The sequence below is a fragment of the Scytonema sp. UIC 10036 genome, from assembly GCF_009725235.1.
In genome coordinates this window covers 54183-109221 of the sequence record NZ_WJFC01000016.1, presented here as the reverse complement: position 1 = coordinate 109221, position 55039 = coordinate 54183, and the positions used below count along the sequence as shown (strand labels likewise).

The following is a 55039-nucleotide window of genomic DNA, read 5'->3' as shown; positions in this document are numbered from 1 at the left end:
GGGTAGGCTTGGGCTGGGGAGGGATTCTGGCTTGGCTGGCGTTTGTGTATCCTTTGCAGGACAGGACAGACTAGGCAACGCCAGCTAAGCCAGTGAGGGACCCGCCGGAGCGGAGCCACAGGCGAAGCTCGGGCGACGGAAGTCAGGATACGCTAGCCAAGTCAAAGGGACAGAATTCAAACCTTTTGAGCGTAAAAACTGGGCGAGATATTAAGATAGTATCTGTCGTTTGGGGATTCGCGGTTTTGGGGAGCGCAAGCGAGAATCCGCGTCCTGATTGTGGAGACCGATGAAATCGGCGCGGTATGATTGAACCGTGTTTACTTTAGAGACTTTAGGCTTTTAACTGTGCAACCTGCACAGTAGCTTGTGTTATTTAATTAGAATAAAATCAGATAAATACCTAAATAAATGGAACTTTTTAAAAATAAAGACAAAATGATTTCAAAACAGTTAGCGATCGCAACTCACTTTGAGTCAATAATCGAGGATGAGTTGAGCCTGTGCATGGAGAATTACAGAAAAGCCACTGATGCTGTCAATCTGGATTATTATGGATTAACTGACGAAGAGATAACGAATTTAGATGCGACAAATCACGAGATAGACATCATCGCTAAATATTGGTTCTTAAGAGCCACCAGTTTAATCGAAATCATTGAAAAGAAGAATTATTTATTAGCAAAAGAACTTAGAGACAAATATTTAAAATAATGCAATTACAAGAACAGCTTAAAGACTATCTCAATAATATTTCTTTAATGCGAAGCCAGAGAAGGCAACCAGACTGGAAATTCTCTTGTTACGAGGAGATTTATTTAAAATATGGAATTTTTATGGAACCTAGAGTTGCTCCTGAAGAACTAAAGGGTGCTCCTTCTCACTGCTATTACAACTGCCAGCAAATCATTCGTAAGAAGAAGTACAAGAATTTGACTTACGTTGAGGGGTATGCGATCGCACCTGAGGTCAGCTTTCCCATCAATCATGCATGGTTAGTTGATTCTGATGGATACGCTGTAGACCCGACATGGAGGGAAACGGGTCTTCTTTACTTTGGGATTCCGTTAGACAATAGCTGGGTTAAGTCTTTTTTAAAAGCCCGTCGTAGGAATTACGATTTAAGTATTTTTACTGGAAACTACCTTGAAGGCTTCAGCTTACTAAAAGAAGGTTTACCCAGTCATGCAATTGTAAAAATTGGAAATTAATTTATGAACAAGCGCCTTTATTTTACAAAAGAAAAGATTTGCATTGGCTCTTATGACGAAGTTGCCAAATACGAGCAAAAAACGAAACAGAGCTATTGGGTATCTGAATTTTTCAATCTTACTCCAGATTACAACCCTGTAGGAATGACGTTGCAGGAAATAGAGCAAGTTCAATTATTATTAAGTTCTGAGAATGGATGAATTTGTAACTGACAAGATTGCTGATATTAGAGTAGGTGACTCAGTTTTGTTAAAATGGGATGGTTATCGTGGAGTTCCTAAATATTTATCTGGATGTTGGGCAGAAGTTACTGAGCTAAAAAAAAATCCCATTATTGTTCAACCAGCAACTATTGTAGGAACTATAACAATCAAATTTCAACAAATTTCCAAGGTGAGAAAAAGTGGATAGAGAGCAATACTTAGAGCAACAGAATAAAAAACTTTTGGCTATAGCAACTGAAGCTAAACGTTTACTACTGAGTGAAGAAATCTCAGATGCCACGCCAGAGGTTATGAACCTCGTAGAGGCTATTGAGCAATATGAAGCGAACTATTGTGAAATTGAACCAATGTCTGGTAAACCCTGGTATGCCAGTTACAAACAGGCTGGATAAAACCTTTGCTTGCACTCAGTAATGAAAGAGGTGTTAAAATATTACAAATTAAGAAGGTAACATTACAACAATTTATGAAAGTTAGAGAACTTATTGAAGCATTACAGAAAGCGTTACACTCCGATGGGAAAAGAGGTTGGAGATGAAAGGTTAAGTCCTCCCAGACTTTGCTCAGTTGAAGAAGCACAAAGAATTATACAGAAGGCTGAAGACAAGCAACGACAGAGGGAAGCAGAACGGCAGGCTTATTGTGCATCACCACAAGGTAAAAGAGATGCAGCTGTAAATGCAGCGGTGCAGAGTGCGAAGAGCGAAGCGCATAACGCCTTCGGCGTATCGCTATACTCAATCAACATGGTTGGTATGCTGACATTGATGGAGAAATGGATGTGCTGGAATCAGAAATCAAGCAGAAAATTCGGTCGTATCTTGAAAGGCATGACCCCATTTAATTGCATAAATTATTATAAAATTCATAGAGCAATTAACAATTTAAGAACCTTTTATAAAAAAGCATGGCTAGGAAACCATCAGGTTGGTATAAACAAATTGTTCGTCGTCCTGTTAGGTATGTGGAGGGTTATGAAAGCTATGAAAAAATGTGCGGTTATGTTGCTGAGATTTTCTTTTCTGTGACCGAACAAAAGTTGCGCCAACAATTAACAGCTAACAGCACAGAATCCATCAATATTACTGCTTACACTCTCTATAAAGTAGGAGAAGCCAAGTGTCCTGCCTATTGGGCGAGCAACGAATTGCTGACAGCACTTATGCAATCGGAAATATCTGTTGAGATTGATAACTTGAATTGGGCAGTCAAAACAGGATTTTTTATGTTGCCTAAAGGTGTAATTCTTTCCCCTGAAAAGCGAAGTATTGATACCATTTTTTGGCATTACGATCCATCTGAAAAATTTCTTTATTGGACGGCAAGTGATGGCTCTAGTTTTTTCTGCCGTCGATTCCTAGTAGCTGACAATTCAGGAAAGTTTACCTATGCTGATGTTCAAGATATAGATGCACAACTAGTCAAAGATTTTAATGAATATTTACAATCTATTTTCCTACGATTGATTCTGGTGATGGAATGCCGTCCCGAACTTGTTGATTCAGAAGAACAACAGCAAAAAATTACAGTTAATAAAGGTTTTGGTAAGGATTCAGCCAAAGACTTCTACGAACCTCTTTGGGTTGGACGAACTTATCGAATCAAACGGGAGAGAACTTATGAAGGTGAAAGTCAAGGTGGCACCAAAAACCCGCATTTGCGTAAAGGTTTTGTACGCAGTCAACCTTATGGGGAGGGTAGGAAGGAGAGGAAGGTTATTTGGATAGAACCAGTTATGGTGATGGGAGGGGAGTAAGATGAAAAAACTATCAGAAGAAATTTTAGATTTTTTAGAAAAGTATGCAGTTCGGAATTCTGAAGAGCCTGATGACTATACATCCCCTTATTCATCACCAGATGCGGATCAACTGTTTGCTGCTGCTAAACTTTTAAAACTAGAAAAAACGCCTATTTCTGTTTACTCAAGCTGGGAAAGCGGGGGATACAAGCCTTATTCTTCAAAGGAAGGCAGGGAATGGCACAATTCTTTGGTTAAGAAAATTAATTCTTTAGCGGATAAAAAATAGAGGATTTATGTACTGAGCCGATTGTAGGGAAGAAAAGCGATCGCCAGTTACCTGTGACTTGATGCGTATTACAACACGTAGCATAAAATTTGCGATCGCATAACAGCGAACGTACTGATATGAAGCGCACAGTATGAGTTTTTTGAAGCCGATCGCACTCTTCGTTCTCATACGTAAGTGCGATCGCGCTTTTACTTGTAAGCCTGGTAACACACATTTCAACCACTGGTACTGTTAGCTATGCGGGAAGGTAAAAAGCCAGGATAGCATTCCTCTCGATGTTTATTGCGTTGTGAGATCTGTTTTTCCACAACATCTAAGCGATTTTGCAAACCTTTAAGAACAGCAATCGCTCGCGGATCTTGAAAACTATTGACACCAAAATCTGTAAATGCTTTAACATCAAGTTTGACGCCAATTCCCGATATGACGTTCACTTGCGCGAAGGTTGGTTCCACACCGGGCAAGAAACTGGTTAAGTTATTCTCGTTGACTATTCCTTTAGTTGTAGGAACAGGCTGATAAATAGCTCCAGGCATATTAGGAATAAAAGACATATATTGATATTGAGTCCAGGCAATGGCTGAGTGTTGTGGACCTGCTGTAAAAATAATTTGTGTTAGCAAGTTAATTAACTGGTCGCGGTGAGTCAAGTTTTGAGGTAAGGAAGTGACACCGAAGCCTCCATCACTAACAGGTGTTCGTAAAGCTTTTAACCAATTTTGCAACTCGAAATCCTCTCGAATATCTTTATTGCTTCTGTAGTAAATCCCCATGTACCGATTGACATACTCAAATAGAGCATCCCAAATTAGCAATCCGTCATCTCTATAGGGAAAATCTTTCAATATAGAGCGATCGCTAACACCACGCTTTTGTAAATTGTTCGGGAGAGCGAAGTTGCTGAAGTTGTTGAACACTTCAGAGACACCAAGATTTACAAGGTTGAGGGAACTTTCTAAAGTACCTCCTAGAATGACATCTACGTATCCCCCTGGATTAATCAACACTCGATCTCCAAAAGCGTTGATTGCCATGGTAAACTCAAAATGCGGTTTTAATAGCACGTTTACGGGATGAAGAGCAGGGAGTTCGCGTACAGTTGCTAGTGCAATGGGTTCTAGAGCCAGATGGGTTTGACCTAGGTGACGGACTAACTCATGAACGGAAAAATCAGCCATTTGGGCAATTAGCTTGGCTAAAGTCCAGTCTGCACCATCCAAGGGAGTACAAAGCAAACTTTCTTGTGGTATCTGTCCTAGTTGAATGGCAATGGGGATTAAACGCCAATCACCCCGGTCGCGATCGGCATAATAAAGAGCAATGGGAGCGATGAGATATCGGTTTGTTTTTGAGGTAATGCCATCACTTGCGAGGATTGCATAATCGGTGACAAACAAACCGCCATTTTTGGTAGCACTTTCAAGAGTTTCGCTAACATATGCCGTTCCTCTAGCAGCAGCCAGAACGGTTTGAAAAATCTCATTTGTTATCCCCAGTTTTTCTTGAAGATTGTAATTGAGTGCTAAAACGTTAGTCAGTTCCATGGGATTGGGACCCCACAGCCGTTGCAGAGCAAATATCGCATCCTTGCGAAAGGTTTTGGCAATCTCCGGTACGGGTAAAACTTTAAAAACGTTCGTGTAGTCTTCTAATGCGAGAAAGGGTTTGGGGTCTTGTAAAAATGCTTGTTGATTTTCTATAGATTTCTGGGTTATACTTGCCCGATTCTTACTATAGCCCTCATCAAAAGCCTCTTGGACTGGTAAAGTTTCCACACGCACGGAGTTTGGCAGTCGAGATGTTAACTGGTATTGAGAGCGTGCAATTTCAAGCTGCTGTTGGCGTTCTTTTTGATCTGCCAATGAATTTTTTTGAGGTAAAGTTGGGATTTGAGGATTAGCAGGAGGTGTAGGTTCTGGTGGTTGAGTGTCTCCCACTACAAGGAAATGTTCCAACCCTGGAGCACAGATGAAACCAAGGAGCGCTAGCATGGTACGGCGCGAGAAAACATACTGCTCGATTAATTGTTGCTGTCGTTGTTGTCGCTTTGGCGATGCTGCAAAGCAGCCGCTACGCGAACGCATAACGTGTTCTCCCCAAAAATGTGACTCCGAGTTTACAGCAATAATACGGGGTTTAAGAGAAAAGACACGGATAAATTTTACAAAAGTATATGGAAATTTTTCAGCATATATTACTACTGAATATTAAATTTATCACAATTTTCCGGATAATTATTATGTGCAATTAGATACAACAAAGCGCGGTAGAAGTAGCCTATTGGAGGTTAAGTCGAGATATGGACGAAAACGGAAATAAGAGCTAAAAATGCTTAATTTTCCGTCACTTGCAATAACATTGGGTACAAGAAAGTAACAAATTATCAAACTCAGACAGGATAAGGGTTTTCAGCACTAATTTCCTTTTATACAGCTATCTCGGATCAACCTCTAAATCATAAGTCGTCTTTACAAGATAATCTCTATTTCATCTGTTAAGCCTCTGAGAAAAGTTTCAAAGTCTTGAGCAATAGTTGTTATCTTATAATTTCTTTCTTGGTCTATATGTGCTACTTCTGGTTCTCCTTCTCTGCCGCACTTGCGATAATCCAGCATAATCAGGTCGTGTCCAGCAGAAGGAGTATCACAAATATAAACTCCAAAATTGGGATAGCCCCACTCATCAATCCAAAACTGGTTGCTGTTATCTCCGCATAAAGAATAAGAAGAGCCATCTACACCAATCCCAAAAATTCCTTCTATCTGAATTTTGTCACCCCATGTGGTTTCTTCTTTCGTCGGAAAATACCTTTTGTTTGGTATGCCTCCATTACTTGTTTTCATTAACTCAATGTAAGAGTCAGGAAGTTTAAATCCCAGCTTATTTTCGACAGCTTTAATTAGCTCATTTGTAACTGGAGGTGATTGATAATGCTTTGCATATTCGTCATCTGACCAAAAATTGCCTAGGTCAAAGTTTTTAAAGTATTTTTTCATATTGAAATTATCTTCTACTAATACTACCAAATACAAATTCTGATTTTTCTGATTCATTAAATGTATCCGTTCAGGGTATGCGATCGCCAGTAATCAGAACATCGCCACACGTAGAACTACACCCTGCTACCGACTATCTTTGTACGCTTTCAAAAGATTGTGGACAAAGTTCTGCAAAGTTTCAACTATGTTCACTATCATATGTGGACATAAATGAGTGGACAGCATCCGACTACCCCACTCACGTCATTGATTTCCGACGGAATATCAATTAGGCGGAAATTATAAATTACTTTTATGGGTGCTTCACCCGCCAGCTTCATCATAAAGCTTTTTCAGCCACCACACCCCCGGCGACCCTCCACAGCCCCCGGCGACTTCTCCAGCGAGTGCGACTCCGCCATACCTCCACACCCCCATGCAAAAGTGCTTTGCAGTCCTCTCCCTGTATTCGCGTTTCTTACAAAACTTTACACATGGGGTGTGCAAGTGGCACAGCATAATCGCTCTGGAGGCGATAAGCCAGCTGCCTCTTGGGAGTACAGCCGTATCGCCCAAGTTTCCCAAGAGAACGAAAAGTGCGAGCTTGCGAAGCATAACGGTTTAAGCCATATCGCCACTATCGATCGGTTTTTATCCTTATTTGATTGCGACTCACGAATTAGGTTAGTGGGGGTCTATTTCAACCATGTCCATAAGATAAGTGCCAGTTAACTGTAGCCACATTAGCCAAAAATCGCGGTAGTGGCTGGGACAGGCAATGTAAGTAGTTCCGTTATTATCAAGCTTAAATACAATGCCAGCAATTAAAGTGTAACAATCTGACGGCAAAACAGACAAATAAGGGCTGTGTCTCAAATCTTTTGGGGAAGATGCGTAAGGACAAGCCAGCAAGAGTTTGTGTGTCAGTTCGCGGAGTATTGACTGTATGGAAACGACTGCGTTCAAGCGTTCATTTAATTTAACATCAGGTAAATCCCAGTTTTCCATTCGACTAATGATTGTCGGAATTTCTTCAAAGGGAATAAGACCATCCCAAAAGTCTAATGGTGAGATTTCCAAAAGGCATAAAGGAGAATTTTTGAATTTAATGAGTCCTTCACGGGAAATATCGTAGGTTTTAGATGTCATCGTTTGTACTGTATGCTCGATTGTTGATATTCTTAACACATTGTTTCTAAAAACGTTGAAGTTATCATAATGCTTGGTATAGGGAGTATAAGCATCAAAAATGTGCATATACTGTTGGTAGCTTTCTTTACTAAAATCAGCAAAGACATTCATACCATACTATATAGAAGGAGAGTGCGATACGGCACCAGATCGTAGCGTGCCTTATCCCACTCGCTGACGGTTATACTGCAGTATCGCACCAAATCGCCTTCCTCATCTCCTGCGATCGCATGGCAGCGCCGCCGTACCCGGCTTATCGCGAAGCGTCCGGGAGGCAAACGCACACTTTCTTTATCAACTGGAGAGCGATACGGCTGTACTCCTGTAGGCAGCTGGCTTATCGCCCTCATTTGTTGACTTAGCGTACAAAAAATTAAGTAATATTACAACTTCTACTTAAACAAGGAAACCCTGCATAAACATGTTGTTAAAAAAGCTTGTCAAGAAAATTTCCTTTAGCATGAAAGAAGATCGACAACGGTGGCAAAAATTTTACGGCTCGGCTCCGCCCGTGGCTCATCTTTTGAGAAATGAAATTCCAGATAGATGGTTGCGAATTCACTCCTTGGCCGAAACAAAACGGTATCCACAAACACTTGATGAGTACTCTATTCTGCTTTCACGGCACAATACGGTTGCCACAGAAGTCCTTGGCGTTCAAACTCGTTGCAAGTTATTTGTATCGCAATACGGCGAACATCCTCAATCGGGCATCGATACGCAAGACGTTCCCCAACTTGAAGACCTCACATTCACTTTTTTCAATTCATTGGTAGATCCAACGGAGCCAGAAAAAAGAATAATGAACATTTGGTGTGCTCCGGTCTTATGGTCATCGGGTCAGTTTGATAACTTAATCAAAGCAGTTGCGGATGATAATGCGCCGTTCATTTTATTTGCTTCGCTCTTAACAGGTGAAGTTTATCATCCTTATGATGGCGGCGCTGACATATTTGTGACCTCTAGTAAAAGACAATCCGAGTTGAAGCAGCAGTTCTGGGAATGGTTGTCCAAGTCTCCAAGTGGGTTATGAAGTGGGATACAGATGGTTCGCAGGCAGTTCGTTTGTCGCGATGAGGGTATGCGATCGCATACTACTTTGCCCTTTGTGCGATACGGATGGTGTTGTAATCCCTAGCCGATCGCACCCCAACTACACCATCTTCAAGTATCATCAGTAAGTTGGATTAGTAAATACAGCCTTTGGAACCCCATCAACTTGACCTGTTTTCACCCCCACCCCCCACACCAGCACTCAAGCAAGAGCAGTTTGTGATGGATAAAGATGCTTTACTAAGGTGGAAGCAGCGAATTTTTGACCACCAGCAACAGGTGAGGGAAACCAAACCAGTACAGCAAGTAGCATTGTTTGACCTTACACCCAGCTATTGTGACCCTGACAAAATCGACCCGCTAACGTTGCGGCTGCAACCAATGTCATTTTATAGAATGGCGACAGACGGTACTCCTGGTTCTGCTGCTATCTACTTTATTGTGGATAACACCATGCCTCTCATCCTCTACATAGGTGAAACTTGTCGCTCTAACAAGCGGTGGAAGGGAGTACACGACTGTAAGGACTATATTGCCAACTACCTGGAGTTGCACTACCGCTATGGTTTGCAGACTGCGGTTGGCATTAAATTCTGGTGGGACGCCCCACTTCAGAGAAAACCAAGGCAACAGTTGGAGCAGGTACTGATTCAAAAGTGGCGCAGTCCTTTTAATAAGGAGATGTGGAAAGAATACGGTCAACCCTTTGGGTAGGTTCAAAAATATTTGAGCCAAATCTGGAATGGTGGAATTTGATGTTGTAGTTCTTAATAGATAAACAAAACCAGGGTGAACTGGCGAGCGGTAAAATCTGAAAGACAGCAAAACTTCAAATTTATTTATATTTAATTAGACTTTCTATACTAGTCCAGACCGCACTGCTTAAAAAGTGGTGCAGTCTTATAATATGGTTACTTTTCCCCAAAATAGTTCTAAATTAGCACTCTTTTATCACTATAGAGAGAATAATTGAGGCGACCAGAAGTCGCAGCTACACAAATAAAATCCGCCTACGCGGACTAATGTGAAAATAGGGTTTCAAATTTTCTTTAGCGAAAGTGATAGAAGAGCGTTAGTGTTCAATAAAATTTCTGGCACATACGGGATTTTACGAGATAAGAGTTTGTATAGTGATATAAAAGAACAATATCCTGTTGATTTCAACATATATGCTGTACACTACACTTTCATTGCTTGCCAGGATGGGTTTAATCAATCTTTATTTCTTCAATTTTGAGACCAACATCAATAAACAAAAAAAGCATATTCATTCGAGAAAACTTAGGGTTCTATCTTTTCTCGTTGCCACTGGAGGCATATTTCTAGCAAATCCTATTGTCATCGCACAGACACTTCCTGTTAGACCAGAAAATTTTTCCAGGGTTCTTACTAAAGCGAAAGAACAAAAAAAACTAGATTGGGGATACAGAGTCGAAGACGTTCCTATCAGTTATAAAGAACCAATGCTGGGGAGACCAGGAGGTTTCTGTGTAAATCTAATAGAAAAGTTACAAGACTATCTTAAAAAAAAACAAAACCTTGATAGTGAATTCAAGATAGTACCACATGAGGTCTTGTATCAAAATCGTTTTCAAGGCACGCAAGCACTAAGTTCTTCAATAAAAAATCCTCCTCGCTTTGATATAGAATGTGGTGCCGATACAATTAGAAATGATAATGATATTCCAGGCATTCATTTTTCCCAATCTTTCGTTCAAACACCTACAAAAATATTAATTCTTAAATCTGCACAAGAATTATTTTATGAGCTTTTAGAAAAAGGAAAAAGTAAGAAAGAAGTAAAGCTTGGTATTATTGTCAATTCTATATCAGAACAGAGAATTTCCAGCTTTTTTACACGATACAAACTAAAAAAATTTAATTTCCCACAAGAAGCTCTTGATGCTTTGGATCGAGGAGAAATTGACGGTTTTGTTAATGATGGTATTCTCTTAAAATGGCTATTTAGATCTGAGGAAAAGCTTCCAAATATAAAAAACTATATGATTTATCCTAAAGACATAGGGATGGAAAGCTATGGTTTAGTGCTTCCTGCTGATGATGTTACATGGATAAAGACCGTAAATGATTTTATTAATGATAATCAAGCAGAAATAGATAAACTTTATAGAACATATTCTGAAGGAGACGAGTCACCGCTTAACTGGAAATTGCTCGCATTAATCTTTTCAGGAACATTCTTTCTTGGGCTAGGAATTTATTTAATCAAATTCCGAAAACCAATACAACGAAAGAGCTTTAACCAAGGCTATGCTCTCCTTATTGGAGTTGGAGAATGTGCTGATAATCGCTTATCGCTGCCAGTAACTGTCAACGATGTAAAAAAACTCCGTGAAACCTTAGTTGACTCAAGGTTCTGTGCTTATCCTGATGACGAAAACCATATTCGACTGTTACACGATCGTGAAGCAACACGTGAGAACATTTTAAACGGGTTGGACTGGCTAAAGAATCAGACAGAAAACGACCCTGAGGCAACAATAATTGTGTATTATTCAGGTCATGGCGCACTAAGGAAAAGCGATAACCGCTATTATTTACTACAACACGATACTAACACTCGTTGCCTTGAAGACACTGCATTAAGTGCAGAAGATTTTACTAATAAGCTACGGCAAATTGAAGCAAAGCGCCTTCTTATCATCATTGATAGCTGTCATGCAGCAGGAATGGCGACCTCAAAAGAAGAACTAGAAAAACAAGAGCGAGAGCCATTACTTACAAGAATTCTCTTAGGTTTTGAAGAAACGGCTTATCCAAAAGCCTTTATTAATTCTCTTAACCAGGGTGAAGGAAGAGTAGTTTTCACCTCATCAAAAGGATATGAAAGCTCTTGGATTCGACCAGATAAAACAATGAGTATATACACATATCACCTTATTGAAGCGCTCAAAGGTAAAGCCAACAAAAGAGGTGATAGATGTATAAAAGTTTCTCATTTAATGAATTACTTAAGCACTAAAGTTCCTGCAAGTGCTGAAGAACTATGTAAAGCAAAGCAGAATCCCTACTTTGATTTTACCACTGAAGACTTCCCTATTGCTTTATTGAGGAGAGAAAGAAGTTCTTAATAAACCTTCACTGTCTAGTACTACAACGAGAAATTCAATTTGGTACGGTCGCGAACCATTGTTCTGTAAGTTTTTGAGCGTTCGCCCCAAACTGGAATCAGCACCTGCAATCTTAATTGCTTCGTCAAAGTCTCGTTGTAGTACTAGAAAAAAGAGATTTAACCTCAGAATGTACTCCTTAAGAACGCGATAAGCCAGCGATTACGGCTATATAGCTGTATCGCCCTCCACAATTGCTTTAAGCGGGGTTCTCCTACCAACACACTGCTCTTTTGCTTTTAAGTAGGTCAGATTAAGATATAGTCAAAACTTTATCAAATACAAGCGCATTTATCGGGGAAAGGCATGATTTTGTTGCGGGCTGCATAAGTGAACTCTATTTTCATCGATAAATATATTAAACCTCCTCTTGAGCTATACAAATGATTGAGCAAAACGACCCATGGATGTGAAAGCATTCACGGGTTTTTATTTGGTATGGAGCAGTTGCACTCGTTCGATATGAAGTCGCATCTCATGTCCCAAAACTACCGCTTCATCAATTGCGATCGCTTTTGGAATTCACACAATTGCACCCCATCCAAAACCCGGATTTCTCACCACATCTGTCAAAACTTGTGCAGGGGCGCTCTTGAGAGTTCTTGTACAAGTTCTTTCTCCTCTGCTCCTCTGCTCCCCTCGTTCAAGCTTGTGAGAAATGCAGGAAAAGTGCTTTGCAGTCCTCTCCCTGTATTCGCATTTCTTACAAAACTTTACAACGAGGTGTGCAAGTTGCACGGCATCAACCTCAATTTTTCAGAAAATCGGGGAGTAAAAACGCACGCTCCTGTAAATAAGTGCTGTATGAGTGAAGTATAATTATGTACTTCTATATTAGAGTTATCTATGGGTGGGAGAAGCGAGAAGTTCGCTAACTGGGCAAAGTTCTTACTCACAAACAAGCAAGTCTTGTCTGCTGCACAAACATTACTTATAAGCTCTACGGTTGTAGTTGGGGTTATTGCGATTTACAAAACACTGTACCCACTTGAGTGGGCTGGCTTTAAACCAGACTCGAATAAATCAGTAACTACAAAGGAAACCATAAATTCCAAAGATGGAAAAATCATTAAGCTTACAGAGACAACAGAACAATTTCAATCGGGCAAGACATTTTGGGATTGGTTGGGCTTAGCTGGGACACTTGCAATTCCGATTGTCCTATTCCAGTTTCAATGCCGCGAGCAACGACGATCTGAGGAACGTGCTGCGCTTGAAAGAGAAATAGCAGCCACTCATTTACGAGAGGAAGCTCTAGAAAATTATATTACCCGAATGTCAGAATTGTTGCTGGATAAACAATTGAAGATTTTAACCGCCGAAGAGCGAGATACAGTACTAGATGTGGCACGTGCTAGAACGTTATCAGTCTTGCGGAGGTTAGAGCGAGACGGAGAACGTAAAGGAAGTGTTATTCGATTTTTAATTGATGTAGAACTGGCAAATGAATTAAATCTCGGTGGTGCCAATCTCGGTGGTGTCAACCTCGTTCGTGCCAATCTCAAAACGGTCAAGCTGGCTGGTGCAAACCTTAAAAATGCCAACTTGAGCGATGCGAACCTTGAAAGCGCCAATCTCAGAGCGGTCAAGCTAGCTGGTGCAAACCTTAAAGATGCCAACCTTAAAGCTGCTAAGTTAGAAGGGTCATTTTTTGATGAGGAAACAATTTTACCTGATGGTTCAAAATATCAATCGTTAGACCAGCTAGCCAAATTTACTAACCCAGATATAACTTCATGAAGAGGTTTGCTCTTTAACTACTTCCAACCTCAGCATTCACAAGATTGCACCCACTGCTTGAGAATCTGTTGCTTGCTTAATGAAACTCGTTCAATTGCCACCTGTAGTGCGTTGCGATCGCGAAGCGCAAGCTGTACCCAGCTTATCGCAAACACTTTTGATGACTTGAAACATTTCAATATTTTCACAAGACTCCAGGTCTTCAACCATTGCCTGTAAATTCTCCTCGCTCATCCACTCCGACTGTTCGGCGTTACCGCTTAAAACGCTTTCAATAGAAGGGTTTGGAGTATTATCAACACTAGGAGTAACGTCGGTAACGCCTGTTTGAATTAAGTTCCTTGAATTGTCTGTTGGTGGGTTTTCATCATTTTCTGGAAAGTTTTCATTATTTGACGTTACTGGCGGTATCGCAGGCTGGATTGCTTGTTGTGACTCAATTTGAGCGGTAACATCAGCAGTAACAGATGGGGTAACATCTGGTTGTGTGGCGTTACCTTCTTCAAGTGTTGGCATATACACCCAGGCCCGGAGTTTTTTGCCGTTACGAGAGATAGTTTTAGATTCGCATCCCAGGCGTTGTAGGATACCAATCACCCGGCGTTGCTTTTGTTGATCGTTTTGAGCAATATCTAACTTGAGCACTTCTGATAGGATTTCTTGGGTTGTGACTTTGCGGTGGTTAAGCAGGTAGTTGAGAATTGCATCTTCCCAAGGATCGACGAAACGGTAATCCTCATTAGCTGTATGAGCCATTGCTTTTTCCTCCTCGCTCAAATCCCACCGTTCGCCTTGACGGTAAAGTTTGACAGCCGCCGCCCACAGCTTGTCCCGTTCGGTTTCAAGTAACTCGTAGGGGATGCGGGTCGTGAGTACATCCAGCACCCAGTACCGCCTATCCCCTGTCGGGTCGTTGAGCAATTCTTTCTTATTGGTGGTCCCGACAAAAAAGCAGGTGCGCGGTATGGTGATGTTTTCCCTGGCATAGGGTGGGCGGTAGGTATCGTCTTGGGCAGAGAGAAAACGCTTGAAGGATTCTACTGCTCTATGACCGAAGAGGTAATCAATTTCCGCTAGTTCCAGACCCCAAAAGCGCCGCAGTTTGGCAAGTTCGTCTTTATGTGCGAGGTCAAATAGGGAATCGTTGAAGAACTCGTTGCCTACAAGCTTGCGCCAAAAAGTACTCTTGAAGGTTCCTTGCTTCCCATACAAGATAGTCATCGTATCCATCTTGGCTCCCGGTTCCATGACACGGGCAACAGCACCCACAAGAGTTTTCTTCATATATATGTTGGCGATCGCGCTGTCATTACCAAAATAGCGAGCGGCCAGGTCGTTGAGGATAGCCGTATCAATATCTGAGTGTTGGGATGCCACTGAATTGAGATAATCGCGGACTGGATGATATTTACGAGTTGAAGCTAAATAGAAGAGGATATCAATGGCATCTTCCTTACTGATATCCATGTTGAACTCAACAGCCATCGTGGTTTTGATGGTGTCTAGCTCTAAATGCTCCCCATCCAACTCCAGCCGTTGCAACATCTCGTTGAAACGCAGCCTGTGTCCCCATCTTTTCTCGATTAATTGCTTCTTCTTCAAATGGTTGGATGGCTTACCAAAAGGTGGCTCTGGTGCTGATTCCAACTCAAAGGAGCGCTGGATGTGCTGTTGGGAGCGTTTCCTTTGTTCGGTGCGAAACTCTTCTTCTAAGTTACCCATCAGTTTGTTCCAATCGTAAGAAACTTCACCGCAACGCTTTCTCAAGGTTGCCAGTTCTACTGATTTTCGGGGTTCCGGGAGGTGTGCGATCGCACTTCTTGCAATCTCTACCGCTACCCTTGTTGTCAGCTGCTCTGTTTCTGTGGTTGCCTCCCATTCAGAAAAAGAAACAGAGTAATCGAGAATCAAAAGCGTGATTTCTGAAAGAGAAACTCCTGAATTTTCTTGAAGTAGGTAATTTAAGTGGCCCGCACTTTCTTCCAGTAGGTAATTTATGCTGGTTTTGACCCTGTAAACCTTGCAGTTTATCCCAGCTGCTGCAAGCTGCCACCCGCAAGCTTTCACAAGTTCTTCCGGGGTATGCTTTTCAACAACAAGGTAGTGGTCGCCAGGGACAACTTTCTCGCTATCTCCAAACTGAACCAGGTCAAACAGGGATGAGAGGGGACGAGCCGTTAAGGGGTCGGTCACCCAAAGTATTGGTTTTTGGAAAGCTTGAATTGCTGCCGTGCTTGATTCTTCGTACACCCAAGAGTCTTCTACGAAAATTTTCCGTGTAGCACTGTTTTCAACAGAGGAAGAATCTGCTAACGTGTAGTTATATTTCATTTTTGTGTGTGTCTTTGAGTAAACGGCTTGGACATACTGCCCCTGGAGTTGGCGCTCGCGAGGGGCTTTCAAATTTGTTGTGTTAAATCCTACCACGAAATTTGGAAAAATCTACAGTTGATTTAGAAAAAACTAGTACATTTTTCCTATAATTTTTTTACGTGCAAAGAATACTTGCAGTTCTAGCAAATCCTAATCTTCGTACTCTTCCACTGATAGTTGCTCCTCGCGATCGATAACGAATTGGTAGATTTGCAAAACATCGCTTGCAGTATAATTCCCTTTACCAAAGATACTTTCCGCTACAGTTTTACAGGATTCTAAGGTGTCGTGAACGTAGATAAAGCTATCTTTCAGGTGACCTGGAAGCACATCGCCACGGTTCTCGAGCATACGTTCAAACGGATTAGTTTCTGCCATGGAAATTGTTCTCCTTTATAGTTGGCTATCACCGAGGAAACGATATCACACGTGCTAAGCGATCGCTACGGATGGCGTCGCAATCGCTCGCTTATCTCGGCAGTTGTATTGCACCATCCCAAAACCCAAAAGTACGATGACCGAGGTACAGGAATACCCTTGCATTTTGGCGATCGCTCATAGATCCGTTCTCAATTAGTCCTGGATGTGTGAAGCTTCATCCATCACTCCACACTCTTGCTCTATAAAATTCAACAATTTTTCCTCAAAAGGAGTTAGATAAGGGCGTTTGACCTCTCCCAACTGTCGCAAAACGTTGATGGCGGCTTTTTCTAAGTTGCCTTTTTGGCGAAGCTTAGAAATGCGATCGCTAATCTCCTTCATCTGTTGGCAATTAGAGTCTGAATATTCCAAAGATTTCAAATGGTCCATGCTCACGGTGTATTCTCCATCCCAACTCGTTACTGTACAACTAAAATCACCCACGCGGTTAACAATGCTCCAACACCCACCCTTTCCTCTTAAATCTGGATTGTCCTTGACAACAAACTGACAAACTTCTCCTATGCGATAGGGATTTGGTACTTTGGTACGTTCCATGATACGCTGAAACACATCTTTGACGATGCGACCTGAAGGCACTTTATTGCCCGCTTTCTCCACTGCTTGTTGCCATACTTCCCGTTGCTGGTCGGGTTCTAGTTTGGTTAGGGGTCGGACTTGACGTTCGTTGGTAGGTAAAATTTGGGAACCATTGGTTCCTGTTCCATCTTGAATTTGGATTTGGGAACCATTGGTTCCCGCCAACAGATTATCTACAACCTCCGAACCAGCAATTAAATAATTGACATTACGATGAGTAAAACTAAACCGACTTTGGCAGTACTGTTCAAACGTTTTGTGAGTAGAACGATACAAACGTTTATTCCGTAATTCCATCAATGCTTTTCCGCATTCGTAAAAAGAGCGTTCCACCTTGCGCTCTAACTGAAGGCGCAACTGCTGTTCTTCAAGAGTCAGTTCTTCAAATTCAACAACTTCTACCGATACCGTTTCGGTATGTTCTTTTGGTAACTCAGATTTTGGCATAATGAGGGTGCAATTCGTAGAAAAACTTTGAATGACGAACGCACCCCAACAATTGCAAATGCATCCATTGCTTGGGTGCGCCGTCCGCTTTCAACTCAAGAGCACTGCCTAACTCGCTCTTGCAATAGCCCCATCATTCCGACCCAAGCCACCTACAAATCCCTGATGGTCTAGCAGTAAAAAGCTTTCTTCGGGAGTAAAGCACACTGTTTGTGTATTGGGTAATGTTTCAACATCCAGACACAGCACTTCAAAAGTGATGCCAGCAGTAGTGTATTCGGGTTCTGCAATCACCATCCAGGTATTGCTGCAAGCGTGTTGGATGATATCGCCCTCAGTCAGTTGGTCTGCACGAATCGTGCTAGCTTGTGAAGTTTGTGCAATCATAGAGAAAAATCCTGCAATTAGGGTTCTAAAGAGAAAGGCGATTTTAGCTTGGCAGGCGCGATCGCCTTTCTCTCTTACCATATCATAGCGTTATTTGCTATACCTATATCAGTCAATGCTAAATTTAAGAGCAATTGATGCAACTGGTGCATTAAGAAACTGTCTGGTAGCGTTATGCTAGTAGCGTGTAGTGCTATTTCAGAAAATTAATAAGCTGTAATATCTATGAGTGCAGTGTTAAATCCACCAATAGTAGATAAAGTTTGCTGGAAGCTCAGAGAAGTCATGGCTAGGCGAAAGATTACTAACAAGGCTTTGGCGGACGAGATGAAGGTTCATCCTACGACTATTTCTAGACTGAAAACCCAGGATGTATTACCAGAGATTGGTGGTGAAACACTATGTCAGTTAATTAATGCAATTAATAAGCTAAGTGTAGAAGGTTATGGTTCCTGCACCTTGAGCGAACTTGTAGAGCTAGTCATCGAGCGATGACAACCAACACCAGTTGAGAATGTGTTGTGTACGATCGCGCGTTTTGTTGTAAAAACTATGGACGAGTGCAAGAACGGAGCCTTGTACTAAGTGCGATCGCCAAAGCACTTCCTTTCCAATTATCTGCAATCTGAGTAACTTGTATTAAAAAGATGAACTTATCCGGACAGCAATGGAAACAATTACAAGAAGCTCTTCTTGATGCTTTTCCCGATAAGTCATTGTTAGAGCAGATGTTATTATTTGGATTAGATAAACATTTAGACGCTATTGTAGAAGGAGGGAGTTTAGAAAAAATTGTTTTTTCTTTAATCAAAACCGCACTGGCTCAGGGATGGCTTGTTGACCTGGTTCGTGCTGCATATAATTCAAATCCTGGAAACTTAAGCTTAAAAATAGTTGCTGACGAATTGTTAATAAACCCTTTTCAAGATATTGACACCTTAGTGCAAGAGATACGTGAAAAGATAAAACCTTATATAAAAGAGCGTTGCGGCACGATACGAGTGCTAGACATGGCTCAACCTGTTATCTTACGTAAGATTCATACTGAAGTTAATATTAAGGAGAAAATTACTAGAGGTAGCCAAGATAGATATAAGGAAGTACTAGGGTTGCAAGCAATAGAGCAACACGGTAAGCTAACAGTTTTAGGTAAACCAGGAGCAGGGAAAACTACATTTTTAAAATATCTAGCAATACAGTGTATTGAAGGGCAGTTTCAAAGCGATCGCATTCCAATTTTCATCACTCTCAAATATTTTGCAGAAGAATCAAAACAACTAGATATTGTAGAACATATCGCTCGCGAACTATCTGAATGTAAAGTAAAAGATACTCCTGTGAAAACCAAGCAACTGTTAGAGCAGGGTAAAGTATTGGTCTTACTAGATGGGTTAGACGAAGTTCGAGAAAAAGATAACAGCCGCATTATCAGAAAAATTGAAAATTTTAGCCAACAGTTTTGTGATAATAAAATTATTATTACTTGCCGAAAGGCAGCTACAAATTATATATTTGAAAAATTTGTTGACGTTGAAGTAGCAGATTTTAACAATGGGCAAATTGAAACCTTCGCCAATCAATGGTTTAACTATAGAAAATCAGGTAAGGCAGAAAAGTTCATTCAAGAGCTTGAGAAAAATCAGCCTATCAAAAAACTAGCCACTAATCCACTACTTCTTACATTACTATGCTTAATCTTTGAAAAACAAGGAGAATTTAAAAATAATCGCTCTGAATTGTATGAAGAAATGATTAATCTTTTATTAAATAAATGGGATGATAGCCGCAATATTAAACGCAAAGCAATTTATAAAAATTTATCTACTAAAGGGAAGAAAAAATTATTAAGTAAAATTGCGTTTTCAATGTTTCAAAAAGAAAAGTATCGCTTTAATAACAGAGACGTTGAGCACTTAATTTCTGATTACATCTATAATTTATCTGACGCGAAAACAAACTCTAAATACTTTTTTGTAGATACTGAAAAGATTTTGGAAGAAATTGAAGCCCAGCATGGGCTGCTAGTTGAAAAAGACAATAAATATTCCTTTTCTCACTTAATATTTCAAGAGTATCTCACTGCTTGGGAAATTGAAGAAGAGTCTGCTTATGAAGGTTTGGTAGCACGCTTTATTGAGAATGATAAGCGCTGGCAAGAGGTCTTTTTCCTAACTGCTGAAATGATGCAAAATGCTGATGTTTTGTTTTTATTAATGAAGGATAAGATTGATGGAATACTTTCAATTGATGAGAATTTACATAATTTTTTAGAATGGATAAATCAGAAATCTCATTCTGTTAAAGCTTGTTATAAACCAGCCGCAATTCGAGGCTTTTATTTTGCTTTAGAACAAAGATTAATTATAAAAGGGAACGAGCAAAATCAAAATGTATACCAATCTGATATGTTAGTTCAACAGTTTCAATTAGCTAGTAAAATAGATAAATTTCTCGAGTATTCTCTTACACTTGAATTAGATATTGATTATGCTCAAGAATTGGCTCTTGATATAGAAGATTTAGAAAATTCTTGGGATTATCAAGAGCATGAAAGTCTAGTTTATGAATGGGGCGATATCGATCTTTCTCAAATTGAGAATAACGATATTGTAGAAACAACGCAATTTAAATCGAGTGAAGTTCCTCAGGAAACCGATATAGAACAAATGCGGTTTGAACTGAGTGAAGTTACTAAGCGAATTGAGGACTCATCTAGAAAAATGGATCGGGAAATGCAATATGACCTCGATATTGCTGAATATATAATAGCTAGTTTTTATCAGCGACGTTTATACGCTAATGATGTTCTCAAAACTGTTATAGAAAATTTAAGTCTTCAATTAAAAGAACAATTTAGAATTTTAGTTCAATCAATGCATAATAGAGATAAAAATATTGACGATAGTTTTCAAGAATGGTGGAATAACAATTATAAAATTTGGTTTAAACAATTAAAAAAGATTCTGCTGATACAGCATCGAAATATTGGGCATGATTGGCAGTTCAACGATGCACAAAAACAACTCTTGCAACAGTATTATGATGCCAATATGTTACTAGTTGATTGCCTAAAGAGCGATTGTTACGTTAGCCGTGAAGTACGTCAGCAGATTGAGGATACATTGCTACTGCCTACCAACACCACAGGCGATCGCACTTCAAATGCGTAACATAAGTTTATATGCGGGCATCAAAACGATTGCGAGTGCTTTGAAGGTGCGCCGTTCGCTTTCAACTCGCTCTTGCTTTTGACCCCATCATTCCGACCCAAGCCACCTACAAATCCCTGATGGTCCAGCAGTAAAAAGCTTTGTTCGGGAGGAAAGCACAGCTATTTAACTGTTGCATTTTGGTTGAACCTCTCGCTCCCCGCGTTAATCTCACCTCCTCCAAGACCATCGCGTTTAGAAATCATCTATATACTTCTCAAACCATCCTGAGTTTTGAGGAAAAGTGACAGGCTGCGTTTTGAGCACGTCAGGTAGTGATTCATCTTCAAAAGTCAGCATAAAGACAACAGATTTGTTACTGAGCGGATGACGATAGATGCTAGTTATAGTCGCCAGCATTCCCAATCTTTTACCTCCGACCTCAATCCCAGTGTTGGTAGTTTCTGGCTTAACTAAATATGTCACTTTTTCTCCAACAGAGAAGCCACCATAAGCGGCCAGGAAATCACTGTTCTTTTTCTCGTCCATGTTTAATTTTTACAATTAAGCTAGAAATCGTTTTCTTTCGTTAGCAAAGTTATCGTAAGTCTGTTAAATTTGCGATAAGCGCTCTTTCGGCTTGCAAGGGCTGGGCGATCGCGCTCAGGTAAGGCTCCGCGCCATTGCAAGTCTATTAACTTCAGATGAGCTTTCTGTGGGCGGTTATCATGTAGCTCAAATTACCAGTTTGTCAAGTCATCTCAACGACTTCAATGACTATACCGCCAAAGCGGGCTTCATCTGCCCAACATTGAATTCCATCTATATAGCAATCGTGACTTTTGTATTCTTCTTTACTCTCACCATCGGCATAATAAGCGATATACCCACCGGAAAAGTCTTGGTTGTAGAAAACTAACTTCCTACCATTAATATCGGAGGCTTTCTTGGCACAATTGCTACAAACATATTTTGTGTATCTGGGATTGGGCTGGACGGCAGTGCCGCAAATAGGACAATTTTGTGCGGTCATTTGTTTTATGTATGGGGTGTGCTGTCTCCTCATGTTGCTTAACTCAATTTTATACGCCGGACTCACAGAGAGTTTTACAAAACTTTACAATAAGGTGTGCAAGTGGCACAGGGCGATAAGCCAACTGCCTGCGGGAGTACAGCCGTATCGCTCTTTCGAACACACCCTTTTTCAATTAGCTCTGGTTATGTGAAGCTTCATCCACAACTCCACATTCTTGTTCTATAAAACTCAACAATTTTTCTTCAAAAGGAGTTAGATAAGGACGCTTGACCTCTCCGAGGTGTTTCAACATTTTGATGGCAGCATCTTCTAATTTTTTGTTGCTAAGAAGTCGGGTAATGCGTTTGCTTATCTCTTGCATCTGTTCGCAATTAGAATCCGAGTAATCCAAAGATTTTAAATGGTCCATGCTCACGGTATATTCTCCATCCCATGCAATAACGTTACAACTGAAATTATTGACTTGACTAACGATACACCAGCACCCACCCTTCCCTCTAAAATCTGGGTTGTCTTTCACAACAAACTGACAAACTTCTCCTATACGATAGGGATTGGGCACTTTGGTACGTTCCATGATACGCTGGACAACATCTTTGACGATGCGACCGGAAGGCACTTTATTGCCCGCTTTCTCCACCGCTTGCTGCCAGACTTCCCGTTGCTGGTCGGGTTCTAGCTTGGTTAGGGGTCGAACTTGGCATTCGTTGGTGGGCAAAATTTGGGAACAAATTGTTCCCAAATCGTCCTCAATCTGAATTTGGGAACCAATGGTTCCCACCAACAGATTATCTACAACCTCTGAACCAGCAATTAAGTAATTGACATTACGATGGGTAAAACTAAACCGACTTTCACAGTATTTTTCAAAGGTTTTGTGAGTAGAACGATACAAACGTTTATTCCGTAATTCCATCAATGCTTTTCCGCATTCATAGAAAGAGCGTTCCACCTTGCGCTCTAACTGAAGGCGCAACTGCTGCTCTTCAAGAGTTAGTTCTTCTAGTTGAACAACTTCTACCGATACCGTTTCGGAATGTTCTTTTGGTAACTCAGGTTTGGGCATAATGAGGGTGCAATTTTTGGAAAAACTTTGAATGACGAACGCACCCTAACGATTGCGAGTGCTTTGAAGGTGCGCCGTCCGCTTTCAACTCAAGAGCACTGCCTAACTGGCTCTTGCAATGACCCCATCATTCCGACCCAAGCCACTTACAAATCCCTGATGGTCTAGCAGTAAAAAGCTTTCTTCAGGAATAAAGCACACTGTTTGTGTATTGGGCAATGTTTCTACATCCAAACACAGCACTTCAAAAGTAATACCAGTAGTAGTGTATTCGGGTTCTGCGATAACCATCCAGGTATTGCCGCAAGCGTGTTGAATAATATCGCCCTCAGTCAGTTGGTCTGCACGAATCGTGCTATCTTGTGAAGTTTGTGCAATCATAAAGAAAAATCCTGCGATTGGGGTTTAACGAGAAAGGCGATTTTTTTGCTTGGCAGGCGCGATCGCCTTTCTCTTGTCCTTTAATTGTACACTGTTAGCTAATGATGTACAATCAATGACAGCTAATAATATACAAGTAGAATGTTAGGGTTTATGGCAAAAACTTACATGAAGGTCAGACGAACAATAGAGAAAGAAGCCCCAGGATTGGGACAACAAATCAAAAAAGCCAGGGAGGCCGATCGACGTTCATTAGAAGCTATCTGCGCTGAAGCTGGTTTATCTCGCGTTTACTGGTACGACATAGAAAAGGAAAACGTGAGAGATTCGTTACCAGAAGACACTCTCCGCAAGATTGAAAAGGTACTTGGTGTAAATTTTGGGGTGAACTTTGATGTATGAACCCTCATCGGTTGACCCTCTCACTCTTCCCTCACTACCTTTAGAATGGAGCAAAGGACTTCCTGAGTGCCCTGGTATCTACTTTGCCATTGATAGTCAAGGAACAGTCCAGTATATTGGCAGGTCAAATAATATTCAGCACAGATGGTTGCAGCATCACAGGAAACGCCAGTTGGAACAAATAGGAGGAGTTAAAATTGCATGGATAGAAGTGTCCGATAAAACTTTGCTGCCAGTAATAGAAAAAGCTCTCATTGATTGGTTTGACCCGCCTTTAAACCGAAGATTTGCAGTAGTTAGATGTAACACAAATGACAAAGAAAGTCCACCGTTAGTAACCAAAGTTCTTTGGAAGTTAAGAGAAGTCATGAAACAACGTGGAATTACAAACAAAGCGATCGCAGATGAATTAAATGTTCATCCTACGACTATTTCTCGACTGAAAACCCAGGATGTATTACCAGAGATTGGTAGTGAAACACTATGTCAGTTAATTAATGCCATTAATTAAGTTAAGCGTAGAAGGTTATGGTTTCTGCACCTTGACCGAACTCGTTGAGCTAGTCAGCGAGCGATGACAATCAACACCAGTTGAGAATGTGTTGTGTATGATCGCGCGTTTTGTTGTAAAAGCTTAAGACGGATGCAAGAAGGGGGTCTTGTATTAAGTGCGATCGCTTCGCACTTCAGGTATTAAACGTCCGACGCGATTTGATGGAATAGCAATGGGATGAATTTATTGTGCGATCGCACTCCTTGGGTGTGCTGTATTTCGTTACTTTGAAAATTCTGAAGATTATGTTCTTTGCACTGATACGCGCCATCGCATACGCTAAAGTTAAGTAAAGCTATGCCTGCTTGTTTGACTCTGATTGTGTTATGGACTGCGTACAACCACAACATGAAGAAAAAAACATAACCATCTATGACTTGATGGACGAAATTTTAGTAGTTTGTCCCCGTTGTCAGGCGCTAGCACACATTACATCTGCTTGTTCTGAGAGTACATCCGTTCTAACGTACTTTCAAGTACGGCGTCTTATCTGTAGAGGATGTGGATTGAGTAAAGAGTTAGCTGCTCAAGGCTTTGGATACGATTGGCATGCAGATCCCATGCGCGATCCTTTCTTCAGGCTGCCACTGTGGTTACAGACCAAATATCGCCAGTACGTATTGTGGGCATACAATGATCGCCATCTACTGCTGCTAGAACAATATATAGCCAGTTCGTTGCGTGGCTCGAAGCCCGTTCCTAAATACGGATGGCATAACCAAAGCTTGTTTAGCCGCCTGCCTAAATGGATGATTGTTGCTAAACACCGCCCTAGCTTGCTTAAGGCGATCGCCAAACTCAAGCAAGAAAAACTGGGTACAAACTGAGTGCAAACAGCGTTTTTGATTGCCCGTATTCCCCTTGATTACAAAACTTTACAAAAAGTGTGCAAGTGGCACAGCATTTGAGGTAGAGCGATCGCTACATTCTGCCGAAGCGTAACATAATTTAACCTTTATACGCCGGAGTCACATAGGGAGTGCGATCGCCTAACTTTTTTTGATGTCTCACCTTGTGACTGAGAACTGAGAGAGTATGAGGATGCGATCGCGCTTAATAGTTCTGGGGAAACTTGGGCGAGCGTACAAAACTTTACAATAAGGTGTGCCACTTGCACAGCATAATCGTACAGGGTGATCGCCGAGCTATATACACATCAAAATTAAAGAGATCTTCTACAAATGATAGGAAAAACTCTGCATATTTACTACCTCTGGCCTCTTCTTTCATATAAATTATAGAAAACTTACTTTATACAAGTTTTACTTTTTTGTTGGTACCAATGTACTACAAAGCGATAGAATAGTGTTAAGCATTGTTTTGTTAATTGGGTTGCTGGGTGGTTAATATGCGTAGCAAGCTAGAAAGATGGTATCCTGTAACATTCGGATTCTTTATTACCGCGTTATGTTATTTGTTATTTCGCAGTAAACCTTTACCTAGTTCTTTAAAAGACATATTTTCTGCTGCCACAACACTTAGCGGTATTGCAGTAGGTTTTCTTGCAACAGCTATGTCAATATTATTTACAATAAGTAATACATTTGTTGTGAAGCAAATAAAAAATACTAATAAATACACCAGACTAATTAATTATTTTATGGATGCTATCAATTGGTCGTTTTTACTAGCAGCGTTTAGCTTAGTCGGTCTATTTATTGATATTAATAATCTAGGAGTTTGGCAGTGGTCTGCTTTTGGAATTTGGTTATTTACTCTAATAACATCTGGACTTAGTTCTTATAGAGTTATTAGAGTTTTCGCAGCAATTCTACGTGCAGCTAATTAGCATATTTCATGCATTTGGAATATTTCAGATTCCCGCTTTTTCCAAGCATCCCTTAAGGCTATTTGTCTTTCTGGATAAGGGATGTTTCGTTTTTTACTAGATGATTGGATTTTAATGTATTCGCGCATTTTATCTTTTAATAAATCAATAAATATATGCTCGTTATCATCACTAGAACCAGAAATTCTTACAGTTTTTACTTGACTTGAATTTTGATGAGAAATTCTTAATAATGATTCTGCTGCATTACGTACTTTAGCTACAGATAAAGATGACTGTTTTTGACGAGACACCTTTAACTCCATATTAATAGCTGGAGCTTGAAAAACTTTAGTTAAGTTAGCAAATTCTTCAAGACCAGAACTCTCAAAAATACTCATATTTCCTAAAGCAGCAATATTAATATGAAACTTGCTAACACTGTTCATTTTATTAAATCTTTGCATAGCATCCAGTTGAAGAACTGGGTCTAGATAAATAGAAGTATTACTTCCAATCATTAATTCAAAATATTTAGCAAAATTTCCTGGTGATACACCATGCTTATTAGATTGAAGTGCTAAAATCCGAGTAGCTGGATGATAAATAAACGCCGATTGTTCACCTATACCTTCATCATCTGCTAGCTTAAAATCTTCTATAGTACCAGCAAGATTGCCCTTAACAGGTATATTATCCATACGAAGACGAACTATCTCTCCTTCCCAAGTATGCTCCCATCCATATTTAGCCTCATACAAGAAAACAGGTTGAAAACGAACTTCTTGAGACCTTTGAGCGATAGAAATAGTGATAATTTTCTGCAAAATGTCATTAAAAGATAAATTTGATTCCTCGGAGACTGTAACTTTATAGAAGTCAATAGTTAGATTTTTAGACATAATTCGTGACAAACTTGCCAATTTTTAGATAAACACTTTATCTTATAGCAAATTTTTTTGCACCTGTATCAAGACTTTCCGCTTTTTACAGAACGGAAAAATGATAGAAAGGTGCGCTATTCACCTCAATTAATGATAGAAGCAATGTTTGAATAAAGTGCGATCGCATCCCATCACGCCGCCCAATCCTTACACAACAACTCCGCCTGCTGCAGCACTGTCAGCGTTGCCTTCTCCTGCTTGTCTGGTGGGTAGCCGTACTTCCTCAACAGTCGCTTAACCGTTGTCCGCAACTTAGCCCGGACGCTTTCTTTCACAGTCCAATCAATAGTGACGCTACGGCGGATGGTTTGTACGAGTTCGCGGGCAATGGCTTGAAGTGTTTCATCCCCCAGAACTGCAACTGCACTGTCATTGACTTCTAGGGCATCATAAAACGCGAGTTCATCCTCAGTTAACCCCAAATTCTCACCCCGCTTGTATGCTTCCCGCATCTCCCGTGCCAAATCAATTAACTCTGCAATCACCTGTGCAGCTTCAACAGCACGATTTTGGTAGCGACGGACTGTTTGCTCTAGCATTTGGGCAAAGGAGCGAGACTGTACCAAGTTGCGACGGGAACGGGTTTTGATTTCGTCGTTGATTAACTTTTGTAACAACTCCAGTGCTAGGTTGCGAGTTGGCAAACCCCGCACTTCTTCTAAAAATTCATCAGAAAGAATGGAGATATCGGGGTTCTTCAATCCAGCATCCTTGAAAATATCCACCACTGCATCAGATGCCACTGCCTTGGAGACAATTTGTCGGATAGCGGTGTCTAAATCCTCCTGGCTTCTCCCCCCGGCGGTGGTGTGTTTGGCAAAGGCAGCCCGGATGGCTTGGAAGAAACCCACTTCATCGCGAATGTTTATAGCTTCATCACTGGAACTGCATAGAGCAAAAGCTTTCGCCAGTTCGTTGACCGCCTTCATGTAGCGTTGCTTGCCGTCATCCTGTCCTAGTATATGGTCCATTGCAACGGGAATGACCGTAACCCGTTGGGATGGAGTGCCTGTAAAAAACTGCTGGTAATTAAAGCTGTGAAACAGCCCTTTCACCACTTCGTACTTTTCCAACATTAGGGCAATAACTTCTTCTTGAGGAATGCCTGTTTGACCCCTATCGCCTTCGGTGTAATCTTTGAGGGCTTTTTTGAGTTGCTCGGCAATGCCCAGGTAATCTACCACTAAACCACCCGGTTTATCCTTAAATACCCGGTTGACTCTGGCTATATTATCGTAACGCAAAGTCTGAAAAAAATTGTCTGTGGCCAGAAATAGAGAAGAGGTTGCCCGATCATTTACAACCAACGTGCGCTGGCAAAACACCCGTCGGCGATCTCGCCGTCCTTCCCTTTATCTTTCAGCACAATTACCATCAGTATACCGAGAAATATTTTTTTTAAAAATAAAAATATTGACTCGTGCTTTTCAGCATTATCACTTAAATTTTTACCAAAGATAAAGATTAAAAAAAGACTTTTTTTAGACAGTGCAAAGACTCCTGTTATCTGGGAACTCTTGAAGAGAGGATTATCAGTTTCATAGGAAACAGGTGTAATGGCAGCGGAACGGTTACTGCAATTAGGTGATATAAGAGACATTAAAAACCCGGAGAAAATAGCTTCTCTATTTAGAAAAATTGGTTACAACACTTTTACACAACAGTTAGCTGTTGATGAATTAGAGTTACCAGCCCGCAGTGCCGAGGCTGTTTGGAATGCTTACTTAATTGCTGACCACCAAAAGGGCAGCGAATCGCTCCAAGTCTTGTTGTTTCAATTACAAGGTGATGAATGGTCGTCTCCTGGTTTGGCTGGTAACAGAATGCGGTCATTGGCTCAAAGCTTGTGCAGGCGTCCTACGAATTTCTTGCTCTTGGGGACGAAGGATTACGACCAGCTGATGTTGGTCAATCCCCGTAAAAGTTTTGATGCTCAAATGAATCTCAAAGTAGGCATCCGCAAACTATTAATTGACCGGACTAACCCAACGAACTACGACAGAGATAGACTAGAAGCAATAGCCGCCCGTAACTTTTCTCCCCAAGAACTTTACCAGGTTCAGTGTGATGCTTTTGATGTTGAAAAACTTACCAAGCAGTTTTATCGGGAGTACCATGAAATCTTTGAGGAAGTCAAGCGGGTCATCAAAGCCAATAACCGCCACTCCTACTTTGAAGACCCCAGCCGCTTGCACCAGTTTTCCCAACGGCTTTTAGGACGGATTATGTTCCTCTATTTCCTACAGAAAAAGGAATTTTTGGGAGGAAACCGGGATTTCTTAAGAACCGAGTACCGCAAACTCAGGTCGGAATCGGAAGATCCGGATTTTTATCAAACGATATTAGAACCACTGTTTTTTGACACCCTCAACAAACAACGTCCCAACCACGATTCCCCTTGGGGCAAGATTCCTTACCTTAATGGTGGTTTATTTGACCGCGACTACGGTGATGGAATAGTTGACGCTACAGATGTAGCTACACCCTCACACATTCATCTACCCAATTCCCTCTTCGACCCTTCCAATGAAAAAGGAATTCTTCAGTTCTTTAACAGCTACAACTTCACTATCTCTGAGAATATTCAGGGTGATGAAGAAGCTGCTGTTGACCCAGAGATGTTGGGTAAGGTCTTTGAAAACCTCTTAGCATCTGAAGAAAGGGGTCAAAGCGGCACGTTCTACACCCCACGGGGAATCGTTCATTTTATGTGTGTGGAATCCCTCAGTTGCTATTTGGCAGACACCAGCGGTGTGGATGTTGAAGTTATCAAACAACTTATAAATGTTGACCTAGATTTACCAGACAAGCAGTTCAAGCAACTTTTAACCAACGAACAAGCCAAAAAACTCAAAAGAGCTTTGGAGTCTGTGAAAATTTGCGACCCTGCAGTGGGATCGGGTGCCTATCCTTTAGGTATGATGCAAGTGATGCTAGCAGTCCGGCAGGCGATCGCCAGACGGGAGGGCATAACGGTAGAGCGTGGCAGTCTTGCCATTAGCGAGTGGAAGCGCGATATCATTGCCAACAACTTGTATGGAGTGGACATCAAACCTGAAGCCATTGAGATTGCTAAATTACGGATGTGGTTATCGCTGATAGTGGACGTTCCTAATATTGAGGATGTAGAACCCCTGCCCAATCTCGACTATAAACTTATGTGTGGAGATTCACTGATTTCTACTATCCACGGTGAAAGACTGATTCCCGACCCTACCAAAGACCTGCAAATAGTACTGAACGTAACGCCCATACACGAAGCCATCCAACCTCTAATAGACTTACAACATCAGTACTTCGCTTCTCAATCTGATGAACGCAAATCCCTGCGAGAACAAATTCTAGAAGCAGAAAAGAACGTTTTTCGAGTCGCGATTGGATACCGCCGTCAGTACTGGGAAACAGAGTACCGCAAGTTACAACAAGATATACAACGGATGAAGGGCAAAGCTAGCCGCACCCAAACCCAAAAGCAGCAGGAAATAACTACCAAGTTACAAGAGTTGGACGCAGTAGCAGCTGAAGTCGAACGGGGAATGCGATCGCTTAGCTTCTTCCAATGGCACTTGCATTTTAATAAAGTGTTTCAGCAAAAGGGTGGGTTTGATATTGTGATTGGAAATCCACCGTATGTCAGACAGGAGAAGTTGAGTGAAGAGTATAAAAAGCTTCTGAAGATTGAGTTTCCCGATTTGTTCAAAGGAACTGCTGATATTTATACTTATTTCTATGGGCGTGGTGTCAATCTACTACACAATGGTGGATATTTAACATATATCAGTTCCAACAAATATATGAGGGCTGGTTACGGCGATAAGCTACGCCAGTTTTTAGGTAACCAATCGACAGTACACCAACTCATTGACTTTGGTAATACTGCTGTTTTTGAAGCGATCGCATACCCCAGTATAATTTTAGTTAGCAAAGCACTACCCTCAAATCAGCAAACTCAGACCTTGACATGGGAAGCAGGGCAATCAGTTGAACAATTAAGTTCGGTATTTCGGGCTAATAGCTTCTTGATGACTCAAAAGGAATTAACTCCTGATGGTTGGCGGTTAGAAACTCCATCTACGTTGAGGTTATTAGAAAAGTTGAGAAATACAGGGTTACCTTTAGGTAAGTATGTACAAGGGCGATTTTACTATGGTATTAAGACAGGATTAAATGAGGCTTTTGTAGTAGATAGAGCAACACGAGACAAGTTAATTGCAGAACATCTTTCATCTGCGGATGTGTTAAAACCTTTTTTAAGGGGAAGAGACGTAAAGCAGTGGCGAGTAGATTTTGCTGAACAGTACTTAATTAAAATAGAATCATCAGAAAATAAACAACATCAATGGTCTGGTAAATCAGCACAGGTAGCTGAAAAAATCTTTGCTAAAAGTTATCCAGCTATTTATAATCATTTTCAATTATTTCGCTCTAGATTAATGAACCGTGATGACCAAGGAAAGTATTTTTGGGAATTACGATCTTGTAAGTACTGGCAAGAGTTTGAACAGCCAAAGATTGTTATACCTGCCATAGCACAAAATGTTGAATATGCAGCTGATTCTTCTCAGTTCTTTAGTAATGATAAAACATCTATTTGTATAATTGATAACGTTAATTACTTGCTTGGACTTCTCAATTCCAAAGTATTATGGTGGTTTATTCAACAAATTGCATCAACCAAACAGGGAGGATTTTACGAATTTAAGCCAATGTACGTTTCACAGTTACCTATTTCTGATGCCTCTGTTATTGAGCAGAAAACTATAGAATTTTTAGTTCAAGCATGCTTAGATGCTAAAGGGCAAGGAGTTGAAAATTGGGAGGCAGAGATTGACGATCGCGTTGCTCATTTGTATGGGTTAACATCTGAAGAAATAAAAATTATTCAAGGAGAGTAACAGTTATGGGTTCATTGACCAGTGCTTTGCAACCTTTTCTAAATTGGATGAGTTTGATAAATATCGTTGTGCTCATCATTTTTTTAGGAATAGGAGTTAAAGCAGCTTTTTTCTTAAGAAGCTTTGTCTATTTCATTCTCGCTCCAGTTTGCCTCATTCTTTTTGCTAGTACATTCTCTAATTTGTTACCTGAAATGTATCCGGGAGTTATTAATTATATTTGGACATTAGCTCTAGGATTTGTTATGGGTAAGGTTGTCTACTGGATTAGTCGTCAACTTTTCTGACTTTTCACGGCATCTGGAAAACGCCATTTTGAGCTTTTCTCAAACCTTGATTTTTACGTTAGCTATTTTCATTAATTTTGAGCTATTGAGAATTAACCTGTAGAAAAAGTCACGTTATTTCGAGGTTTGAGAACTTCCCGTGAAAAGTCAGGTCAACTTTTATCGAGTTTGTGAAATGCTTACTAAAACTATTGGGTTCTCCTTACTAAAGTAATTAAAACAATGCCCCTCCCTGACTATATAGACAACGATCGCCACAAACTTGAAGTGATTCTCAAAGAACTCATCCTTAACGACAACCAGACTGACCTTGATATCGCCACCGGGTTTTTCCGCATTGAAGCATGGATGAGGTTGGAGGATGCTTTTAACCAACTCACCAATCTGCGCTTGTTGATTGGACGCGACCCTGCTATCTTGCCCGCAGAACTCAGTACCATTGATTTGGTGCGCTATTTCCGTCAAAGCGTTCAAGGTCAGTTAGAGGGAGAACCGTTTAATCTGGGTTACAAACGGCAAATTGACCGCTTGATTGACTACTTAAAGCAAGACCACATTCAAATAAGGTTGTTTGGAGCTTTGGGCGATAAGACACCATTCCTCCACGCCAAAGCTTATATCTTTGATGACTATAGTATTATTGGGTCCAGTAACTTAACCCCATCGGGTTTGGATGGCAACACGGAGCTTAACGTGTTGATCAAACAAGGTGCGATCGCCCGTGACTTGAGAACCAACTGGTTTGAAAAGTTCTGGCAACACGACAGCGTTGACACCAATTACAAAACCAAGCTCATTGATGCTCTCAATGCTTCCAAGTTTGGTAGTAAACCTTACACCCCGTACCAGGTGTTTGTCAAAGCATTGTACGAATTGTTTAAGGAAGATACCGTCCTCACTGGGAGCGATCGCACGTCTTTAGAACTTGCGAGTTTCCAACAAGAAGGGTTTGAACGAGCTGTCAGACTTCTCGAACGCCACCGCGCTTGTATCGTGGCGGACGCTGTTGGTCTTGGAAAAACGTTTATTGGGTTGAGGTTGCTGGACCATTACTTGATTAAAGATAAGCGTCCCGGTTACGTTCCTCGTGCAGTGGTGATTTGTCCTGCTCAATTGCGAGAATTGGTATGGTCGAAAAAGCTGGATGAATTTGGCATCAAGGCAGATGTCATCTCTCAAGAAGAAATCAGCCGCAAAAGCTTTAACGTCAAACAGTTCAGTAAATATGACCTGGTAGTAGTGGACGAATCTCACAACTTCCGCAACTCCTCTACCAACCGCTATCAAAACCTCCAACGGCTTATTGGCAGTGGCAAGCGCAATAAAAGGGTAGTGCTACTGACAGCAACACCCATTAATAACAGCATCTACGATCTGTACCACCAAATTCTACTCCTTACCCGCAACAATGAAACCTATTACAGGGAATGGGGCATCTCCAATCTCAAAACTTACTTCCAATCTTTAGCTAAAGGTAGCGTGGAAATTACCGAACTCCTGCTGCAAACAATGGTACGTCGCAGCCGTCAAGATGTTATCAAACGACAGCAGGCAGGCGAGCAAATTTTTATTACTGGTAAAGAAATTCGCTTTCCCAAACGCCAGTTAGAACAATTTACTTACAACTTTGAAGATAGCTTTCAAGGGCTGTATGCAGGCATTGCTAACCAAATTGACAAACTCAATCTAGCACCTTACAACATCCGGGCATTTAAGAAAAAGAAAAACCAACAAGACGAAGCCCAGGTTAAGCGCAACGAAGCTCTAGTCGCCCTCATGAAATCGCTATTTCTCAAACGCTTGGAAAGTTCGCTCATCGCCTTTGAAAACAGCATCTCCTATCAACAGCAGTTCCAACAAGCTTTTGATGCTAATTTGCAACAGGGTAGACTTTTAGACAGCAGCACGTTTCGCAAACTGTTATCAGCAGAAACTGATGAAGAAGAAAATGTTGAAATTAACGAGCTGATCGACTCTTTAGCAGAGATTGATGCATCGGATTATCAACTTAACCAACTGCGATCGCAAATTGCAGAGGACTGTCAAACACTAGATGACATCCTCCTCAAACTCCAGAAAATACGGGTATCTGTTGCAGCCCACCAAGACTATGACCGCAAGCTAGCTGCTTTCAAAGAACTTCTGCTACGGCTCAAAGGTCAAAAGGTCTTGGTCTTCAGTTATTTTAAAGACACAGCCGATTACGTATACAAGCAGCTGTTGGGCGATGAGCAATGGCTCGCACAAATGCAGTTACCCATCATCGATATTATTACCGGAGAGACACCCAGCAAGCAGCGGTTTGAAAAAGTCAAGCGCTTTGCCCCTAAAGCCAATATTACCAAAACCAATTTGGATGAAGAAGAGCAGGAAGAACTCCAGCAAATTGATATCCTTATCTGTACAGACGTACTTTCCGAAGGTCAAAACCTACAAGATGCAGGGGTACTGGTAAACTACGACCTCCACTGGAACCCAGTGCGAATGATTCAACGTGCCGGACGGATTGACCGACTAGGTACGGATTTTGAGGAATTGTTTATTTACAACTGCTTCCCCGAACAGGGCTTAGAAATACTCTTGGGACTGGTTGCTAGACTACAACAAAGGATTGCCATGATTGACCGTGAAGTGGGGTTAGATGCCAGCGTCCTTGGTGAAACCATTTCTGAACGTAGTTTGGAGGAATTGCGGAAACTCAAAGAAGCAGACACCGATGCAGAAAAAGCAGAAATTCTAGAGGAACTCGAACAAGCGATCGATTTAGTGTCCCTTGATGAGATGAGATTCCCCTTACTGGAATTTATCAACCAAGTGGGAAAAGAAGCTGCTGAAGACATTCCCCTGGGAATCCACAGCACCCGTACTACCAAAGATTTAGATGGCATCTTTCTTGCTTTCCGCGTCCGAGATAGGCATTTTTGGCACTTCTACCCCCGCGTCAATAACTTCATCTCCACAGACCCCACCAAACTCCAAAGCGAGAAACGCCAAATTTTTAAGTGGCTGCAGTGTAAAGCTAGCGACTTTCCCCATCCAGATGAACTACCACCCGTCAAATTTGATAACGCCATTTTTGCCGTGCTAGATGGTGCAGTCCGCAATCTATTGTCCGATCTCCAACGCCGACAAACAAGCGGACTCCTCAAACCAACACTATCAAAACTGCTGCAAAAGATTCAAACTGCCCTCACTCAACCCAATCTGTTTAGAGTTGATGCCACAGACACAGAAGTCAAAGAGCGAGTCTTACAAACAATTGCCTCAGTCAATCTCCGTACCTATGAAAGAGATATTAAGACCATTTGGGAGAAATTTGTTCAAAGCCAAGACATTGGTACATTAGTATCAGATTTGGACGAACTGTTTGTTGACCAGCAACTGTATGAGGAAACAGAACCAGAAGATGGCGATCGCATACTATCTGCGATTAAAGAAGAGGAGGTACAGTTAATTTGCTATCAGTGGTTCAAGCCAGGTTAATACTTATTTACTGAAAGCCGCAATTCTATTCAAGAACTAACACAAGACAGGAGTGATCGCATCCCGTCACCATACCAAAGTGAGTTTCCCCTAGAACTAAAATGGTGGAGTGCAATAAACTAGGATTGTAAGAGATGAGATCAACCTTATCGTACCTACAACTTGAGTTTCCAGATTTTTTGCATTTCACTACAACTTAAGTTATCTTTGAATAGCTTCCACAATTTTTCTCTAAAAACTGTACTTATGACTATTGATATCTATGCATTTTACAATAACAAAGGCGGTGTTGGTAAAACAACACTTTGTTGTAATGCAGCAACATTGTATGCAGAAAATAATCCGAAGACCCAAGTATTAGTTATTGATATGTGTCCTCAAGCAAATATATCTCAATTTTTACTAGGAGGAGGTAGAAGAGGATACCAAGTGAATCAAAGGTTACAATCCTCATCTACTAGAAAAAATATCGTTGGGTTCATAGATTGGCTTTTAAAGGGAAACTCAAATTTTCGGAGACTTAATACTTCATATCGAGTTAAAGTTTCTCCTTTCAATGAAAATATTTCACCCAATCTATATTTAATAGCTGGTGATTCCTTCTTAGAATCTCTCTCATTAGCCTTAAATTATGCTGTTATTAATCCTGCTAACATAAGAGCTTGGTCAGAATATATGACAGCAATTAAAAGACTTTGTGAATACGAATTTGATAGTGAAAAATATAGTAATATAGTTGTTTTTATAGACTGCAATCCCAGCTTCTCTATATATACACAAATGGCTTTAGTTTCCTCCGATAAAATTGTCATTCCAATGATGGCAGACTATAGTTCACTTGAAGGAATAAAAAGTCTTTTTACACTACTTTATGGCAAATATCCTTCGGCTGCTTTAAAGCAGTATGCTGATGATATAATTACTTTTAATAAGCAAGTAAATGGTTTTAACTTACATCTACCCAAAATTTACGAATTTGTTTTTAATAATTATACTATTAAAGATGGAGTAGCAACAGCATTTGATTCTATCAGAACCGAATTAATTCAATTTTGCTACGATCAATTTAACAATTTCCCACAACTATTTCAGCCTTGTACAGTTACACCAACTTCTGTGACAGAATGGGAAAATTTTTATGTTTCAGATATAAAAGATTTTCATACATCAGGTAAAGTATCATCATCTCTTGGAATACCTATGTTTATTCTTCCAAACCAAACTAAGTATGAAATGCCAGATGGAACGGAAGTAAAACTACCGAGTGCTAATTATGAAAAAGCTTTAGAAGATATCAAAAATTTTGTCAATAAGATAAATTAAACGGATTTGTTTTTGAGGTTGGTGTGACACAAACGAGAAAGTATGTGCCTTTTCCCAACCTTTTGGCAGCCCCATAAGTTACCTCAAAACGTACCAAGCGTGGGTACGATCACATGATAGCAAGAAATTTCCTCGTTATCTCTAGTAGGGATGAAAACCGTTCATACAGACTAATACATCCTCAACCGCTTTCACCGCAAGGTTTTCCGATACCTGGTACAGCATCGGCAAGCGCGATCGCACGCTTGCAAGAGTCGAAGAAGCTGGGGTTGTATCCCAACCTGAGGGCAGTGTACTTGGAGGGAAGAAGGATGAAGTATAAAAAACTTTATATTCATGAATCCTCAATAATTCTAGGGAGCCAACAAGTGTACTCTTGGAAATCAGCCCATCAAACATGAAGTATAGCTATATACTTCTGTTTGGAATTGTTTATGAGCAAGTGGCGCAAGAAGTTTGCTAGCGTGCTTAATTCTTCACTAGAACAAAAGCAGGTTTTCTTGACTGGGCAAAAATTACTGATATATGTTGCTATTGTAGTTGGAGTGATTGCGATTTTTTCATCTCTGTACCGATTCGATTGGGCTGGCTTCGGACCGGACTCCAATAAATCAGTGAGTGTAGAGGAAGCGATCGATCCCAAAAATGGAGCCATTATCAAACTTACGAAAAAAACCGAGCACTTTCAGTCAGGTAAAACTCTTTGGGATTGGTTGCAATTGTTTGGTACGCTTGCAGTTCCAGTTTTGTTAGTTATTTTAGGAAATCAGTTGCAAAGTAAAGAAAAAGAAATAGCAGATACCAATCTACGTGAAGAATCTTTACAAGATTACATTGACCGTATGTCAGAGTTGTTGCTAGACAAGAATTTGAAAAATTTAGCTATTGATGACCCTTTACGAGATACAGCATTAGATGTAGCACGTGCTAGAACTTTGTCGGTACTGCGGAGGCTGGGTAAAGATAAAGAACGCAAAGGGAGCGTTATTCGATTTTTAATTGATGTAGAACTGACAGGTGAGTTTAGTTTGAGTGATGCGTATCTTGAAGGTGCATACCTTGAAGGTGTTGACCTTAAGAATGCCTACTTCAGCAATGCTTATTTCAAAGATGCCTATCTCAATGGTGCTAACCTTACTAATGCTAACCTCAGCAGTGCCAATCTTAACGGTGCTAACCTCACTGGTGCAAACCTTAACGGTGCAAACCTCATTGGTGCCAATCTCAACGGTGCCAATCTCAACGGAGTCCAACTTACCAGTGCTAAACTCGCTAATGCCCAGATCAACGATGGTCAGCTCAACAGTGCCAACCTGAGTGGTGCTAACCTCCTTAATACTAACCTTCTCAATGCCAGCCTTAGCAATGCTCATCTTGAGGGTACCCATCTCGAAATCGCCATGCTCGAAAGGGTTAACTTCTCTGGTGCCAACCTCAAAGGTGCTAATCTTAAAGGTGCCAACCTTAAAGATGTCAATCTTAAAAATGCTGAGATCGAAAATACTTGCTTTATTAATGTTAAAAACTTAACACCAGAACAAGTTAAACAAGCTAAAAACTGGCAGCACGCAATTTACGATCCTAAATTTCTCGCCATGCTTGAATTACCATCAAATCCAGCAACATAAGCAGAAAGCATTTAAGTAAGTGCAGGTAAAAATGATTATATGGTTATGTTTAAGAATTAGTGCTAACAACTGAGACTTTAAATACTACCCGAGCGGCTGTTCTGAGTTGGTGCTTGTAAGCGGTTGAACCTCAACCCAAACTTCTTCCTCACCAGATGGCTCAGCACTTTCCACTGGAACTGGCTCGAAAAGCAAACGAGTTGGCTCAGTAATTTTACGTGCGAGCGATCGAAGTGAAAGGGAGCGATTACGATGAGTGCCGTATCGCAAGCTCGCACCTTCAGAATGCGTAGTAAGTATAAGCTACTAGAAAATTCAACTATCTCCACCTCAACAGTTACGATCTGGGGATAATTAATAGCACGTTTTTGTAAATAATATAAATAAAGATAAAGTCAACCAATAATTAATAAATTTAATCTTTCTCTTTCTTAGCCTTGCGAAACTCCGTTAAAGCTTGAAAAACCTTTTCAGGGTCAAAACCTCCAGAATTTTGGATGTTGACCGCGATTTCGCTGTTTAGGCTCACAAAAGAGCCAGTCACTACGGTCAATCCTGATTCTGCAAGCCCAAATATTTTTGATTTTGACTCAGTTGGCAATTCGCGAATTTCTTCAGCTAATAATTTCTCTTTCTCCTCAAGTGGAAGCTCGTTTATGAGTCTTTTAATATCATCTAATGTCACAAAGTTTACATTTTCCAAAGCCATATAGTATTTTGTACCCTGTTACCAAAATCATTCTCAGGATAACTTTATACGGCAATTGATTCTTCGTGATAAGTACTTAGACCTGTTTTTTGTTTGCTACTTTGACGCTGTTGAATCTCCTGTTTCCACTTACGACCTATTGCGAGCATAGCTTTCTCTACGTCATCCTCATCCGCTATTTCAATTAGTTCTGCTATTTTGTCCCCTATGGTTTTTGGTTGTACGGTCAAATTTTCGCCTGCCAGCATTTGACAGAAATATAATTTTGAGCCAGGGGCAATTTGCTCCATCCCCTCCAAAATAGCTGCGAACACTTCTTCAGATGCCCATTTTCTGCCAGTTCTGATATCGCTGATGTGGCTCTGTCCTATCCCCACTACAGATGCTAGTTCTTTTCCTTGAATCTGGTATCGGTCCATTGTTTGCTTAATTAGCGTATGGATTTGTGTCTTTGCCATAATGTGAAGTTTTGTTACTTGGTGTATATGTTAAAAGCGTATATTACTCTATAATACGCTATTGGGAGAATCGAATCAATAAAAAGAAACGATACACCTATTTTGTCTTAAGAGCGATTGGTTTGTAGCGATCGCTCATTGTTGTTTACATTCTCTAAAAACAAATCGCCCCTACTCGAACACGAATGGGGGCAAACCTAAACTCACTTACATTATGACAGAAAAATACGGTCAGTACAACGCTTCCGCAAAAATCCAAGGGAAGTTTTATCCGCTCCAGCATGAGGAATGGTTAAGGGCTTGTCGGGAATTAACGCCAGCACAACGAGATGTGCTGTACTACATTCGCACAATCGATCCCCGCAATTACGGTATTGAAATTAACGCTGCTGAGATAGCAAGGCAATTGTCATCGCCGGAGCGTATAGTTCACAGACAAACCGTAAGCCGTGCTCTGAAAGAACTAGATGCAAAGGGATTCATCGACCTTGAACTGTTGCAAGTTAAAGCTAAGGTAAAACCCAAGGGGTTGTGGTGTGATGACGCACCAGGGTGTGATGACGCACCAGGGTGTGATGACGCACCGCGATCGATCGCCACACACCGCGATCGATCGCCACGCACCGCGATCGATCGCCACGCACCGCGATCGATCGCCACACACCAAGCGAAGCCTGAAACCGTTGTAGATAAATGCTCTCAAAGCGCAAAGAGTATTAAAGAGTTAAAAGAGTCTATAGAATCTCTCTCAGATGTGCCAAAGCAAGAGAGAGAGGATTTTAAAAAATTTGTTCGTCAAGAATACAAACGCGTTGAGGGTAAGGAAATCCGTCACATAAATGCGTTTTTACAGGGCGAACATTTTCAGGAGTGGTACCATTCGTATCAAAACCGCCCCGAAGCTCATGCGGTTGCCCAAGCTGATAAATGGGCAAATCACCCTCACTGCAGTGAATGGCTAGCAGAAATTGAACAAACCAAAAACCCATTTGAATTTGCGGGGAGCGACAAAGAAAAGCAATCGTTTATCGATTGGTGCTGGGAAACGAAGCAATACAGCTGGCTCAAAGAGGAGGGCTAATAGATGGATTTTGAATTTGAGTTTGAGTTTGAGCCACTAGAACCTGCACCGACTCGCATTGAAGAAGAGTGCGAGAAAAAAATTTGGCAGCCGTCGTGGAAGTGCTTCTGCTGTCAGGATACGGGCAAAATACAACCACTGCTGATTCAACGAGTTATCCCAAAGTACAACTACAGTCGCGATCGCCTGCCTATTTGCCAGCTGTGCAACAAAGGGCGAGACTGGCTTCACCTAAAAGACGAAGGCATTATTGACACAAGAATCAGCTTCGATACTTGTAGAAAGCTAGATATCATGGCACGCTCCGAGTGGAAGCGCACAACTCTTCAGTGGTTTGAGCACGCGCAAAAACGTGTTGAGCAAGAAACCACTGAAATTTCCCGAAAGCGAAACCTGCGACAAAGAGATCGAACACAGGCTGAACTCGTCCTCGCACAGACCAAGCACTTCTTCGCTAGAGGTGATTGGGAAGAGATTAAGGAAGAAGGTGAAGAGGAGGTGACTGAAGAATGATTGCGATATCAGCATCAACTGTCACCGAACCACAATGGTTTGTTGTTCGTGGCTGGTTGGATAGTCAGGAATGGGGAGACGAACCACCCGATCCAGATGATGTTTGGGCAGTAGGCGATCGCGTTCGTTTAAAGGGTTCTACTGTTGAGGGAACTGTCGTTTGCAATGAAAATCACCCATTTTTGGGTGGTTATCTGCCTTATGTTCTGGTTAAGTGGGATAACAAATCATTTGCTACTCCAATTGAGCCTGAGCTACTTCTGAGGCTAACTCGCTTTATTCCACCAGAATTGACTTGGAAGGCAGAGGATAGTTTTAGCGATTATGACGAAATGTTAAGTGTGCAACTGCAACAGGGACGGGGAACCATAAAGGTAAAGGAGGGAAAAATGGTTGCCAATTTCAACTTGGAGAATACAGAGTTTAAGCCCGGTCAAGAGGTTTACGTCAAGCAGGGGAATAAAAGGATTAGGCGAGTTGTAGGCGATCGCACTGGTGAAGGTCGTAACTATGGCAAAGTGCTCACCCTCGGTGGTAGATCTGGGCATGAGGAACATTGGGAAGAGCCTTGGAAACTGGAGACTGTTAAAGCCTTTGAAACTATTGAAGCTCAACAACCAGAAGATTTACCAACGAAAGTTTACAAGAATCTTCCAGATAATGACGTTTGGTGTTCGGTGTGGGAGATGGTTCAGGGTCTCGGTTCGGAAAATAATGAGCAGGAAATTGAGTCAGCACTAGAGCAACTCGAACAACAGGGACTGGCAAAGCGATCGTTAAATACGGAGAACGAAGTCATATGGCAGAAAGACGTACCAAGCGTAAATCCTCAGCAGGAGACACAGGAGATACCAAAAGCGAAGGAACAGGAAAGCTCACCCTCTACGACTTTTGTAGCGGGATCGGCTTGGGATTCCTCGCTGCAGCGACAATGCTCGGGGAATTTGACATCATTGGAGCATGTGAAATCGACGACTACTGTAGAAGTATCCTCGCCCTCAGATACCCCGGTGTTCCAATTGCAAGAGACATTAGAGTTAGAGAAGACTTTGAACGGGTTACAGCAACAGTTACAAGCTGTTCGCTTCCTTGCCAACCATTTAGCATCGCAGGAAAGCGACTTGCAGCCGACGACGAGCGAAATCTCTTCCCCTACTGGCTCGAACGAATCGATACAATTAACTCAAGATACCTCGTCCTTGAAAATGTCCCAGGAATCTTGTCAGCCCCCTATCAACCAGGAAAACCCACTGGAACATTCTTTAGATGGTTACTCTGGGAGCTTTCCCACCGGGGGTATTATGTTCAATGGCAAGTTCTCGGCTCAGGACACTTTGGATCTCCCTTCCCCAGAGAAAGATTGCTTTTGGTTGCGATCGCCGCAAGCGTTGTCGAGCAGTTCGGAGGAAACCCGCCCACCTGGTCAGAGCAAGTTAGAGATTCAGTTGAAAGAGTTGGGGCTACTTGGTCCGCAAGAAGTTCTGAACCCGGAATTTCTAGCGAAAGGATTATACAGCTTGCCAGCGAACTGGGCATCTCAATCGGTGTCCCTTCCGGCAACGGAGATATTAGAAATCAAAGAAAAGCATACGGAAATTGCTTCGATCCCAGAGTCGCAGCCACGGCCCTCAGCTACGTCCTTAGAGTTGAAGCAGCCAGAAGAAGAGTTGAAGGAGGAACAGCCGCTTGAAGGTGTGCAAGTTGCACAGAGTGAGTTTAAATTTACAGGGGCAGGGCAATATTGGATTAAACCTGAGTGGGTTAAATTAGACCAAGGCACGCAATCTAGAGTTGAAACTGATAAGCCAACAGTCAAGTATTACGCCGAACAAATGAAATCGGATTTGTGGGAGTGGGAAGCGTCGCCAGTTGGTTTGTTGTGGGATGGAGACTCGTTGTTACCCTGGGACGGGCATCATAGGATTGAAGCAGCGATCGCAGCAGGGAAAAACCTGCTAGCTCGAATTCAAGAGGGGGATTTGAAAAGGGCGATCGCATTAAGTTGCGGTTCAAATAAAAAACCTTCGCTACGCAGAACCAGGGAAGATAATCAAAAAACCATTGAGATGTTGGAGGACTTGCGTAAACAGCACGGTGATGATTGGCTGTTGCAAATCATCAATGCAGAACTGCCAACAGACAAGCAGTTTAAAGAAGTTTCTCTACGCGCAATAGAGTCCTACACTGGAATACCCTTCTCTACCATTCGCAACGTTCAGAAGCGTAAAGATAAGGACAAGGACAAAGAGAAAACGGAGAAAATTGCATTTACACCTACACCCGATGAAATGGCACTTATTGAATCCATTATGGAAGCTGAGGAATTGGACAAACCATCAGAAGTTATCAGATGGCTGTTGCAGAATTATCAAGAATCTTAACAACTACCTGCCCAGACTTTTCTGGGCCTGCCTGCTAAATTTGGAAGAGTCAATTTTCAAGAAGGGATTAATAATAATTTATGAGCGGGAATGGATTAGTTAAAGGTACAGGAAAACCAGAAGAAATTGAATTAATTGGTGAGTATGTTGATGTTCTTGTAGGGAACTACATTGAAGAACGATATTATTTTGGTCGTCCTTGGTCTTTGTCAGATTACGTTTTGATAAAGAGAGTTCCTTTGGAAGAAACTCAAACGTCTTCAGATGAAGATATCCCATTTTAATTTAGGAGAAATTATGAATCCAGGAATTTTCTTTGATGTTGAATCGTTAATAAACTTTAAGGATTTATCTGTTCTGCCGGGAGTAATGGAAGGGTTTGAATATTATCAACCTCAAATTCCTCGCTGGCTAACTATAGCAAATTATCAGCCTCAGTCTGAGGTTGAAGCTGAAAGTTTAATATCACAGATGGATCGGATTCTTGAGTTGCTACCGTTGGAAGCGATTTATTTTTGTTCTGACTCTCAAGGTCTTACCTGCTGGCGCGTGACTCGCAGTAGTGCATCTGAAATTTCCAACCATGAAAGAGTAATTGAGTATGACGACCACGATCGGTTTAAATTTTGCAAACCTGGAGCGGGAATGATACTTCTGGCATCTGTTGACTTTGGGATCGATTTATCAAAATCTTGGCTAATAAGCGATAGTGAGGATGAACAACAAGTAGCTGCAAATGCTGGGGTTATGTATATGGATGCAGAAACTTGGCGCATGCGCTTTCGACCAGGGATGTACCAAATTAAAGCTGCCACGCGAGAGCAAATCTTATTTTTGGAGAGTAGAAATTTCTCTAATGATTTAAACTAAACGAAAAAGCCCGGTTTCTCATCGGGCTAAAGTTGTTTTGAGTTAAGCATAGTCATGAAGCACATGATGATTCTATGCATCAATAATATGTCATGTTTGATTCGTTAAGCTTAACCGTAAAATTGCTGACTTTTGTGATATATTAGTCCCGAATAGGGATTGAAACTATGGATAAGGTAACAGCTGATAAGTTGACCAGACTAGCTCCTTCTCTGGAAAAGTTTCTGCAACTCCACCCAGATGAGCAAGAGTGGCTATTGCCACTACTGGGGAGAGCAGAGAGGAGAGCGATCGCAATTCTTGAGGAGATACAGGGTCGCCTAAAAATATGTTACACATAATACGCTAAAGGCGATCTGTGTTCGCGACGACGCGAGAGCGCCCGCCACAGGCGATCGCAGACGGGTTACCTGTCAGTTTAATTCTGTCATTGATTTTTTCGGGCGTTGCTTAAATAAACGGTTGAAACCTTTGAAAATATTTCAAATTTGGCAACGCTTCTCTCAGTTTCGGATAAATTTGAGCAAGTTATTTTCCTAGCTTAGCTATGCCACCAGATTACTCTAGGCAAAATCTTAGAGGGCAAAATTTTAAGGGGAAAGACCTTACAGGTACAAATTTCAAAGGTGCAGATGTCCGCAGTGCTGATTTTACAAAGAAAGGCACGAGGCATACTGCGGAGTGCTGAAGGGAATGCTGGCTCTGCAAGGGTTAATACATTTGCTCGTCTAATTTGTTGTTAAAACTTTCATATTTTTCATTCTATTTTTTGCTTTTTTATAATCTCTATTTGTTGTTGGGAAATCTTGAGCATCTTCATTGATTTTATGATATTTTTCATTAAGCGTTCTAATTTCTTCCTGTAAGGTATCTAATTTAATTAAACCATCCTCATAATTTGCTAAAATAATTTCACTTTCTCGCTGAATTTCAAGATAGCGATTAGCAATTTTTCGGTGTCCTTCAGCAGCTTTTTGAAAGTTAAAAAAAGTTTGTATACCTGCACAAGTACCAGCAATTATGGCCATGAATCCACTAAGCCATTTAGCCTCGTTAGGTAATGTATCTGATATAGTTACAAATAATACAGACCCTAATATTATATTTATAACTACAGCAGTACTGCCAAATATATCATTGTAAAAATTCTTTCTTTCCGCAGCACAAAAATGTTGTCGTTTATTAAGTCGTGTATTTTCACTTAATTTACATAAAATATCTAATGTTTTTGGAGTTTCCGAAGTCATATATTTTACACCCTTTTGTTGAAAAACACTTTGAACTTATGCAACAGAGGATGATTGTAATTACAATATCGTGTGTGGCAATTTCGTAAAATATCACAGATTTTTGGATTTTTAGGTTCTAAAGAGTCAATCTTGAGATAATGAACGGTTTTCCGATACCTACAGCAGAGGTAAGAGCGATCGCTGTTTACAATGTGCAAATGTGCGATCTCCTACCAGTTGGCAGCCCCAGCCGATTGAATAAATATGTGGTTATGGTTGTAGTTTCACAGCCCGATTGGAAAGTAATACAAGTATTTATATTTAAAGCGTTCCGGAGATGCGTTGCATTGCGATAAGCTGGGTACAGCTTGCGCCGAAGCGATCGGCATTTGGCTATTCAGCGTTTCTATTTAAGCAAAGTTTTATCACTTGTCTGCACTGCTGCTCGTTAAACATGGCAATATGGGCTTTTTCTCTTGTCAGTCCCATTTGTTCGCACAGCCACTTATAAGCCTCGTCGCGGCTCATCTTACCAAATTTCCATAATGGGTCAAAACAAGCGTGAGCATTTCGTCGCCAATGTCACCAGTTGCCGATTGGCTAAAGTTCCTTTCGGGGCATTACTTTGGGGATGCGCTCCCACGTAAGCATCACAGACTGGGTAGCGATCGCACAGCCACAGTCTGCCGTAGCCCGGTACTCGATAAACTACAGAGGCATCTACGTCAGAAACACTACGGACGCAGTATGGACAATTCATTATGGGGCGATTACTTGTTTCTAAAACGAGCAAACATAATTTTACAATAAAGGCGATGTTTAAGCGTAGCAATTTGCTTTCTAGTTAAAGGCGAGAAAAGTTATATTTCTCTAAAAAGCCGGAAAATGTGGTAAAGGATTTGTATTGAATTGTAATTGCAGTCATTTTCCAAGCCTAGCTATGCCACTAGAAGACTACTCAGGACAAATTCTTAGAGGGCGATCGTTTAGAGGTCAAGACCTTGCAGGGGCAAATTTTAGCTATGCAGATATAAGAAGCGCTGATTTTACTGGTGCTATCCTCAGAGGTGCATCCTTCAGCCATGCTAAAGCTGGATTGCAAAAGCGGTGGGCAGCGTTTTTGGTGCTTGTTTCATGGTTAATATCTGGATTGGCAGGATTTTTATCGGCTTCTTTTGGAACGTTAATAAGATATATATTTGAGGATTCAAGTTTAGAAAATCGAGTTTCAAGTTGGGTTGCTTTAATAGTACTCATTATTGTCTTTATAGTTATAATTCGCCAAGGGTTAAATTCAAACGTCGTCGTTGCCGGAGCCGGAGCCATCGCCGCAGCCGGAGCCATCGTCGGAGGCTTTACTGGGGGCTTCGCCGGAGGCTTCACCGGAGGCTTCGCCGGGGCTATCGCCGGAGGCTTCGCCGTCACCGCAGCCGGAGCTACCGCCGGAGGCTTCGCCATCGCCGCAGCCGGAGCTATCGCCGCAGCCGGAGCTATCGCCGGAGGCTTCGCCATCGCCGCAGCCGCAGCCGTTATATTATTAAGTATTTATATTAGTTGGCGATCGCTTAAAGGAGACCCAAAGTATGCCCTGATTCGCGACATCGCGATCGCCTTTGCTGCTTTTAAAGGAACAAGCTTCCGTAGTGCTGATTTAACCGATGCTAATTTTACAGAAGCTACCCTTAAAAGTACAGATTTTAGAAAAGCTATTCTAACTCGCACCTGCTTCCACAAAACCAAGAAACTTGACCGTGTAAGACCTGGAACAACTTACCTTCATAAAGCAGAAGTACGTAAACTGTTGGTTACTGGAGTTGGGCAGGACAAAAAGTTTGACTATCAAGATTTGCGTGGAATTAACTTAGAAGGTGCAAACTTAACCAACACTAGCTTTTTAGGAGCAAACTTAAAAAGAGCTACTTTCCAAGGAGCTAACTTAATCGATACCGACTTCATGATAGCCAATCTCAATGAAGTTAATCTACAAGATGCTAACTTATCTAGAGCTAATCTTGTACAGACACAATTGTTTCAAGCTGACTTTACCGGAGCTACACTTACGGGTGCATATATACAAGATTGGGGTATTACCAGTGATACCAAATTTGATGGAGTACGGTGTGAGTACGTTTATATGCGTCTCCCCACTAAAGAGAACCCTGACCCCTTTCGTAAACCCGATAACAACAAGGAAGTGTTTGCAGATGGAGAGTTTGGAGATTTTATCAAACCCATTTTTGACACCCTCGACCTTTATCATAACCAAGGCGTTGACCCACGTGCTATAGCGATTTCCTTTAAGCAGTTAACTGAGAATCATCCAGACGCAGAACTGCGAATTGTGGGGATGGAAGTCAGAGGAGAAGACAAATTTTTAATCAGAGCGAAAACTGCACCGCAGACTGATAAGTCAGAACTAAGCTCTGAATATTTTGAGACTTATAATCAACTCAAGGGCTTACCAGAGCAAGAATTGAGATTACTTTTAGCGGAGAAAGAGAAAGATAGCAGAATTCGTAGTTTAGAGAATATGGTACAAACAGCGCTACAAGGCACTAAAATCCATGAGGTCAGAACAATTCTGTTCTTAGCAGCCAACCCAAATACCACCTCACGTTTACGACTAGATGAAGAAAACCGACAAATTGAGATAGGATTGCAACGGGCTAAGAGAAGAGAGCAATTTGACCTCAAGCAACGGTGGGCTGTGCGCGTGCGTGATGTGTCCCAAGCACTACTCGATTTTAAACCACAAATCGTCCACTTTAGCGGTCATGGTTCGGGGGATGATGGTCTAGCACTTGAAGATGAAACAGGAAACGTGCGATTGGTAGACACACAGGCGCTGGCTAAATTGTTTAGATTGTTTACTGCTAATGTAGAGTGTGTTGTCCTCAACGCCTGTTACTCAGAAGTTCAGGCAGAGGCAATTGTCAAGCATATCCCTTATGTTATTGGCATGAACAAAGAGATTGGAGATAAAGCGAGCATTGAATTTGCCGTTGGTTTTTATGCTGCATTGGGTGCTGGAGAATCCATTGAGTTTGCTTACGAATTTGGATGTAATGCTGTTGAGTTGGCTGGATTTCCAGAACATTTGACTCCTGTATTGAAGAAAAAGCAATGAGCGGCGAAAGAGACAATTGAAGAAATTAGACAAATATTTAGCACACAAAATTCCCTCAGAACTGTTTGAGGTGCGATGCGGTACATCAGGGACTAAGTATGCTTTGCGTAGCGCTCAAACTTAAGAGAATAGGTGTGTCCAATTTGACTGTCCTTGTCCTTAGGAACCAATTGATTTAAAGGCATTCTCGACTGATGACCAATCGCCCGTCAGCCAGTTGGTAGATTCCTGTTGGTTCGACAATGGGGTCACCTTTTTTCCAAGAAGTTGAGGTGTTGGATATAACTTGCCGTACATCTCCTGTAGAATAGAGTGAAACAGATGGATCTCCAGGACTGTAAGGCAAGCCACCGGAACCTGTAATGGTGAATGTGCCTTCAGAGGAACCAGTGCGGGCAATGCAACTGTTGGCAATGAGAGCGTTGGTATCGATAGAGTTTTGCGGTAACTCGCTGAGGCTATTTTGAAGAGCGCTGTTGTCAGGTGTAATGAGATTTATATTACCTGCAACGCCTAGCTCAGAACTGGCTGTAATATCACTGTTCTCAGTTTGCCGTGGACGCGATTCGATACCAAAGATACCTTGAGAATTGATTTGGACGTTACCACCTCTACCTTGAAAAGCATTCGCGGTGATATCGCTATCTTCATCTGGAACAGCAATGATATATTTTGAGTTGATGTTGATGTTACCACCATCCCCACCTTGCCGTGCAGTTCCCGCAGTGGCAGAGATTTGACTTCCACGGCGTAAAAGTAGTAAATCGCTGGCTCGTAGGTTGATATTACCGCCATTACCAGATGCAGATGTAGCGTTGATAGTTCCGGTGTTGTCTAAACGAATTTGGGGTGAGTTTACCTCAATGTCTCCTGCGATACCAGAACCTTGAGAGAGAACAAACAAGCCGCTGTTAGCATTAACAGGTGCAGCTGTGCCAAATCGAGCAACACGGTCATCGAAAGTGCGATCGCTACCATTGACAATCACTCGGTCTGTGGCATTGAGCGTAATTTTCCCGGCATTTCCACTGTTTGAAGAGGTAGAGAGGATCTGTCCACCATTAAGAATCTCAGCTTGTCTTACGTTTAAGGTAATATTGCCACCGTTGCGATTATTGGTAGTTCGTGCATCAAACACCGCACCATCTGATAAATATAAGGCTGGCGTATCTACGATGATATCGCCACCAATGCCAGTAGAATTGGGACTAGTAAATGTAAATAAGGCACTAGAGAATCCCCTGATTGAATCTGTTCCAAAAATACTAACAGAATTCTTTGCGTTGATTTCAATGTTACCTGCATCGCCAAATCCTTCAGTGAAAGCTTGAAGTTGAGCGCCATTGGTAACAGACAGGCTTTCAGCGCTAATTTTGATGTCTCCGCCAAAACCAACTCCTGTTGAGTTGACTCTGCTGAAAGCAGAACCTGCATCAAAAGAGACGCTGTTACGAGCATCAATTATTACATTTCCAGCATCGCCAAATCCTCGGGTGTTGGCAAGAAGTTGAGCGCCATTGGTAACCGAGAGAGTTTGAGCGCTAATTTTGATGTCCCCACTCTGACCAACTCCTGTCTCGCTTACACTGCTGACAGCAGCGCTGGGAATTCTACCATCCCTGCTTGTACCATTAAAAGAGGCACTGCCACGGACATCAATTATCACATTGCCTGCATTGCCTTTTCCTTGGGTGAGAGCTTGAAGTTGAGCGCCATTGGTAACCGAGAGAGTTTGAGCGCTAATTCTGATGTCCCCACCCTGGCCAACTCCTGTCTCGTTGACTCTGCTGAAAGCCTCACTAGCATCAAAAGAAACACTTCCACTCGCATCAATTACTACATTGCCTGCATCACCTTTTCCTCGAGTGTTGGCAAGAAGTTGAGCGTCATTGGTAACAGACATGGAGTCAGCACTAATACGAACGTTCCCACCTTTGCCCTCTGCGTTCTGTTCTACACGGGTGAAAGCAGCACCTTTACCATCAAAAGAGACTTTTCCACTCGCATCAATTATTACATTGCCTGCATTACCTTTTCCCTCAGTGCTGGCAATCAGTTGAGCGCCATTGGTAACAGACACAGAATCAGCGCTAATGCTCACGTTCCCGCCTTTACCAACTCCAGTCTCGTTGACGTTGCTAGAGGCAACACCTGTACTATCAAAAGAGACACTACCACTCGCACCAATTATTACATTTCCAGCATCACCTTTTCCTCCGGTGCTGGCAATAAGTTGAGCGCCATTGGTCACAGATACAGAATCAGCGTTAATTTTGATGTCCCCACCTTTGCCCTCTGCGTTCTGTTCTTCTACTGCGCTGAAAGCATAAGCTGCATTAAAAGAGACTTTTCCACTCGCATTAATTATTACATTGCCTGCATCACCTTTTCCTCGGGTGAGAGCTTGAAGTTGAGCACCATTGGTAACAGACAGAGTTTGAGCGCTAATTTTGATGTCCCCACCTTGACCAACTCCTGTCCGTTCTACTGTACTGAAAGCATCACCTACATTAAAAGAGACACTATTACGGGCATTAATTATCACATTGCCTGCATTACCTTTTCCTCGGGTTCCGGCTGCAAGTTGAGAGCCATTGGTTAAGGATAGCGATCCGGTTGTCAGCTTGATGTTACCTCCGTTACCCACACCTTCAGTGTCTACTATGCTCCTGACAGCACTGAAACTTCTATCGCTACTGACACCATCCAAACTAATGGTATCACGGGCATTAATAGTGATATTGCCTGCATTCCCTGTTCCATTCGTACTGGTAGATAGTTGAGCGCCATTGGTCATCCAAAGCGACCCAGTTATTAACTGGATATCTCCTCCCTTGCCCACTGCTCCTGTTCTTACAGCGTTGAAAATGTTCCCATTGCTAAGAGAAACAGAATCCTTTGTTTCTAGAAACACATTGCCAGCATTCCCATTTCCAAAGGTGCTAGCTTGTAATGTAGCACCATCGCTTAAGGATAACGAGCCGGAGGAGATAAAAATGTTCCCTCCTTTGCTGCCAGTTGCCCCTTGTCCTACATAGCTAAAAATCCCAGATGAGGAGCCGTTTCTCTGTCCGGCAATCTTCAATGTCCCTGCGACATTAACGTTAACATTCCCCGCGTTACCAAGTGCTGTAGGCCGATTGTTGGAAGCTTCACGAACTCCTGTTGCCAGTTGAGCGCCATCAGTAAGGGATAGTGTTGCTGCGTTAATGTTGATGCTGCCACCATTACCCACTGCTCCATTTTCAACAGAGCTGAAGATGCTAGCATTTCTTTCAAGAGAAACAAAATCCTTTGCTTGTACAAACAAATTACCCGCATCACCTTTTCCACCAGTGTTAGCTTGTAATCCAGCACCATTAGTTAAGGAGAGTGAGCTTGTTATGACATTAATGTTTCCCCCTTTGCCCACTGCTCCTGGATTCACATCGCTGAAGATATTGCTATTACTAATAGAAGTAGAACCGTTTACTTGCAAGAATACACTGCCTGCATCCCCACTTCCAAGAGTGCTGGTGGCCAGTTCAACACCATCAGTTATGGAAAGCGAGCCAGTGTTGATATTAATGTTCCCTCCTTTGCCGACGGCAAAAGGACCTACATTGGTCAGGATGTAACTGTCACCTGTAACAGACACAGAATCCTTTGCTTGCAAAAACACACTGCCTGCATCCCCACTTCCAAAGGTGTTAGTAACCAGTCCAACATCATTAGTTAAGGACAACGAGGCTGCGGTGATAGCGATGTTCCCCCCATTGCCAATCGCCCTTGTTCTCACAGAGCTGAAAAGCCCAGCACCATCAGTTAAGGACAACGAGTCTGAGGTGATAGTAATGTTTCCCGCATTGCCAGTTGCCCCTGTTTCCAAAGTAGTGAAGATCGCACTGGAAAATCCGTTTTTGCTCCCGGCGATCGTCACATTCCCTGTGGCGTTAACGTTAACATTTCCTGCATTCCCTCTTCCACCAGTCAGTCCGGTGTTAGAAACGCCGCGAACCAAGGTTAGCAGTTGAGCGCCATCTTTGAGGGAAAGTGTTGTTGCATTAATGTTGATGTTGCCGCCTTTGCCCACACCTCCATTTTCCACATTGCTGGAGATGTAACTGTTATCAGCAACAGTCACAGAATCTTTTGCTTGTACAAATACACTGCCTGCATTTCCCTGTCCATAGGTGCTGGCAGATAGTCGAGCACCATTGGTTAGGGAGAGTGAGCCAGTGCTAATATTAATGTTTCCCCCATTGCCAATGCCTCTACTTCCCACATTGCTGAAGATGTAACTGTTACCAGTAACAGACACAGAATCTTTTGCTTGCACTAATACACTGCCTGCATCGCCAGTGCCAAACGTGCTGGCAGATAGTTGAGCACCATCCGTTAGCGAGAGTGAGCCAGTGCTGACATTAATGTTTCCGCCATTGCCAATGCCAAGCGATCGCACCTCATTGAATATATAACTCCCTACCACTTTTATTTCCCCTGTGGCATTGAGGGTAATATCTCCCGCAACAGCGCCAGCTGACCCCAAGCCTTCCCCTATGCCAGCAGTCAGTTGACTTCCCCCTAAAAGCTCTATATTACGGGCATTGATTGCAATACTACCGCCACTACCAGCATCTACACGTACACTAGCTTGATTTGTGAGAGACACATCAGATCGGGTAACATTCTCTGGAAAGCTTAACCTCAAATTGTTACCATCTACTGCAAGCCCTACTGTTCCGGGTGTTGCCAATCCTCCTAACTCGACTCGTCCACCGTAAGCTCTCAATCTTCCAGAGTCCATCTTAATGTCACCACCCACTAGCAGTAAACTCCGACCATCCGGGACTCGCAGACCTGATGATTCAAAGCCTGTGGGTGTTAACCCTGCTGGTGCTATTGATTGATTTTGGATAGGTGCTGTAATTTGGTTGAAGAGTAATGCAGATGGATCGATCGCCAACAATTGTGTTGGTGTTTCTGGATTGGTAGCGCTAAAAATTCCAGTATCGCCAAATTGAATGGCATTAGCTGTAGTTGCAAGAAATGAACCGCCGATATTCAAACTGGCGTTTCGTCCAAAGATAATACCACTTGGGTTGAGCAGAAACAGGTTAGCTGTACCCTGGGATCGAATCAATCCATCAATATTAGAAATTGACCCACCTGTTACCCTACTGATAATGTTTGCAATGTCAATACCATTATTAAAAAAAGCAGTACCACCAGTGGGAACGGAAAACTCTTTGAAACTATGGAACAAATTACTACCAGCTTGGGTGCCTCCAGTAATGTTGAAAGTGCTGCCATTTAGTGTGACTGTAGTATTATTTGGCAAAGTCCCATCTGAGGATATTTGAGCTAGAGCACAACTTGCTTCTAAAGCGATCGCGCTACCTAAAATCCCCAATCCACAAAACCACCGCCCACTCGAAAATTTGACAAACATCGCACCCGACCTTGGTATCTACCATCAGTTCTCATTCTCAGGGAATTTTTCGTTTTTGAGAAGATATTGAGTGACTTTCTTAACCAATGAAAACTTTTCTGTGCAAGTTGCACAGTCTAACAGATGCTTATCTGTAAGATCCAGCACTTGTGTTTGATAGCCATACCGATGGATGTCGCGAGCGATCGCCATCTCGCTATTTAAGGTGCGATGCAGTATATTGAGAACCAAGTATACTTTGCTTAGCCCTCAAATGTGGGTTTGGATTGTGATAAGCCACTGCCTGCTCTATGGGTGCCTTATCGCACCAACTAGAATCTAGGTTACCCAATTGATGCGGTTCTGTATTACTATCTAAACCTAATGTTGAATAGTTAAGCCACCATCTAAAACTAATGAATGTCCAATAATAAAATTAGCTGAATCCGAACACAACCATAAGACTGCTTGAGCAATTTCTTCCGGTGTCCCCAATCGTTTTATAGGATATCGATCGCCATAACTCTTGATGGTTTCCTCACTTAAAGCTGACATTACCA

General features: G+C 41.7%; 59 protein-coding genes (1 of these 59 running past the window's edge). 34 read left to right on the top strand and 25 right to left on the bottom strand.

Annotated features, from left to right (window positions below):
- Positions 1-438 precede the first annotated feature (438 nt).
- The 8 genes from F7734_RS10495 (at position 439) to F7734_RS10465 (ending at position 3463) form a co-directional block, all read left to right on the top strand.
- On the top strand, positions 439-714 hold the full coding sequence (locus tag F7734_RS10495; RefSeq protein ID WP_155744607.1) for a hypothetical protein: 276 nt from the start codon (positions 439-441) through the stop codon (positions 712-714).
- On the top strand, positions 714-1211 hold the full coding sequence (locus tag F7734_RS10490; RefSeq protein ID WP_155744606.1) for a hypothetical protein: 498 nt from the start codon (positions 714-716) through the stop codon (positions 1209-1211). Before F7734_RS10495 ends, F7734_RS10490 begins: the two co-directional genes overlap by 1 nt.
- A gap of 3 nt (positions 1212-1214) precedes the next feature.
- On the top strand, positions 1215-1412 hold the full coding sequence (locus tag F7734_RS10485) for a hypothetical protein (protein ID WP_155744605.1): 198 nt from the start codon (positions 1215-1217) through the stop codon (positions 1410-1412).
- The gene (locus tag F7734_RS10480) at positions 1405-1623 is read left to right on the top strand and encodes a hypothetical protein (RefSeq protein WP_155744604.1); all 219 of its coding nucleotides are present in this window, start codon (positions 1405-1407) and stop codon (positions 1621-1623) included. Before F7734_RS10485 ends, F7734_RS10480 begins: the two co-directional genes overlap by 8 nt.
- Entirely contained in the window at positions 1616-1828 is a 213-nt protein-coding gene (locus tag F7734_RS10475) for a hypothetical protein (RefSeq protein ID WP_155744603.1), read from the top strand. The genes F7734_RS10480 and F7734_RS10475 overlap by 8 nt, the downstream gene beginning before the upstream one ends.
- 123 nt (positions 1829-1951) lie before the next feature.
- Positions 1952-2464, top strand: a complete 513-nt coding sequence (locus F7734_RS66030; RefSeq protein ID WP_347566157.1) for a hypothetical protein — start codon at positions 1952-1954, stop codon at positions 2462-2464.
- Positions 2401-3192, top strand: coding sequence for a hypothetical protein (locus F7734_RS10470; protein WP_347566158.1), 792 nt, complete (start codon positions 2401-2403; stop codon positions 3190-3192). The genes F7734_RS66030 and F7734_RS10470 overlap by 64 nt, the downstream gene beginning before the upstream one ends.
- A 1-nt stretch (position 3193) precedes the next feature.
- Entirely contained in the window at positions 3194-3463 is a 270-nt protein-coding gene (locus F7734_RS10465) for a hypothetical protein (RefSeq protein ID WP_155744601.1), read from the top strand.
- On the opposite strand, the gene F7734_RS10460 is transcribed toward F7734_RS10465, so the two are convergent.
- The 5 genes from F7734_RS10460 to F7734_RS10440 form a co-directional block, all read right to left on the bottom strand.
- Positions 3446-3676 carry a hypothetical protein gene (locus tag F7734_RS10460; protein ID WP_155744600.1) on the bottom strand — a complete coding sequence of 77 codons (231 nt, stop codon included), beginning with the start codon at positions 3674-3676 and terminating at the stop codon, positions 3446-3448. The two genes, F7734_RS10465 and F7734_RS10460, sit on opposite strands and share 18 nt — an antisense overlap.
- Positions 3677-3681: 5 nt before the next feature.
- On the bottom strand, positions 3682-5550 hold the full coding sequence (locus F7734_RS10455) for a lipoxygenase family protein (protein ID WP_155744599.1): 1869 nt from the start codon (positions 5548-5550) through the stop codon (positions 3682-3684).
- Between the two features lie 384 nt (positions 5551-5934).
- Positions 5935-6519 carry an SMI1/KNR4 family protein gene (locus F7734_RS10450; RefSeq protein ID WP_207714067.1) on the bottom strand — a complete coding sequence of 195 codons (585 nt, stop codon included), beginning with the start codon at positions 6517-6519 and terminating at the stop codon, positions 5935-5937.
- A 609-nt stretch (positions 6520-7128) separates the two neighbouring features.
- The gene (locus F7734_RS10445; RefSeq protein WP_155744598.1) at positions 7129-7746 is read right to left on the bottom strand and encodes a hypothetical protein; all 618 of its coding nucleotides are present in this window, start codon (positions 7744-7746) and stop codon (positions 7129-7131) included.
- Positions 7743-7985, bottom strand: coding sequence for a hypothetical protein (locus tag F7734_RS10440; protein ID WP_155744597.1), 243 nt, complete (start codon positions 7983-7985; stop codon positions 7743-7745). Before F7734_RS10440 ends, F7734_RS10445 begins: the two co-directional genes overlap by 4 nt.
- 110 nt (positions 7986-8095) lie before the next feature.
- Between F7734_RS10440 and F7734_RS10435 the strand changes: the two genes are divergently transcribed.
- The 4 genes from F7734_RS10435 to F7734_RS10420 all read left to right on the top strand — a co-directional run bounded on the left by F7734_RS10435 (position 8096) and on the right by F7734_RS10420 (position 13559).
- Positions 8096-8668, top strand: a complete 573-nt coding sequence (locus F7734_RS10435; protein ID WP_155744596.1) for a hypothetical protein — start codon at positions 8096-8098, stop codon at positions 8666-8668.
- 170 nt (positions 8669-8838) lie between these two features.
- Complete coding sequence (locus F7734_RS10430) at positions 8839-9402, top strand: GIY-YIG nuclease family protein (RefSeq protein WP_166481832.1); 564 nt, start codon at positions 8839-8841, stop codon at positions 9400-9402.
- A gap of 455 nt (positions 9403-9857) precedes the next feature.
- Entirely contained in the window at positions 9858-11780 is a 1923-nt protein-coding gene (locus F7734_RS63290; protein ID WP_243146793.1) for a caspase family protein, read from the top strand.
- A gap of 885 nt (positions 11781-12665) precedes the next feature.
- A complete protein-coding gene (locus F7734_RS10420; protein ID WP_155744595.1) occupies positions 12666-13559 on the top strand; it encodes a pentapeptide repeat-containing protein in 894 nt (297 codons plus the stop codon).
- A 90-nt stretch (positions 13560-13649) separates the two neighbouring features.
- On the opposite strand, the gene F7734_RS10415 is transcribed toward F7734_RS10420, so the two are convergent.
- On the bottom strand, positions 13650-15890 hold the full coding sequence (locus F7734_RS10415; RefSeq protein WP_155744594.1) for a virulence-associated E family protein: 2241 nt from the start codon (positions 15888-15890) through the stop codon (positions 13650-13652).
- Positions 15891-16082: 192 nt separating this feature from the next.
- Positions 16083-16310 carry a hypothetical protein gene (locus tag F7734_RS10410; RefSeq protein ID WP_155744593.1) on the bottom strand — a complete coding sequence of 76 codons (228 nt, stop codon included), beginning with the start codon at positions 16308-16310 and terminating at the stop codon, positions 16083-16085.
- Positions 16311-16331: 21 nt separating this feature from the next.
- Here F7734_RS10410 and F7734_RS10405 point away from each other — a divergent pair, with 21 nt between their 5' ends.
- Positions 16332-16493 (top strand): hypothetical protein, encoded by a 162-nt coding sequence (locus F7734_RS10405; protein WP_155744592.1) that lies wholly within the window; start codon positions 16332-16334, stop codon positions 16491-16493.
- Positions 16494-16505: 12 nt separating this feature from the next.
- On the opposite strand, the gene F7734_RS10400 is transcribed toward F7734_RS10405, so the two are convergent.
- Positions 16506-17399, bottom strand: coding sequence for a hypothetical protein (locus F7734_RS10400; RefSeq protein ID WP_155744591.1), 894 nt, complete (start codon positions 17397-17399; stop codon positions 16506-16508).
- A 108-nt stretch (positions 17400-17507) separates the two neighbouring features.
- Positions 17508-17867 (bottom strand): hypothetical protein, encoded by a 360-nt coding sequence (locus tag F7734_RS10395; RefSeq protein WP_155744590.1) that lies wholly within the window; start codon positions 17865-17867, stop codon positions 17508-17510.
- Between the two features lie 144 nt (positions 17868-18011).
- On the opposite strand from F7734_RS10395, the gene F7734_RS10390 reads away from it, so the two are divergent.
- Both F7734_RS10390 and F7734_RS10385 read left to right on the top strand, forming a co-directional pair.
- Positions 18012-18281 carry a helix-turn-helix transcriptional regulator gene (locus F7734_RS10390; RefSeq protein ID WP_155744589.1) on the top strand — a complete coding sequence of 90 codons (270 nt, stop codon included), beginning with the start codon at positions 18012-18014 and terminating at the stop codon, positions 18279-18281.
- A 152-nt stretch (positions 18282-18433) separates the two neighbouring features.
- Positions 18434-20956, top strand: coding sequence for an effector-associated domain EAD1-containing protein (locus tag F7734_RS10385; RefSeq protein WP_155744588.1), 2523 nt, complete (start codon positions 18434-18436; stop codon positions 20954-20956).
- Positions 20957-21190: 234 nt separating this feature from the next.
- On the opposite strand, the gene F7734_RS10380 is transcribed toward F7734_RS10385, so the two are convergent.
- The 4 genes from F7734_RS10380 to F7734_RS10365 form a co-directional block, all read right to left on the bottom strand.
- Positions 21191-21484 carry a hypothetical protein gene (locus F7734_RS10380; RefSeq protein ID WP_155744587.1) on the bottom strand — a complete coding sequence of 98 codons (294 nt, stop codon included), beginning with the start codon at positions 21482-21484 and terminating at the stop codon, positions 21191-21193.
- 202 nt (positions 21485-21686) lie between these two features.
- On the bottom strand, positions 21687-21968 hold the full coding sequence (locus F7734_RS10375; RefSeq protein WP_155744586.1) for a hypothetical protein: 282 nt from the start codon (positions 21966-21968) through the stop codon (positions 21687-21689).
- Positions 21969-22143: 175 nt separating this feature from the next.
- Positions 22144-23037 carry a hypothetical protein gene (locus F7734_RS10370; protein WP_155744585.1) on the bottom strand — a complete coding sequence of 298 codons (894 nt, stop codon included), beginning with the start codon at positions 23035-23037 and terminating at the stop codon, positions 22144-22146.
- Between the two features lie 102 nt (positions 23038-23139).
- Positions 23140-23418 carry a hypothetical protein gene (locus tag F7734_RS10365; RefSeq protein ID WP_155744584.1) on the bottom strand — a complete coding sequence of 93 codons (279 nt, stop codon included), beginning with the start codon at positions 23416-23418 and terminating at the stop codon, positions 23140-23142.
- A 153-nt stretch (positions 23419-23571) separates the two neighbouring features.
- Here F7734_RS10365 and F7734_RS10360 point away from each other — a divergent pair, with 153 nt between their 5' ends.
- From F7734_RS10360 to F7734_RS10345, 3 genes are all read left to right on the top strand, one after another.
- Positions 23572-23820 (top strand): helix-turn-helix transcriptional regulator, encoded by a 249-nt coding sequence (locus F7734_RS10360; RefSeq protein ID WP_347566156.1) that lies wholly within the window; start codon positions 23572-23574, stop codon positions 23818-23820.
- Positions 23813-24331 (top strand): GIY-YIG nuclease family protein, encoded by a 519-nt coding sequence (locus F7734_RS63285; RefSeq protein WP_243146794.1) that lies wholly within the window; start codon positions 23813-23815, stop codon positions 24329-24331. Before F7734_RS10360 ends, F7734_RS63285 begins: the two co-directional genes overlap by 8 nt.
- A 368-nt stretch (positions 24332-24699) precedes the next feature.
- Entirely contained in the window at positions 24700-25200 is a 501-nt protein-coding gene (locus F7734_RS10345; RefSeq protein ID WP_155744583.1) for a TFIIB-type zinc ribbon-containing protein, read from the top strand.
- Positions 25201-25328: 128 nt separating this feature from the next.
- Here the strand turns inward: F7734_RS10345 and F7734_RS10340 are convergent, their stop codons facing one another.
- Positions 25329-25484 carry a hypothetical protein gene (locus F7734_RS10340; protein WP_155744582.1) on the bottom strand — a complete coding sequence of 52 codons (156 nt, stop codon included), beginning with the start codon at positions 25482-25484 and terminating at the stop codon, positions 25329-25331.
- Positions 25485-25721: 237 nt separating this feature from the next.
- Here F7734_RS10340 and F7734_RS10335 point away from each other — a divergent pair, with 237 nt between their 5' ends.
- Positions 25722-26162 (top strand): hypothetical protein, encoded by a 441-nt coding sequence (locus F7734_RS10335; RefSeq protein WP_155744581.1) that lies wholly within the window; start codon positions 25722-25724, stop codon positions 26160-26162.
- Here the strand turns inward: F7734_RS10335 and F7734_RS10330 are convergent.
- Positions 26159-27043, bottom strand: coding sequence for a DUF6731 family protein (locus F7734_RS10330; RefSeq protein WP_155744580.1), 885 nt, complete (start codon positions 27041-27043; stop codon positions 26159-26161). The two genes, F7734_RS10335 and F7734_RS10330, sit on opposite strands and share 4 nt — an antisense overlap.
- A gap of 173 nt (positions 27044-27216) precedes the next feature.
- Positions 27217-28329 (bottom strand): DUF3387 domain-containing protein, encoded by a 1113-nt coding sequence (locus F7734_RS10325; RefSeq protein ID WP_243146792.1) that lies wholly within the window; start codon positions 28327-28329, stop codon positions 27217-27219.
- Between the two features lie 312 nt (positions 28330-28641).
- On the opposite strand from F7734_RS10325, the gene F7734_RS10320 reads away from it, so the two are divergent.
- The 6 genes from F7734_RS10320 to F7734_RS10295 all read left to right on the top strand — a co-directional run bounded on the left by F7734_RS10320 (position 28642) and on the right by F7734_RS10295 (position 38701).
- Entirely contained in the window at positions 28642-31980 is a 3339-nt protein-coding gene (locus tag F7734_RS10320; protein WP_155744579.1) for a TaqI-like C-terminal specificity domain-containing protein, read from the top strand.
- Positions 31981-31985: 5 nt separating this feature from the next.
- Positions 31986-32267 carry a hypothetical protein gene (locus F7734_RS10315; RefSeq protein WP_155744578.1) on the top strand — a complete coding sequence of 94 codons (282 nt, stop codon included), beginning with the start codon at positions 31986-31988 and terminating at the stop codon, positions 32265-32267.
- A 222-nt stretch (positions 32268-32489) separates the two neighbouring features.
- Complete coding sequence (locus tag F7734_RS10310; RefSeq protein ID WP_155744577.1) at positions 32490-35750, top strand: helicase-related protein; 3261 nt, start codon at positions 32490-32492, stop codon at positions 35748-35750.
- A 246-nt stretch (positions 35751-35996) separates the two neighbouring features.
- Positions 35997-37073: a ParA family protein gene (locus F7734_RS10305; protein WP_155744576.1), complete on the top strand. Its 1077-nt coding sequence runs from the start codon at positions 35997-35999 to the stop codon at positions 37071-37073.
- 113 nt (positions 37074-37186) lie between these two features.
- Complete coding sequence (locus tag F7734_RS10300) at positions 37187-37474, top strand: hypothetical protein (RefSeq protein WP_155744575.1); 288 nt, start codon at positions 37187-37189, stop codon at positions 37472-37474.
- A 33-nt stretch (positions 37475-37507) separates the two neighbouring features.
- Complete coding sequence (locus F7734_RS10295; RefSeq protein ID WP_155744574.1) at positions 37508-38701, top strand: pentapeptide repeat-containing protein; 1194 nt, start codon at positions 37508-37510, stop codon at positions 38699-38701.
- Positions 38702-38785: 84 nt separating this feature from the next.
- Here the strand turns inward: F7734_RS10295 and F7734_RS10290 are convergent, their stop codons facing one another.
- The 3 genes from F7734_RS10290 to F7734_RS10280 all read right to left on the bottom strand — a co-directional run bounded on the left by F7734_RS10290 (position 38786) and on the right by F7734_RS10280 (position 39868).
- The gene (locus F7734_RS10290) at positions 38786-38971 is read right to left on the bottom strand and encodes a hypothetical protein (protein WP_155744573.1); all 186 of its coding nucleotides are present in this window, start codon (positions 38969-38971) and stop codon (positions 38786-38788) included.
- A gap of 145 nt (positions 38972-39116) precedes the next feature.
- Complete coding sequence (locus tag F7734_RS10285) at positions 39117-39410, bottom strand: hypothetical protein (RefSeq protein ID WP_155744572.1); 294 nt, start codon at positions 39408-39410, stop codon at positions 39117-39119.
- A 44-nt stretch (positions 39411-39454) separates the two neighbouring features.
- On the bottom strand, positions 39455-39868 hold the full coding sequence (locus tag F7734_RS10280; protein WP_207714066.1) for an XRE family transcriptional regulator: 414 nt from the start codon (positions 39866-39868) through the stop codon (positions 39455-39457).
- A 214-nt stretch (positions 39869-40082) separates the two neighbouring features.
- Between F7734_RS10280 and F7734_RS10275 the strand changes: the two genes are divergently transcribed.
- The 7 genes from F7734_RS10275 to F7734_RS10240 all read left to right on the top strand — a co-directional run bounded on the left by F7734_RS10275 (position 40083) and on the right by F7734_RS10240 (position 45401).
- On the top strand, positions 40083-40949 hold the full coding sequence (locus F7734_RS10275) for a helix-turn-helix domain-containing protein (RefSeq protein ID WP_155744571.1): 867 nt from the start codon (positions 40083-40085) through the stop codon (positions 40947-40949).
- A gap of 3 nt (positions 40950-40952) precedes the next feature.
- A complete protein-coding gene (locus F7734_RS10270; protein ID WP_155744570.1) occupies positions 40953-41462 on the top strand; it encodes a hypothetical protein in 510 nt (169 codons plus the stop codon).
- Positions 41459-43843 (top strand): hypothetical protein, encoded by a 2385-nt coding sequence (locus F7734_RS63280; RefSeq protein WP_243146791.1) that lies wholly within the window; start codon positions 41459-41461, stop codon positions 43841-43843. The genes F7734_RS10270 and F7734_RS63280 overlap by 4 nt, the downstream gene beginning before the upstream one ends.
- Positions 43844-43923: 80 nt before the next feature.
- Entirely contained in the window at positions 43924-44127 is a 204-nt protein-coding gene (locus tag F7734_RS10255; protein ID WP_155744567.1) for a hypothetical protein, read from the top strand.
- A 13-nt stretch (positions 44128-44140) separates the two neighbouring features.
- Positions 44141-44713, top strand: a complete 573-nt coding sequence (locus tag F7734_RS10250) for a hypothetical protein (protein ID WP_155744566.1) — start codon at positions 44141-44143, stop codon at positions 44711-44713.
- Between the two features lie 167 nt (positions 44714-44880).
- A complete protein-coding gene (locus tag F7734_RS10245) occupies positions 44881-45054 on the top strand; it encodes a hypothetical protein (protein ID WP_155744565.1) in 174 nt (57 codons plus the stop codon).
- A 206-nt stretch (positions 45055-45260) separates the two neighbouring features.
- Positions 45261-45401, top strand: a complete 141-nt coding sequence (locus tag F7734_RS10240; protein ID WP_155744564.1) for a pentapeptide repeat-containing protein — start codon at positions 45261-45263, stop codon at positions 45399-45401.
- 40 nt (positions 45402-45441) lie between these two features.
- On the opposite strand, the gene F7734_RS10235 is transcribed toward F7734_RS10240, so the two are convergent.
- A complete protein-coding gene (locus F7734_RS10235) occupies positions 45442-45960 on the bottom strand; it encodes an SLATT domain-containing protein (protein ID WP_155744563.1) in 519 nt (172 codons plus the stop codon).
- Positions 45961-46100: 140 nt separating this feature from the next.
- Between F7734_RS10235 and F7734_RS10230 the strand changes: the two genes are divergently transcribed.
- Positions 46101-46298, top strand: a complete 198-nt coding sequence (locus F7734_RS10230) for a hypothetical protein (RefSeq protein ID WP_155744562.1) — start codon at positions 46101-46103, stop codon at positions 46296-46298.
- A 37-nt stretch (positions 46299-46335) separates the two neighbouring features.
- On the opposite strand, the gene F7734_RS65185 is transcribed toward F7734_RS10230, so the two are convergent.
- Both F7734_RS65185 and F7734_RS65180 read right to left on the bottom strand, forming a co-directional pair.
- Positions 46336-46470 carry a zinc-finger-containing protein gene (locus tag F7734_RS65185; protein ID WP_279239691.1) on the bottom strand — a complete coding sequence of 45 codons (135 nt, stop codon included), beginning with the start codon at positions 46468-46470 and terminating at the stop codon, positions 46336-46338.
- A 22-nt stretch (positions 46471-46492) separates the two neighbouring features.
- The gene (locus F7734_RS65180) at positions 46493-46702 is read right to left on the bottom strand and encodes a zinc-finger-containing protein (protein WP_207714065.1); all 210 of its coding nucleotides are present in this window, start codon (positions 46700-46702) and stop codon (positions 46493-46495) included.
- Between the two features lie 180 nt (positions 46703-46882).
- Here F7734_RS65180 and F7734_RS10220 point away from each other — a divergent pair, with 180 nt between their 5' ends.
- A complete protein-coding gene (locus F7734_RS10220; protein WP_243146790.1) occupies positions 46883-49069 on the top strand; it encodes a pentapeptide repeat-containing protein in 2187 nt (728 codons plus the stop codon).
- Between the two features lie 175 nt (positions 49070-49244).
- On the opposite strand, the gene F7734_RS10215 is transcribed toward F7734_RS10220, so the two are convergent.
- The 3 genes from F7734_RS10215 to F7734_RS10205 form a co-directional block, all read right to left on the bottom strand.
- Positions 49245-54500: a filamentous hemagglutinin N-terminal domain-containing protein gene (locus tag F7734_RS10215; protein ID WP_155744561.1), complete on the bottom strand. Its 5256-nt coding sequence runs from the start codon at positions 54498-54500 to the stop codon at positions 49245-49247.
- Positions 54501-54524: 24 nt separating this feature from the next.
- Positions 54525-54731, bottom strand: coding sequence for a hypothetical protein (locus tag F7734_RS10210; RefSeq protein WP_155744560.1), 207 nt, complete (start codon positions 54729-54731; stop codon positions 54525-54527).
- A 129-nt stretch (positions 54732-54860) separates the two neighbouring features.
- A protein-coding gene (locus tag F7734_RS10205) for a glucose 1-dehydrogenase (protein WP_155744559.1) crosses the window boundary here: on the bottom strand, positions 54861-55039 show its 3' portion. 610 nt of this gene lie beyond the right edge of the window; only the last 179 of its 789 coding nucleotides appear in the window; the start codon falls outside the window, past its right edge; its stop codon occupies positions 54861-54863.

Bases quoted from the DNA above. Each gene is read 5' to 3' on its own strand.
- F7734_RS10315 (WP_155744578.1), top strand. From the start codon at position 31,986: ATGGGTTCATTGACCAGTGCTTTGCAACCTTTTCTAAATTGGATGAGT.
- F7734_RS10495 (WP_155744607.1), top strand. From the start codon at position 439: ATGATTTCAAAACAGTTAGCGATCGCAACTCACTTTGAGTCAATAATC.
- F7734_RS10280 (WP_207714066.1), bottom strand. From the start codon at position 39,868: ATGGCAAAGACACAAATCCATACGCTAATTAAGCAAACAATGGACCGA.
- F7734_RS63290 (WP_243146793.1), top strand. From the start codon at position 9,858: ATGCTGTACACTACACTTTCATTGCTTGCCAGGATGGGTTTAATCAAT.
- F7734_RS10240 (WP_155744564.1), top strand. From the start codon at position 45,261: ATGCCACCAGATTACTCTAGGCAAAATCTTAGAGGGCAAAATTTTAAG.
- F7734_RS10285 (WP_155744572.1), bottom strand. From the start codon at position 39,410: ATGGCTTTGGAAAATGTAAACTTTGTGACATTAGATGATATTAAAAGA.
- F7734_RS10345 (WP_155744583.1), top strand. From the start codon at position 24,700: ATGGACTGCGTACAACCACAACATGAAGAAAAAAACATAACCATCTAT.
- F7734_RS10255 (WP_155744567.1), top strand. From the start codon at position 43,924: ATGAGCGGGAATGGATTAGTTAAAGGTACAGGAAAACCAGAAGAAATT.
- F7734_RS10445 (WP_155744598.1), bottom strand. From the start codon at position 7,746: ATGAATGTCTTTGCTGATTTTAGTAAAGAAAGCTACCAACAGTATATG.
- F7734_RS10490 (WP_155744606.1), top strand. From the start codon at position 714: ATGCAATTACAAGAACAGCTTAAAGACTATCTCAATAATATTTCTTTA.
- F7734_RS10235 (WP_155744563.1), bottom strand. From the start codon at position 45,960: ATGACTTCGGAAACTCCAAAAACATTAGATATTTTATGTAAATTAAGT.
- F7734_RS10410 (WP_155744593.1), bottom strand. From the start codon at position 16,310: ATGGCAGAAACTAATCCGTTTGAACGTATGCTCGAGAACCGTGGCGAT.
- F7734_RS10330 (WP_155744580.1), bottom strand. From the start codon at position 27,043: ATGTCTAAAAATCTAACTATTGACTTCTATAAAGTTACAGTCTCCGAG.
- F7734_RS10465 (WP_155744601.1), top strand. From the start codon at position 3,194: ATGAAAAAACTATCAGAAGAAATTTTAGATTTTTTAGAAAAGTATGCA.
- F7734_RS66030 (WP_347566157.1), top strand. From the start codon at position 1,952: ATGGGAAAAGAGGTTGGAGATGAAAGGTTAAGTCCTCCCAGACTTTGC.
- F7734_RS10335 (WP_155744581.1), top strand. From the start codon at position 25,722: ATGCGTAGCAAGCTAGAAAGATGGTATCCTGTAACATTCGGATTCTTT.
- F7734_RS65180 (WP_207714065.1), bottom strand. From the start codon at position 46,702: ATGAATTGTCCATACTGCGTCCGTAGTGTTTCTGACGTAGATGCCTCT.
- F7734_RS10365 (WP_155744584.1), bottom strand. From the start codon at position 23,418: ATGATTGCACAAACTTCACAAGATAGCACGATTCGTGCAGACCAACTG.
- F7734_RS10440 (WP_155744597.1), bottom strand. From the start codon at position 7,985: ATGAGGGCGATAAGCCAGCTGCCTACAGGAGTACAGCCGTATCGCTCT.
- F7734_RS10375 (WP_155744586.1), bottom strand. From the start codon at position 21,968: ATGACCGCACAAAATTGTCCTATTTGCGGCACTGCCGTCCAGCCCAAT.
- F7734_RS10245 (WP_155744565.1), top strand. From the start codon at position 44,881: ATGGATAAGGTAACAGCTGATAAGTTGACCAGACTAGCTCCTTCTCTG.
- F7734_RS10485 (WP_155744605.1), top strand. From the start codon at position 1,215: ATGAACAAGCGCCTTTATTTTACAAAAGAAAAGATTTGCATTGGCTCT.
- F7734_RS63285 (WP_243146794.1), top strand. From the start codon at position 23,813: ATGTATGAACCCTCATCGGTTGACCCTCTCACTCTTCCCTCACTACCT.
- F7734_RS65185 (WP_279239691.1), bottom strand. From the start codon at position 46,470: ATGAGCCGCGACGAGGCTTATAAGTGGCTGTGCGAACAAATGGGACTG.
- F7734_RS10250 (WP_155744566.1), top strand. From the start codon at position 44,141: ATGAATCCAGGAATTTTCTTTGATGTTGAATCGTTAATAAACTTTAAG.
- F7734_RS10395 (WP_155744590.1), bottom strand. From the start codon at position 17,867: ATGGTAAGAGAGAAAGGCGATCGCGCCTGCCAAGCTAAAATCGCCTTT.
- F7734_RS10295 (WP_155744574.1), top strand. From the start codon at position 37,508: ATGAGCAAGTGGCGCAAGAAGTTTGCTAGCGTGCTTAATTCTTCACTA.
- F7734_RS10370 (WP_155744585.1), bottom strand. From the start codon at position 23,037: ATGCCCAAACCTGAGTTACCAAAAGAACATTCCGAAACGGTATCGGTA.
- F7734_RS10320 (WP_155744579.1), top strand. From the start codon at position 28,642: ATGGCAGCGGAACGGTTACTGCAATTAGGTGATATAAGAGACATTAAA.
- F7734_RS10400 (WP_155744591.1), bottom strand. From the start codon at position 17,399: ATGCCAAAATCTGAGTTACCAAAAGAACATACCGAAACGGTATCGGTA.
- F7734_RS10415 (WP_155744594.1), bottom strand. From the start codon at position 15,890: ATGAAATATAACTACACGTTAGCAGATTCTTCCTCTGTTGAAAACAGT.
- F7734_RS10300 (WP_155744575.1), top strand. From the start codon at position 37,187: ATGATAGCAAGAAATTTCCTCGTTATCTCTAGTAGGGATGAAAACCGT.
- F7734_RS10230 (WP_155744562.1), top strand. From the start codon at position 46,101: ATGAACGGTTTTCCGATACCTACAGCAGAGGTAAGAGCGATCGCTGTT.
- F7734_RS10420 (WP_155744595.1), top strand. From the start codon at position 12,666: ATGGGTGGGAGAAGCGAGAAGTTCGCTAACTGGGCAAAGTTCTTACTC.
- F7734_RS10305 (WP_155744576.1), top strand. From the start codon at position 35,997: ATGACTATTGATATCTATGCATTTTACAATAACAAAGGCGGTGTTGGT.
- F7734_RS10270 (WP_155744570.1), top strand. From the start codon at position 40,953: ATGGATTTTGAATTTGAGTTTGAGTTTGAGCCACTAGAACCTGCACCG.
- F7734_RS10380 (WP_155744587.1), bottom strand. From the start codon at position 21,484: ATGGACGAGAAAAAGAACAGTGATTTCCTGGCCGCTTATGGTGGCTTC.
- F7734_RS10455 (WP_155744599.1), bottom strand. From the start codon at position 5,550: ATGCGTTCGCGTAGCGGCTGCTTTGCAGCATCGCCAAAGCGACAACAA.
- F7734_RS10385 (WP_155744588.1), top strand. From the start codon at position 18,434: ATGAACTTATCCGGACAGCAATGGAAACAATTACAAGAAGCTCTTCTT.
- F7734_RS10450 (WP_207714067.1), bottom strand. From the start codon at position 6,519: ATGAATCAGAAAAATCAGAATTTGTATTTGGTAGTATTAGTAGAAGAT.
- F7734_RS10310 (WP_155744577.1), top strand. From the start codon at position 32,490: ATGCCCCTCCCTGACTATATAGACAACGATCGCCACAAACTTGAAGTG.
- F7734_RS10390 (WP_155744589.1), top strand. From the start codon at position 18,012: ATGAGTGCAGTGTTAAATCCACCAATAGTAGATAAAGTTTGCTGGAAG.
- F7734_RS10435 (WP_155744596.1), top strand. From the start codon at position 8,096: ATGAAAGAAGATCGACAACGGTGGCAAAAATTTTACGGCTCGGCTCCG.
- F7734_RS10215 (WP_155744561.1), bottom strand. From the start codon at position 54,500: ATGTTTGTCAAATTTTCGAGTGGGCGGTGGTTTTGTGGATTGGGGATT.
- F7734_RS10480 (WP_155744604.1), top strand. From the start codon at position 1,405: ATGGATGAATTTGTAACTGACAAGATTGCTGATATTAGAGTAGGTGAC.
- F7734_RS10220 (WP_243146790.1), top strand. From the start codon at position 46,883: ATGCCACTAGAAGACTACTCAGGACAAATTCTTAGAGGGCGATCGTTT.
- F7734_RS10275 (WP_155744571.1), top strand. From the start codon at position 40,083: ATGACAGAAAAATACGGTCAGTACAACGCTTCCGCAAAAATCCAAGGG.
- F7734_RS10360 (WP_347566156.1), top strand. From the start codon at position 23,572: ATGGCAAAAACTTACATGAAGGTCAGACGAACAATAGAGAAAGAAGCC.
- F7734_RS63280 (WP_243146791.1), top strand. From the start codon at position 41,459: ATGATTGCGATATCAGCATCAACTGTCACCGAACCACAATGGTTTGTT.